Here is a 44134-nt window from a genome sequence, read left to right on the forward strand (position 1 = left end):
AATAGTAGGTTTTTGTAGTTGAAAATTTTGCTCTATAATTTTGTTGGTTCAAGGCTGAAGGCCTTAAACAATTTAGCCCGGAGCATCGCTCCGGGTTCAGAATACCATGTACTTATTTCAGCCTGAAGGGCTGAGACCTGTTGCGTGCAACAAACCCTCCCGAAATAGAATCTCAAATTCAAATCCGGTTCCTAAAACTAAATCTCTCCAAATGGCACCCTTATATCTGCCACTATTTCGGTAAAAAAATCCTAAAATTTCCCGCCGATAATCTATCTCAATTTCAGGTTTTTGAAACTTTGCTTGCTCTCAAAAAAATTGTACTTTTGCAGACCAATTTTTATAAGCGCTTATAATGAATATCACGAGAGAGAATATTGACGAACTTAATGCAGTGATCAAGGTTGATATAGCCAAAGAAGATTACAGCGGTAAAGTTGAAAAAGTCCTGAAAGATTACCGTAAAAATGCAAATATCCCAGGCTTCCGTAAAGGTCATGTGCCAATGGGAATGGTGAAAAAACAGTATGGAAAAGCTGTTTTGGTAGATGAGGTGAACAAGCTGCTTCAGGATGCTTTGAATAAATATCTTACCGAAGAAAAACTGGATGTTCTCGGAAATCCGCTGCCTAAAGAGCAGGACAATTTCGACTGGGACAGCGAAACCTATACCTTCGAATTTGAACTTGGTCTTTCTCCGCAGTTTGAAGTGAGCCTTGACAATGAAAAACCAATCACTCATTACAAGATCGTCGCGGGTGACGAGATGATCGAGAACCAGGTGAAGACCATTCAGAAGCAATATGGAAAATTAATTTCCAAAGAAACTGCCGAAGAAGGGGACCAGGTAACCGGAACTTTCAAAAATGAAGCTGAAGGGATCGATGCAAAAGCCACCTTGCAGCTTGAAAAAGTGCAAAACAAAGAACCTTTTCTTGGTGCTAAGGCAGGAGATGTGATCAAGGTGAGCACAAAAGGTCTTTTTGCCGATGATCATGAGCTTATGGAGTACCTTAAGGTAGAGCATGACAAAGCCCATGGTCTTGATGTGGAAGTAGAATTTCATGTTGAAGAGGTGAGCACTCAGGAGCTGGCAGAGCTTGATCAGGAGCTTTTCGATAAACTCTTCGGAAAAGGGGAGGTGACTTCCGTTACCGAACTTAAAGAAAAGATCAAAGAAGATGCTGCAAAGCAATTCGAGCAGCAAAGCGATCAGCAACTGCTGAATGATGTTACCGAAATGTTGATCGAAAGTACGCAGTTTGATCTTCCAAAGGAATTTCTTCAGAAGTGGATCCAGACTGCAGGAGAAAAAGAACTGACAGCCGAAGAAGCTCGTGAGGAGTACGAAAAGAGTGAAAAAGGATTAAGATTCCAGTTGATAGAAGGAAAACTTGTTCAGGAGCATAATCTTGAGGTGAAGTTTGAGGATCTTAAGGCTTTTGCCAAAGACAGGATAAGAGAGCAAATGGCACAGTTTGGCCAGATGAATCCCGAAGATAAGGAGCTTGATGATATCGCAGCGCGTATACTTTCCCGTCAGGATGAGGTAAAGCGTCTGTCTGAACAATTGATGAATCAAAAGCTTCTAGAGCTCTACAAGGAAAAAGTAAATCTGGAAGAGAAAGAAGTAACATACGAAGAATTTGTTAAAGAGGTATATCAATAGATCTTTAATAAATTAATACTTATCTTTAAGGCGTTAGACCAAACCGGGTCTAACGCCTTTTTTAGCAAATAATACAGGAAGTTTAGTAGTTTAAAACTTTCATTTTATAACAGAAAAAATCACAGAGGAATTCAATGGATTACGCAAAAGAATTTGAAAAATATGCTACCCGCCATCATGGGATCAACAGCAACTACTACGACAAGATTATCAGCAGTATGTATCCGCAGGGAATGACTCCCAACATCATTGAAGAAAGACAGATGAATATTGCAATTTTCGATGTTTTCTCCCGACTAATGATGGATCGTATCATCTTCCTTGGCACCGGGATTAGTGACCAGGTAGCTAACATCATTCAGGCACAGTTGTTGTTTTTGGAGAGTACAGATTCCTCCAAGGACATTCAGATATATATCAATTCTCCGGGAGGAAGTGTTTATGCCGGATTGGGAATATATGATACCATGCAGTTCATAAAGCCAGATGTGGCTACAATTTGTACCGGAATGGCGGCTTCAATGGGAGCAGTTCTTTTATGTGCAGGTGAAAAAGGAAAACGTAGTGGGCTGCCACATTCAAGAGTGATGATCCATCAGCCTCTTGGAGGGGCTCAGGGTCAGGCAAGTGATATTGAGATTACTGCAAGAGAGATCCTTATCCTTAAGAAGGAGTTGTATGAGATCATCGCCAAGCATACCGGGCAGTCTTATGAGAAGATCCATGAAGACAGCGACAGGGATTATTGGATGAAAGCCCAGAAGGCACTGGAATACGGAATGATAGATGAAATTTTGACAAGGGAGTAAAAAGCCCTTTTTAAAGAATGTAGAGAAGCCTTTGCTAAGGCTGCAACAAAAATTTTTATGGCAAAAGAAGAATTAGAATGTTCCTTCTGCGGAAGGAAAAAACCTGAAACCAATCTGCTTATTGCAGGACTGGACGCTCATATCTGCGACCGTTGTATTGAGCAGGCACATGGTATCGTTATAGAAGAATCCAAGCAGGATGGTACGGGAGAACTCTCCTCTGAACTTAAGTTGAGAAAGCCCAAGGCTATTAAATCCTTTTTAGATCAATATGTAATAGGGCAGGAGCATACAAAAAAAGTACTTTCTGTGGCTGTCTACAATCACTATAAAAGATTGCTGCAGCCGGTAAGTGAAGATGAGATCGAGATCCAGAAGAGTAACATTATCATGGTAGGGGAAACCGGAACCGGAAAGACCCTTATGGCCAAGACCATTGCCAAAATGCTTAATGTGCCTCTGGCTATAGTTGACGCGACAGTTTTGACCGAAGCCGGTTATGTAGGGGAAGATGTGGAAAGCATCCTTACCCGCCTGCTGCAGGCTGCCGATTATAACCTGGAAAAAGCGCAGCACGGGATCGTCTTTATCGATGAGATCGATAAGATCGCCCGTAAAAGTGACAATCCTTCTATTACGCGTGATGTTTCAGGAGAAGGGGTACAGCAGGCTTTGCTTAAGCTCCTTGAAGGAACTACAGTGAACGTACCGCCCAAAGGAGGTCGAAAGCATCCCGACCAAAAGTTTATTGAAGTAGACACAGAAAATATACTCTTCGTTACCGGTGGAGCTTTCGACGGAATTGAAAGGAACATCAGTAAAAGGCTTAATATGCAGGCAGTGGGCTTCAGCGCTTCGAAAAGCGACGATGCTATTGAACGCGAAAACCTGCTGAAGTATATTATTCCCAAAGATCTTAAGGACTATGGGTTGATTCCGGAGATCATTGGGCGTTTGCCGGTGCTTACGCACATGAATCCGCTGGACAAGAAAACCCTTCGATCCATTTTAACCGAACCCAAGAACGCCATTATCAAGCAGTATCAAAAATTGTTTGAAATGGATGACATCGATTTCACCATTACAGATGAGGCTTTGGACTTCATAGTAGATAAGGCAATAGAATACAAATTGGGAGCCCGGGGATTGAGATCCTTGTGTGAAGCGATACTTACCGATGCCATGTTTGAAATGCCCGAAGGTGCAGCCAGTAAATTGGTAGTTGATAAAGATTACGCCGAAGAGAAACTGGATAAATCCGGGATTAAAAGATTAAAAGCAGTCTCATAAGAGGTGTCAAAAATGACATTTTTAGAGCCACGCTATGAGCGTGGCTTTTTTTGTTTCGGAGGATTTTCTTCTCCTGCTGGTTTTTTTGAAAATTTTAATACATCACATTATTATAAAATGTAAATTAGTTAGAATGTAATGTTTTGTAAATCAGTAAAAAATGGAAAAATTAAATCCCTACTTAACTTTTTCCGGCAATTGTGAAGAAGCTTTTAATTTTTATAAATCGGTTTTTGGAGGGGAGTTCTCTCATGTAAGCCGGTATCGGGATATCCCGTCAGATGAAGGCCTGGAGATTCCGGAGTACAGAATGAATAAGATAAAACACATTGTCCTTCCGCTGGGGGAAAAATGTTTTTTAATGGGCAGTGACTGTGACGATGGCTGGTGTCCCGAAGTAGTAAAAGGTAACAATGTGTCCCTTGCCATCGATGTGGACAGTAAAGAAAAAGCCGATAGGTTTTTTGAAGCCTTGTGCAAAGAAGGTGCTATTACTATGCAGATAGGAGATGTTTTTTGGGGCAGTTACTACGGAATGTGTACAGATAAGTACGGGGTTACCTGGATTATCAATTACGAAAAACCCGAAGGGAACAGTTAAATAAAGAAGCTAAAAAACACTGGAGTTTATAACTTCACCCACACATTTCCCTGTTTGTTGGACTCTAATACTTTTTCAATAAAGTTCATGCCTCTTAGGCCGTCCTTGATTGTTGGGAATTCTGCAGGATCGTAACCTTCTTTATTTATCGCTTTTGCCACACCATGGTATATGTTTCCCATAGAATCGAATATTCCTTCTGGATGACCGGGAGGCAGCTTTGTGCCACTTAATGAAAGTTCACCGTTATAGGCATGGCCGGGTTTTAAAGTTTTTAATGGTTCCCCGTCCTGTAGCAAATACAGGTAATTAGGGTTTTCCTGTTCCCATTTTAAACCAGCCTTTTCACCATAAATACTCACCCTAAAGTTATTTTCTTCCCCTGTTGCAATTTGGCTGGATCTAATAACGCCTTTTACATATTCCGAAAATCTTAAAAGTACAGTTCCATCCACATCCATTTCATTATCCCCGTAGAGGTAATTTAGATCTGCCAGAATTTCTTTTACTTCCAGGTTGGTGGTATATTCAATCATGTTATAGGCATGACTGCCAATATCCCCAATACAGCAACTTTTTCCTGAAATTTCAGGATCCAGACGCCAGGTTTTGGCTCTTTTTTCCGGATCATGAATTATTGGATTGATCCATCCCTGGTAATATTGCACATCTACTTTTTGAACTTTACCTATGTCTCCCCTTAAGATCATCTCTCTCATTTGTCGCACCATAGGATAACCTGTGTAGGTATATGTAACAGCAAAAACGATCCTTGATCTCCGTACGCTCTCCTCAAGGATTTGCGCCTCCTCATAGGTAGTGGTTAAGGGTTTCTCACATATTACATGAAATTTATTGTCAACCAGTTTTTTAGCCATTGAAAAATGCAGGTAATTTGGTGTGAGAACACAAATTGCCTGCATCTTTTCTTCATCTGGAAGAGATAATTCTCCGGCTATGAGGCTGTCAAGATCTTTATAAACTCTTTCCGAAGGGATCCCCGTTTCTTCAGCGTATTGAAGACTTTTTTGAATTTCAGTATTAAAAACTCCTCCTACTACTTCATACTTACTGTGCATTCCAGAGGCCACTCTATGGAGGATGCCAATCAATGAATCTTTTCCGCCTCCAATTATCCCGAGTTTAATATTATTACTCATGCTTGAGAACTGAATTTTATTACCCTTCAAAAAAGGGATTTTTTAATACTGTTTTACTGTTTAGTCCTGCAGCTTTTTTCCCTCGCGGATTAGTAAGTCCCGGGTGGCTATAATTCCTTCTTCTGAAGAAAGTCGGTTGCCTTCATATTCAACTCCAATAAAGCCTGTATAACCTGCATCTTTTACGATTCTTAATATCCTGGAAAAGTCCAGGGTAGTTTCTTCACCGGTTTCTTCATTAAAATCATATGATTTTGCACTTACAGCCTTGGCATATTCCATCATTTCTTCAATCCCCTGATAAACAGGGTAGTTATCTACGCAAGAACCCGCCTCGCGCTTAATGCAAAAATTCCCAAAGTCGGGTAAAGTGCCGCAGTTTTCCATATTTACCTGCTCAATAACTTCGACCAGTAGTTTGGCATTAGAGGACAGTCCGCCATGATTTTCCACAATTACATTTATATTTTTTTGTGCGGCATATTCAGAAAGTTCAGAAAGACCGGCACTGGCATTTTGCTTCCACTCCTCCGGATCGTCACTTCCAAATAAGTTAACCCTAATGGAGTGCGCACCTAAGAATTCGGCAGCATCCACCCATTTCTTATGATTGTCAACCGCCTGTCTTCTCGCAGCCTGATCACCGGTAGCAAGATCACCTTCTCCATCTACCATGATAAGGACATTTTCTACACCAAATTCTTCGCTTTTGGATTTTAAAGTGTCCAAAACCGCTTGAAGTGCAGCTTCAGGATCTTCAGCATCTTTAAATAAAGGGGTGTAAAATTGATTGACATATTCAATTCCGTCGAATCCCAACTCGTGGGCTTTTTGGGCAAAATCCATTGGATCCAGTTCGCCTGCAAAAATGGGCTTGTTCAGGGACCACTGGGCGAGGGAAAGTTTGAAGAACAGATCTTCCTGTATTTCTTCATTTGCAGCAATGATTTTCTCTTCTTGTTTATTGTCATTCTTACATGAAGTTAGCGTAAAGACAAAAACCAGCAACAGGAATAACTGGCGAGAGCAATGTGAAATTATTTTCATAATTTATTTGTTAAGGATTTCAGAAAATCCTAATTTAAACCAATTATTCTACAATGAATACGGAATAGTTAAAAAAAATACAAGAGCAAGTAGCTCAACTGATTTATATGCCTGTAAAATCTAAAAGTAAATGAAGATTTACGAGAACAATATCTTTGATGCTATTGTTGTGGGCACAGGCATAAGTGGCGGGTGGGCCGCCAAAGAATTATGTGAAAAAGGTTTTAAAACCCTGGTACTTGAAAGAGGACCAATGGTCAAACACATAGAGGATTATCCTACAATGAACGATGATCCCTGGACCTATAAATTTAAAGGCCAAATCACCCGGGAGCAGGCAAAAAGGCAGGAAAAACAATCGAGAACAGGTTATGCTACCAACGAAGCCAGTAAGCATTGGTTTGTTGATGATCTAAAGCACCCTTACAACGAGACTAAAAGATTTGACTGGATACGCGGTTATCACGTAGGTGGTCGCTCCATCATGTGGGGACGTCACAGTTACAGACTTAGTGATCTTGATTTTGAAGCTAATAAAAAGGAAGGAATAGGCGTGGACTGGCCTGTAAGATATAAGGATATCGCTCCCTGGTATGATTATGTAGAATCTTTTATTGGTGTAAGTGGAGAAAATTTAGGTTTATCTCAGTTGCCAGATGGCCAATATCTTCCTGCCATGGAACTCAATTGCATGGAAGATCACCTAAAAAAGAGCATGTTTGAAAACTTCGGAAGGGTCCTAACCACCGGAAGAGTTGCAAATCTTACCGGAAGTAAGACTTTTGAAGGTCGCTCTCCCTGCCAGTACAGAAACCGTTGCATTCGGGGATGTGCTTATGGCGCATATTTTAGTAGTAATTCCTCTACTTTACCTGCTGCCGAACGTACCGGAAATATGACCCTTCGGCCTAATTCTATCGTTCATGAGGTTGTATATGACCACGAATCCGGGAAAGCTACCGGTGTAAAAGTGATCGATGCTGAATCCAAAGAAGAAATAGAATATAAGGCAGAAGTGATTTTTTTATGTGCATCGGCAATTGCTTCTACAGCTATCCTGATGCAATCCAGATCAGATCGCTTTCCCGATGGTATGGGTAACGACAGTGGCGAATTGGGATGTAACATCATGGATCACCATTTTAAGGCAGGAGCTTCAGGAAAACATGAAGGTTTTAAGGATAAATATTATAAGGGAAGGAAACCTAACGGAATTTACGTTCCGCGATTCCGGAATCTTAATGATAGTGACAAAATGCCTTTTCTTCGGGGTTATGGCTACCAGGGAGCAGCTGTTAGAGGAGACTGGACAAAGAGCGTTGCCGAAATAGGTTTTGGGGAAGAATTAAAAGAAGCGCTTTTACAACCTGGAGATTGGACAATGGGCTTAACCGGATTTGGTGAAACCTTACCCTATCATGAGAATAAAATGACCCTCAACTATGAGAAACCAGATGATTGGGGACTTCCAACAATAAATTTTGATGCAGAATTCAAAGAAAATGAATTGGAAATGAGAAAAGATATGGTGGAGCAGGCAGTTCTAATGCTTGAAAAAGCCGGTTTTAATGATATTGTTCCTGTAGACAGATTGGGCGCTCCCGGGTTGGGAATACATGAAATGGGTACTGCAAGAATGGGAAGAGATCCGAAGACCTCGGTTTTAAATGGAAATAATCAGATCCATGCTGTTCCAAATGTATATGTTACAGATGGTTCATTCATGACTTCTTCAGCCTGTCAAAATCCATCGCTTACGTACATGGCCATGACCGCAAGGGCAGTTGATCATGCTTCAAAGAATTTTAATAGCTCTAATACCTGATTTGATGAAGAGGAGACAGCTTTTAAAGAATTTAGGTTTGGGAGCAGGATTTCTTGTAGTAGGGCCTTCTGCTTTCAGCCTGCTTCAAAGTTGTAAAAATTCTATTCAACCTGGTTGGGAGCCGGTTTTTCTCAGTGCATCAAACGGGGCAGTACTGGAAAAGGTCCTGAACATAATCCTGCCCTCGACAGAAACTCCCGGAGCGGCTGATTTAAATCTGGCTCAATTTGTCGATTCCTATATGGAGGAAGTGGCTACAGAAGAACAACAGGATGTGCTTAAGAAAGGAGCTGAAGATTTTAAAGCTGCTTTTACAAAGACCTTTAAGAAGGATATTAGTGAAGCAACGGCAAAAGATTACGAAGAGATCCTCACCCGGCTTTTTAGGGTCATTCCGGAAAGGTCCCGGGAAGATCTAAAAAGAACAACTGAAAGACAGGATCCTTTGGATAAGGATCCCACAGAAAGAACAGATTTTGAACAGAGTGCAACAGCTTTTCTTCACACTGTAAGGGAATTGGGAATATGGGGATGGAAGAACAGTAAAGAAATTGGAGAAGAAGAACTCTGGTATGATCCTGTTCCTGGAATATATATTCCATGTGATGACGTGGAAAAATTAGGGAATGGAAGAGCCATGTCCCTGTAAAAATGAAAATATTTTTTACGAAGGGATTCCGGCAGGAAGAACTTTTTTTAAATCAACTCTAAAATTCAATTAACCAACCTTGTCACCATGGAAAAAAATCATTCAGGAAAGAACAGTATCTCGAGGAGAAAGTTTATTACAAACACAGCTATTGCAGCTGCAGGCTTTACTATTGTTCCCAGACATGTTCTGGGAGGAGTTGGTTTTACAGCACCAAGTGATACCTTAAATATTGCAGGTATAGGAGTTGGTGGTATGGGTCGCTCTAATTTAAATAACATTACCGGAAAGAATGTTGTAGCCATGGCCGATGTTGACTGGAAGTACGCCGCAAAAGCATTTGCAGATTATCCCAAGGCAAAACGGTATTATGATTACCGCAAAATGTTAGATGAAATGGGCAAAGATATAGATGCAGTTGTGATTTCAACGCCAGATCATACCCACGCCATCACTGCTGCAGACAGTATGAAGATGGGAAAACATGTGTTTCTTCAAAAACCGCTTACCCATTCTATTTATGAATCCAGATATCTTACCCGGCTTGCAAAAGAAACCGGAGTAGCCACTCAAATGGGTAACCAGGGCCATTCAGGAGAAGGAACCCGACTGTTCGCAGAGTGGATTCAAAACGGTGAAATAGGAGATCCTATCGAGGCGCACTGCTGGACCAATAGGCCAATATGGCCACAAGGGCTTGAGAGACCGGTTGAACAGCCACCAGTGCCCGAAACCCTTGACTGGGATCTATTCATAGGACCTGCAGAATACAGGCCTTATCATCCTGCCTATACCCCGTGGAACTGGAGAGCATGGTGGGATTTTGGAACCGGAGCCTTAGGGGACATGGGTTGTCATATCATAGATCCCGTTTATTTTGCACTTAATCTAGGTCATCCAACTGCTTTTGAAGGAAGTTCTTCCCAATTGAATACAGAAAGTGCTCCTATAGCTGAAAAAGTGACCTACTACTTCCCCGAAAAGAACCTTGAAAAAATTAAAATGCCGGAGCTTAAAATGACCTGGTATGATGGCGGCTTAATGCCCGATCGCCCTGAAGGTATCGAACCCGGAAAGATAATGGGTGACGGTGGTGGAGGAGCTATGGTCGTGGGGACAAAAGGAACCATTATTTGTAGTACCTATGGCCGAGATCCTTATATTATAGGAAGAGAAAATGATCCTCCGGTGGTTAAAAAAACTATTCCGCGTGTAGAAACCAATCATGAAATGGATTGGGTGAGAGCCTGTAAGGAATCTAAAGAAAACCGCGTTGAAGCCAGTTCGCATTTTGGTTATTCAGGTCCTTTTAATGAAGTTGTGGTAATGGGAAATCTGGCTGTGCGTCTTCAGGACCTTAAGAAAAAGCTCGAATGGGATGGAGAAAATATGAGAATCAAAAATATCGGAGAAAACGAAGAAATACGTGTCGTAACTTCAGATAAATTTACAGTAGTAGACGGGGATCCAAAATTTGATACTCAGTATGCTACCATTAATGCTCAAAAAGCCGCAGAAGAATACATCAGGCATAACTATAGAGAAGGCTGGAAACTGTCCTGAAAGATTACTTTATGAAATAATAATTTAACCAATAAATCAAAATGAAAACAAATATGGTCTTAACCAAAATAAACACAGGGATTTTTTCTCTTTCCTTTTTCGCCTTATTACTGCTCACGGGCTGTGGCGAATCAAAAGAAAAATCTGAAAGTGATCAAAATCTTGAAAATACAGAAGTTACTATGCAAGAAGAAACACGCGAAAATGCACTGTCCCAAAAAGAGAAAGAGGAAGGGTGGGAGCTGTTATTTGATGGCGAATCCACCGAAGGTTGGAGAGGCTATAACAAAGACTCTTTTCCTTCTCAGGGCTGGGTTATTGAAGATGGAGCCCTAAAAGTAGTGGGTTCTGGTGCCGGAGAGGCGGGGAATGGTGGTGACATTATTTATGATGAGGAATTTAAAGATTTTGAGTTATCCCTGGAATGGAAAGTTTCAGAAGGAGGGAATAGCGGGATCTTTTATCTGGCAGAAGAGGTTGAAGGGGAGCCTATTTATACCTCTGCCCCCGAAATGCAGATCCTCGACAACGAGCGTCATCCCGATGCACGCCTAGGTAAAGATGGAAACCGGCAGGCCGGCTCTTTGTATGATCTCATCCCTGCAGACCCTCAAAATGCCAAACCGGCCGGGGAGTGGAACACCGCTTCTATTTTGGTGTACCGTGGAACTGTGGTGCATAATCAAAATGGAGAAAATGTCCTGGAATACCATTTATGGACAGATCAATGGGAAGAGATGGTGAAAAACAGCAAATTTAAAGACTGGGAAAATTTCCTTAATGCCGGTGGGGAGGACAGGAAAGGGTTTATCGGGCTTCAGGATCATGGCGATGATGTATGGTTCAGAAATATTAAGATCAAGAGACTTTAATTAATCTAAGGCTGTTACTGCGGAGTAGCCAAACAGGCTGTTATTTGAATCATACTAAACCTGATAAAGATACCTTAATATGGATAAGCTTGTTATAAAAACTGCACTCCAAATAGCAAAACCAATAGTTGAGGTTTTTGAGGCCATAGTCGACCCTGAAAAAATGTCCGGATATTTTATTTCTGAAAGCTCCGGAAGGATGGAGGAGGGAAAGACCCTGCAGTGGGCATTTACCGAATTCCCCGGTAGCTTTCCGGTAAAGATCTTAAAAGTAAAAGCTCCCGAAAATGTCATTTTTGAATGGGAAGGATCCGAAGGTAAAACCCTGGAGGTGAATATCTCCCTTGAGGAGCTTAATGGATCTCAAACCCTCGTGCGGGTGACAGAAGTCGGCATGGAAGCAAATGACGCCGGTATAACCTGGTTAAAACAGAACACCGAAGGCTGGGCCAACTTCCTTGCCTGTCTCAAAGCCTATATGGAATATGGGATCAATCTCCGCAAAGGAGGATTTGACTATATGAGAAATAAATGATTTTCACTTTCACCTTTGGAGTATGAAGATATCATCTGCAGAAGTAATTAACGATCTTATAGAACGCACCGAGGCAAACCTTAGATCTGCCCGGGAGTTAAACAAAAGATCTGCCCATGAACTAAATCACCGGCCGGCACCGGATTCCTGGAGCCCATTGGAATGTATTGAACACCTCAATTATTACGGGGATTATTATGTTCCTGAAATAGAAGCCCGTATCGACTCTTCTCCCCATCCCGCCGAAGAAACCTTTAAAAGCGGCTTTTTAGGTAATTATTTCGCGAAGAGTATGCTGCCAAAGGAGAATTTAAAAAAAATGAAAACATTAAAAGCTTCCAATCCTCTGGGAAAGAAACTGAGTAAGGAAGTAATTGATCATTTTATAAAACATCAGCAGAAATTGCTCGAGCTTCTTAAAAAGGCAAAAGGAGTAAGTCTTACCCGCACTAAAACGGGAATAAGCATCTCTAAATACCTGAAGCTGCGGTTAGGGGACACCTTCAGAGTGGTAGTTTATCACAACCAAAGACATCTGCTCCAGGCAAGACGGGCTATGGAGAATGTTGCCACTCCTGCAACCGACGCCTGAGTCTAAAAAAAAAGCCTCAAAAATGCCATTTTTGACACTCAGGATTTACAGCTTAATATTTGATTATCCCTCATTACATTTTTATTCCAGAAGTTCAAAAACAAAAAACCCGCTTCAGCAATGAAGCGGGTTTTATTTCAAAAAGAGTCTAGACTCTAGATTCTAATTTCCAGTCTCTTAAAATGTTACATCATTCCCGGCATACCGCCTCCCATTCCCTGAGGCATTCCGCCGCCACCGCTTTCTTCTTTGATGTCAACCAAAGAACACTCGGTAGTAAGTATCATTCCGGCAACAGAAGCAGCATTTTCAAGAGCTACTCTGGTTACTTTTTTAGGGTCGATAATACCGGCTTTCATCATGTCTACGTATGTGTCAGTTTTTGCATCATAACCGTAGTTATCTTTTCCTTCAAGAACCTTGTTGATCACTACAGAGCCTTCGCCACCTGCGTTCTCAACGATAGTTCTAAGTGGAGATTCGATAGCACGACTCACGATTTGAATACCTGTGGCCTCATCGGCATTAACAGATTCCAGATTAGCAAGTACCGCTTTTGCACGAACCAGTGCCACACCACCACCGGCAACAATTCCTTCTTCCACGGCCGCACGGGTCGCATGAAGGGCATCGTCTACTCGGTCTTTCTTTTCTTTCATTTCAACTTCTGAAGCAGCACCTACATAGAGTACGGCAACACCTCCGGCCAGTTTAGCCAAACGCTCCTGAAGTTTTTCCTTATCATAGTCTGAAGTAGTGCTTTCCATTTGAGCCTTGATCTGGTTCACACGGTCTTTAATGGCCTGGTTATCACCGGCACCGTTCACTACAGTTGTGTTGTCCTTGTCAATAGCTACTTTTTCAGCAGTACCTAACATATCCATAGTCGCGTTCTCAAGAGTAAATCCTCTTTCTTCAGAGATCACGGTACCACCGGTAAGGATGGCGATATCTTCAAGCATTGCTTTTCTTCTGTCTCCAAATCCTGGTGCTTTCACAGCAGCGATCTTTAATGATCCTCTCAATTTGTTAACCACTAGAGTAGCAAGAGCTTCCCCGTCAACATCTTCAGCAATGATCAAAAGAGGCTTTCCGCTTTGAGCAACAGGCTCAAGTACAGGAAGCAGATCTTTCATTGAAGAGATCTTCTTATCATAGATAAGGATGTAAGGGTCTTCAAGATCTGCAGTCATTTTTTCGCTGTTGGTAACGAAGTAAGGAGAAAGATATCCGCGGTCAAACTGCATTCCTTCCACAACATCGACATGAGTTTCTGTTCCTTTTGCTTCTTCAACAGTGATCACTCCTTCTTTACCAACTTTTCCAAAAGCCTGGGCGATAAGCTCCCCGATCTTGTCGTCGTTGTTGGCAGAAATAGAAGCTACCTGCTTGATCTTTTCTGAAGAATCTCCAACCTGCTGAGTCTGCTCTTTCAGGTTTGCAGTCAATGCTTCAACTGCTTTGTCGATTCCGCGTTTTAGATCCATTGGGTTTGCACCGGCAGCAACGTTCTTAAGACCTTCTTTCACGATGGCCTGTGCCAGCACGGTAGCAGTAGTTGTACCGTCACCGGCAATATCGTTGGTCTTGGAAGCTACTTCCTTAACCATTTGTGCTCCCATGTTCTCAAGAGCATCTTCAAGTTCAATTTCTTTTGCAACTGTAACCCCATCTTTGGTCACTACAGGAGCTCCAAAAGATTTACTGATGATCACGTTGCGACCTTTAGGTCCTAATGTAACTTTTACTGCATTTGCCAAAGCATCTACTCCGCGTTTAATACCGTCGCGGGCTTCGATGTCAAATTTTATTTCTTTTGCCATTTTACTTAGATTTTTTTCTCCCGTTAAGGGAATTAGTTAGATGTTTTCTGAAAATAATAAGGTGAAAAACCGCCGGGGAGTATATTAGCGGCTATAACCATAGCTTGTTATACTATGGCAAGAATATCATCCTCTCTCATGATAAGGTAATCCTTACCTTCCAGTTTGAGTTCGGTACCTGCATATTTTCCGTACAGCACACTGTCACCAACCTTAACTGTCATGTCGTGATCTTTTTTACCGCCACCTACGGCTACTACGGTACCCTTTTGAGGCTTTTCTTTTGCGGTTTCCGGAATGTAAATACCTGATGCAGTCTGAGTTTCGGCTGCGGCAGGCTCAACAAGTACTCTGTCTGAAAGAGGTTTAATGTTTAGTGCCATTTTTCTAATGTATTTTAGTTAATGAATTCTTTGTTTGAATTGCCTTAAAGACGAAAATTGTGCCACTTGAAAAAGGCTGACAAAAGCCAAAAAAAAAATGCCAGCTTGTCATAAGCCGGCATTTTATATAATGTTGTGTATCGTTTACTCCTCAGGATTCTGTACAGGAGGTTGAACTGGAGCAGGGACGTTTGTTTCCACTTCCGGTTCGCTACCCATGATCTTCGATTCTCCAACGCTGTTTCCATCCATGATGGTCACATTGGAAAGCAGGATAAGCACTAATAGTAAAGTAGCCAGGGTCCAGGTACTCTTATCAAGAAAGTCTGAAGTCTTTTGTACTCCACCTATCTGGGTTGCGCCTCCGCCAAAAGAGGAGGAAAGTCCACCGCCTTTAGGGTTTTGAACCATAATAACTACTACGAGCAAAAATGCTACTATAATGATTAATGCTAAAAAAATTGTAAACGTGCTCATTCTCTAACTGTTATTGTCTTGTAATTTTTCGATCGCCCGAATTTGGTCCGCAAAGAAACCACTTTTTTCCGGATTTTTCAAAATTAAAATTTTATATGCCTGTATTGCTTTTTTATAGTTTTTCTGCTCCAGGTAAACTCTCGCTAAAGTCTCTGTCATCAAGGCTTCGGGTGCTGCCAAATGTTCTTCGGCAAGATTGGCCTTTTTGGCAGATTTTGACGGAGTGATACGCGGATTCTTGTTTATGAATTCTTCTATCAATTCGAATTTCCTGTTCTTGGCTTCCTCTTCGGCAGGACTTAAGTTTTTTCTCTTTACAGGCTTGGCCGAGGCCAGTTTAAGCCATTCTGAAAAAGAATGATTTTCATTCCTGTCAAACAACAAAGGTTTTCCAATCTCCAGTTCGTTTTCTTCTGCCGAAGTTTTTCTTTCCTCCCGCTTTCCGAAGAGCTCGGGATCAAAAACCTGCTCAGATTCCCTGACCTTCATTTTTAAAGCCTGGTCCAGGGTAAGGTTCTCATCTTCCTTCCCGGCTTCTTTAGGATCGGACACCTCGATATTTTTCTGGTACTGCTCCTGTCTTTTGATCGTATCGGCGATCTGGTTCTGGTTGAATTCTTCTGAAGTAATAAAATCAAACAGCACCCCGCGGTCCGCAGTATGCGCGGCCGTCATTTTTAACTCCTTGTTGTAGTGGAGGCTGTTGGCATTTTTAAGGCCTTTAAGTCTTACGGCGCGTGCCGCCTGGAAATAAGGATGTTCACGCAAAACCTCATGCAGCGCCCTGGTCTGCTCAAAATTAATGGCAGCCGGGTTTTGAAGTAATGTTATGAGTTCCTCCTGTTTCATTACCAGTTGGCTAATGTAGCATTGAAAATGTCCTGTGTAATACGGGTGAAAATTTCCTCGAGTGCGGTAGAAAGGACCGCTCCCTGTAACTGCGCATTTGCAGGATAATCATAATAAAATGAGAATCTGCGATCGAGGTCTTTTTCGGGATCTAATGTATTGAAAAATCTTAGTTGTACCACAATGGTCAGACGGTTTTGGGCTGCAGTAGATTCGGCTGTGGCACTCATGGGAGAAACGTAATAATCCACAATTTCACCTTCGTAAACCAGATCCCCATTGGAATCTGTAAGATTTAGGTTTGTCTGGCTCTGAATAAGATCCTGTAATTGCAGGGTGAATGTTCTGTCAATTCCGGGTTCTACTATGGCAGCAGCATTCTGAAAATAGTTTACCTGAAAGGTCTCGGCGGCCCCGGTATCGGCCCCCGAAAAAGAATATATTCCGCAGGAAACAAAACTTAGGCACAGAATTCCGGCGAGCAGCAACGATAGTTTTTTCATAAAATAATAGGTGTCAAAAAGCCATTTTTTAAAGGTCATATTGTTTGATCTTCCGGTAAAGTGTGCGTTCGCTTATGCCCAGTTCATCGGCTGCGGGTTTGCGCTTTCCGTTATGGCGTTCCAAAGATTTTTTAATAAGTTCGAGTTCCTTATCCTGCAGGGAAAGGGTTTCCTCTTCTTCGATTTCTTCAGCAAAATAGTATTTATCCTGTTTATCTGTCGGGTTTTGCTGCTGAATTTGAAGTACTTCCAGTTGCTCGTCTGTAATTTCCTCCGGGATCACTTCTTCCTCATCATTGTTACCATAGATCTTCTGGATGAGACTTTCATTTTCTTCTCTCACATTCTTATGGCTGTCATTTTCCATGAGTTCCATAGTGAGCTTCTTAAGGTCGTTAAGGTCGTTTTTCATATCGAAAAGCACCTTATAAAGGATCTCCCGCTCGTTGCTGAAGTCGCTATCTTTTTTCTTTTCCTCAATAACCGCCGGAAGATTGCTGGCATAGCCGGGAAGATATTCTTTTAATTTCTCTGCGTCTATATTTCTTTCCTGCTCCAGGACAGAAATTTGCTCGGCAATATTGCGCAACTGTCTTACGTTTCCATTCCAGCGATACTTCTGAAGCAGTGCTACAGCATCATCTTCCAGTCGCACGGTGGGCATTTTGTATTTCATCGCAAAATCTGAAGCAAACTTGCGGAACAGTAAATGAATATCATCTTTCCTGTCCCGTAGCGGCGGCAGGTAAATTTCGACAGTGCTCAAACGGTAATAAAGGTCTTCCCTGAATTTCTCTTTTTTGATGGCCTCCACCATGTTCAGGTTGGTAGCAGCTACAATGCGCACATTCGTTTTTTGCACTTTGGAAGATCCTACTTTGATAAATTCTCCGTTTTCGAGTACCCGCAACAAACGCACCTGTGTGGTCAAAGGCAGCTCTCCAACTTCATCAAGGAAAATGGTCCCGCCATCGGCTACTTCAAAATAACCGCTCCGGGTTTGGGTGGCGCCGGTAAAAGCACCTTTTTCATGCCCAAAAAGCTCTGAGTCTATTGTGCCTTCGGGAATGGCACCGCAGTTTACTGCTATATATTTTCCGTGCTTCCGGTGAGAAAGCGCATGTATGATCTTTGGTATGCTTTCCTTTCCTACCCCGCTTTCTCCGGTCACTAAAACCGAAATATCTGTAGGTGCCACCTGCATGGCTTTTTCAACGGCCCGGTTAAGTTTCTGGTCATTACCAAGAATCCCAAAACGCTGCTTTATTGCCTGAATACTTTCCATAGCCCCCTAGCCCCCGAAGGGGGAATTAAATTTGTTTCTGAACTGATATCTTTTATTGCTCTTCATTCTGAGAACCTGTTTTTTATTATTTCAAATTCCGATAAACAAGCACCAAATTCCAATATGGAACGGCCTACTGAGCACCTCCAAACCATACTCCCCCTTCGGGGGCCGGGGGGCTACTCACTTAACCCAACCGCTTCTCCTATCAAAGTAGCGCTGGTGCAGTCGTTTATCTTTACGTTTACAAAGTCCCCAACTTTATACTGCTCCTTCGGAAATACAGCAACAGTATTTTGCGTGGTTCTTCCGCTCCAGTGGAGGTCAGATTTTTTGGATTCCTTTTCGATCAGTACCTCCACTGTTTTTCCAACAAACTGTTGAGTGCGGTAGTGACTGTGCTTTTGCTGCAGGTTCACTATTTCTGTCAACCTTCTTTTTTTCACTTCCTCGGGCACGTCATCTTCAAGCTTTCTTGCAGCCATTGTCCCCGGCCTTTCTGAATAGGCGAACATGAATCCGAAATCATATTTTACATACTCCATCAATGACAGGGTATCCTGGTGATCTTCTTCTGTTTCAGTAGGGAAACCGGTGATCATGTCCTGAGAAATAGCACAATCGGGCATCAACCTTCTAATATTGTCTATCAATTCAAAATATTCTTCCCGTGTGTGAAGACGGTTCATGGCCTTCAGTATCCTGTCGCTTCCGCTTTGTACCGGCAGGTGAATGTATTTACAGATGTTCGGGTACTTTGCCATGGCTTCGATCACATCTAAAGTCATATCCTGCGGATTTGAAGTAGAGAAGCGAATTCTCATTTTAGGATGGGCTTCAGCAACCATTCTTAAAAGCGCTGCGAAGTTTGTCGCGGTGGCTTTCTGCATTTCCGAAGCATTTTTGAAATCCTTTTTAAGTCCGCCGCCATACCATAAGTAGCTGTCCACATTCTGTCCCAAAAGTGTGATTTCCTTAAAGCCTTTTTCCGCCAGGTCATTCACTTCTTCCATTATGCTCTGTGGGTCACGACTACGTTCTCTACCGCGGGTAAAAGGGACCACGCAAAAAGTACACATATTGTCGCAACCACGGGTGATAGAAACAAAAGCCGATACCCCGTTGCTCTGAAGACGTACGGGAGAAATATCACCGTAAGTTTCATCTTTGGAAAGAATTACATTCACGGCATTTCTTCCTTCTTCTACTTCGTTGATGAGGTTAGGAAGATCCTTGTAGGCATCGGGTCCCACCACGAGGTCCACGATCTTTTCCTCTTCCAGGAACTGGGCTTTTAAACGCTCGGCCATACAGCCGAGCACGCCAACCTTCATCCCCGGATTGATCTTCTTAACTGCATTATATTTTTCCAGCCTTTTTCTTATCGTTTGTTCCGCTTTGTCGCGAATGGAACAGGTGTTAATAAGAACCAGGTCTGCTTCCTCCAGACTTTGAGTGGTATCAAAACCTTCTTTGGCAAGAATGGAAGCCACGATCTCACTGTCGCTAAAGTTCATCTGGCAGCCATAGCTCTCGATCATCAGCTTTTTTCCGTTTCCGGCCTTAGGCTGCATCACCAGTGCATTTCCCTGTTGTTTTTCGTCTATAATCTTCTCCATAATTCAAAAAAGTACCAATTGGTAATTGAACGCGCAAAGATACGTTTTTAGTTGGGATGTGACAAAGTGACAGGAGGAAATATTCGAAATTACCAGGAGCTCCAAAAACTCATTTCTCAAAATAAAAAAGCCATATTTAAAAATTCCTATACTTTTGCAGAACTAAAAAAGATACTATGGCAAAGAATTTAGTGATCGTAGAGTCCCCCGCAAAGGCAAAGACCATCGAAAAATTCCTGGGCAAGGATTACACCGTGGCCTCGAGTTTTGGTCATATTGCCGACTTACCCACCAAAGAACTTGGTGTGGACACTGAGGGTGATTTTACTCCTAAATATATAGTGTCAAAAGATAAGCGGGAAGTGGTGAAAAAGCTGAAGGATCTCGCTAAAAAAGCAGATATGGTTTGGCTGGCAAGTGATGAGGACCGGGAGGGAGAAGCAATTGCCTGGCACCTGGCCGAAGAGCTGGACCTGGACAAGAACAAAACCAAAAGGATTGTGTTTCATGAGATCACGAAATCTGCAATTCTTAAGGCTATTGAAAATCCCCGCGGAATAAATTATAACCTTGTAAACGCCCAGCAGGCCCGAAGAGTTCTCGATCGTTTGGTGGGATATGAACTTTCGCCTGTGCTCTGGAGAAAAGTGAAAGGCGGACTATCGGCCGGGAGAGTACAATCTGTTTCGGTACGGCTGATCGTTGAGCGGGAGCGGGAAATTCAGAATTTTAAAGCAGAAGCTTCTTTTAGGATAGATGCCGAATTTACCAATGAAGAAGGTAAATCCTTTAAGGCAAAACTTCCGAAGAACTTTGACACCAAAGCTGAAGCTGAACAATTCCTTTCAGATAATCTGCGAGCGAATTTCAAAGTAGCAGACCTTACTACTAAACCGGCTAAGAAATCTCCGGCGCCACCGTTTACTACTTCGACACTACAACAGGAAGCCGCAAGAAAACTTTATTTCTCGGTAAGTAAGACCATGACCATGGCCCAACGTCTTTATGAGGCGGGACATATTACTTATATGAGAACAGATAGCGTAAATCTTTCTGAAGATGCGCGCAAGGGAGCCAAAAAGGAGATTTTAGATGCCTACGGCGAAAAGTACAGCAAAACCCGTCAGTTTAAAGGAAAAACTAAAGGCGCGCAGGAGGCTCACGAAGCCATAAGGCCCACAAATTTTGCTGCTCACAGCGTAAGGGCAGATCGCGACGAACAGCGATTGTATGAGTTGATCTGGAAGCGAGCTATCGCATCTCAAATGAGTGAAGCCGAACTGGAGCGCACGAATGTGAAAATTGAAGCCGATAAGCACGATAAGCAGTTCACTGCAAACGGAGAGGTGCTTAAGTTTGACGGTTTTCTAAAAGTTTACCTGGAAGGTAGGGACGAAGAAGACGAAGAATTGCAGGAACAGGAAGGAATGCTCCCGGCACTTCGTAATAATGAGAAACTCAAAAATAATTACATAACAGCGGCCGAAAGATTTACGCGTCCGCCTTACCGCTATACTGAAGCTTCTCTTGTGAAGAAACTGGAAGAACTGGGAATTGGTCGTCCATCAACATACGCGCCTACTATTTCTACCATTCAAAACAGAAACTACATTGAAAAAGGTTCTGTGGAAGGTACAGAGCGTGATTATGTGCAGCTGACACTTAAGGGAGAGAAGATAAACGAGAAGAAGCTTACCGAAACTGTGGGCAGCGACAAAGGGAAATTAGTGCCTACAGACGTTGGGATGGTGGTAAATGACTTTCTTGTCAACCATTTTTCGGGCATTTTGGATTACAATTTCACTGCGAAAGTAGAGCAGGATTTCGATGAGATAGCCGAAGGCAATGAGGAGTGGACAAAAATGATGAGGAATTTTTACAATGATTTCCATCCGCATGTTAAAGATGTTGCCGAAAATGCCGACAGGGAAGTAGGGGAACGTATCCTTGGGAAAGACCCTGCTACCGGAAAACCTGTAAGTGTACGGTTAGGAAAGTTTGGTCCTATGGTGCAAATGGGATCTGTGGAGGATGAGGAAAAACCTAAATTCGCAAGTCTTTCGCCTGATCAAACACTGGATTCGGTCACTTTTGAAGAGGCAATGGAGTTGTTCAAGCTTCCTAAGGAACTTGGAGAATATGAGGGAGAGACCGTGGAAGTTAACAATGGCCGCTTTGGACCTTACGTTCGCTACGGAAAGAAATTTGTTTCTCTTGAAAAGGGGGAAGACCCTATAGAAGTTACCATGGAGAGAGCTCTGGAACTTATTAAAGAGAAGGAAAAAGCCGATGCACCTATCTATGAATACGAAGGACTTCCGGTGCAAAAGGGAGTTGGTCGTTTTGGGCCTTTCCTTAAGTGGAATGACATGTTCATCAATGTGAACAAGAAGTATGATTTTGATAATCTTTCCGCAGAAGATATTGAGGAGCTGATTGAAGATAAAGTAAAAAAGGAACGCGAGAAAGTGATCCACAACTGGGAAGAGGAAGGAATACGGGTTGAAAAGGCCAGGTGGGGACGCTCCAATATTATAAAAGGTAAAACCAAGATTGAATTACCAAAAACGGTAGATGCTGCCAAACTGAGTCTTGAAGAGGTGAAGGATATTATCGAGAAAAAAGCACCAAAGAAGAAAACAGCTAAAAAATCTACAGGTAAGAAGAAAACCACTACCAAGAAAACAACCCGGAAAAAAACCACAGCCAAAAAGAATTAACCAATGGAACTGGATTTTTTTACACCGGTTAATGAGGATCTCCTTGCCGAAACCGGGAATAAACTTGCTTCCTCCCTGCGCCTGCACCTGGCAGATAAGGCCTTTCCCGACCTGGAAGGGGTGAAAATCGCCATTTTTGGAGTGCTGGAGGACAGGCTGGATGAAGACAGGAGTGGAGAACCTTTTAATTTCGACGGCATTAGAAAAGAATTCTATAATCTTTTTGCCGGAAACTGGCACCTTAGAATGGCCGACCTGGGAGATATCCAAAAAGGAGAAAGTGTAGAAGACACTTTTTTCGCAGTGCAATCTGCGGTGTCTGAATGTCTTAAAAAGGGAATTATACCGGTTATTCTTGGTGGCAGTCAGGACCTGCTTTATGCACAATATCGGGCTTACGACGGAGTGGAAAGTATGGTGAATCTTGTCAATATAGATTCTCAATTTGACCTGGGTGATGCCGACAAGCCTATAAGCAATAAGTCATATGTGGGAAGGATTGTAGTGACCAAGCCTTACAATCTCTTTAATTACTCCAGTCTCGGGTATCAGACTTATTTTAATTCCCAGGATGAGATCGAATTGATGGAAAGACTGTTTTTTGATGCTTACAGACTTGGGGAGGTAACTGGAGAAATTGCTGTTGTAGAGCCTGTCATGAGAGATGCGAACCTGGTGGGGATAGACTTGGGAGCAGTAAGCGGAGGGGCTTTGGGTAATTACAGATTAAGATCGCCCAATGGGTTTGACGGAAAAGAGATCTGCGCCCTGGCGAGATATGCGGGAATTAGCGATAAAGTGTCCTCCTTCGGAATTTTTGAATATGCTTCTGACTATAATTTTCCTTCGGCTCATATGCTGATCGCCCAAATGATGTGGTATTTTATAGAAGGAGTGAATTTTAGAAAGAATGAAAATACTATTTCCGCAAAAAAAGAGTTTATAAGATATCAGGTTCCTATTGATGATGAGGTACTTGTTTTTTATAAGAGTCCGGTGAGCGGTCGCTGGTGGATAGAAATACCCTTTATTTCACCCGCAAATAATAAATTGAAAAGACATTCGTTATTACCTTGCACGCAAGGAGATTATCTGGATGCCTGTAATCAAATTATTCCCGAAAGGTGGTATAAAACAAAGAGGAAGAACGAAATTTAACTTTTTATAAACATCTGTAGCTCCCTGCATTTTACCTAAATAAATTGTTTATTAGAAAATAAATAAATAGGTTTACTGCCTTGAAGCTATTATGTCCTAACTTTGAGAGATATTATGAGGAAACTTTTTTTGCTTATTGCTGTAATTTCTGTTTTGGCCTCTTGTGGCCGCGGTGATCAGGGGCAATTGGTAGGCGCGCAGGGGAAAAAATGGCATCCCGAAAAGCCTTTGGGAATGACTTTAATTCCTGGCGGGGCTTTTATCATGGGTAAAAGTGATGATGATATCGCTGCATTGAACAATGCACCTCCAAAAACTGTGACCGTCCGTTCTTTTTACATGGACGAGACCGAAATCACCAATGCTGAATACCGACAATTTGTAAATTGGGTGAAGGATTCCGTTACACGGATGAAGTTGGCCATTTTTGCTGAAGAGATCGGCGAAACTCCCGGTACAGGAGGAATCGGGGAATTTGCTTTTGCCGATACGGATGAGGCAGATATGACGCCTTACGAAAAGTACATGTACGATAATTACTATAGCCTGGGTGGTTATGAAGGCAGAAAGATCAACAAAAGAGTAGATATCATCTGGGATACCAGAGATTATCCCGATGAGTATTATGCCGAAGTAATGGATACTCTTTATATTCCAATTGAGGAGGCATACAACGGGCAACGTTCCTTTGATGTTAATCACCTTAAATTCAGATATACCTGGATGGACGTGGGGCAAGCCGCAAGAGCTGAACCCGGCCGTCGTGCTGATTTTATAAAAACTGAAGAAATAAAGATCTATCCTGATACCACCGTGTGGATCAAGGATTTTAATTATTCCTATAACGAGCCTATGCACAATGACTACTTCTGGCATGATGCATATGGCGATTATCCTGTGGTGGGCGTAAACTGGAAGCAGGCACGTGCCTTTGCTCAGTGGAGAACACTTTATCACAATGCTTACCGCAAGGAAAGAGGAAAACACAATGTCAACTCATACAGGCTTCCAACCGAAGCTGAATGGGAATATGCTGCCCGTGGTGGTCTTGAGTCTGCAAGTTACCCGTGGGGTGGACCTTATACCAAAAATGACCGCGGATGTTTTATGGCGAACTTTAAGCCTCTGAGAGGGGACTATGCGGCAGACCAGGCTCTTTACACTGTAGAAGCCAAATCTTACGAACCCAATGATTATGGCCTGTACAATATGGCAGGTAATGTGTCTGAATGGGTATTCTCGTCTTATGATCCCGCTTCCTATGAATATTCTTCCTCTATGAACCCTTCTGTAAATGATGAGGATAACATGAGAAAAGTGGTACGTGGAGGATCATGGAAAGATGTTGCTTATTTCCTTCAGGTGAGTTCACGAGATTATGAATATGCCGATTCGGCCAGAAGCTATATTGGCTTTAGAACTGTACAGGATTATCTAGGTACAGATCTTACCCTTAATCAGAGAAGATAAAAAATCCCTATTTTTCACAACAACCTATAACAAAAAAGAACCTAATTTTTATTTATTATGGCACAATCAAAGTCAAGTAAGAAGCTAATGAACATGACGTACGGTCTAGGTGCGTCTGTGGTTATCCTTGGAGCACTTTTTAAAATCATGCACTGGCCTTTTGGAAACCTGATGCTTATCATTGGTCTTATCGTTGAAGCAATTGTATTTGCTGTTTCAGCATTTGAACCTGTAGATGATGAAGTTGACTGGTCACTCGTATATCCCGAGCTAGCCGGGGGTCAACCTGCTGCAAGAAATGATCAGGCTTTGATCAGTGAGCAGGAAACAGAAGGAATGCTTTCTAAAAAACTTGACGATATTCTTCGTGAGGCAAAAATTGACGCTAACCTTATGGGTAGCCTGGGAGAAAGTATCAGGAACTTTGAAGGTGCTGCAAAAAACCTTTCTCCAACAGTAGAAGCTATGAATTCTCAGAAGAAATACAGTGAGGAAATGAGTCTTGCTGCAAACCAGCTGGAATCTTTGAATAGCATCTATAAAGTTCAGGTGGAATCTGCTGCCCGACAAACAGAAATAAATGAAGCTGTTGCAGAGAATGCCGGCAGACTTAATGATCAAATGGAATCTCTGGCTTCCAACCTTTCTTCGCTGAACCATGTTTACGGAGGAATGTTGTCTGCTATGCATGTTAAGGCTTAAGGCTGTTGCAATAGCAAAATAAGTATTATAGAAAATAATTTAAAAATATAGAATGGCGTCTGGAAAACAAACACCAAGACAGAAGATGATTAACCTGATGTATCTGGTTTTCATCGCGATGATGGCTCTTAACATGTCGAAAGAAGTACTTACTGCTTTTGGTATGATCAATGAGAGTCTCGCCGAATCAAACGCTTCTGTTACTGAAAGGAATCTTGCGGCAATAGGGGGGCTTGCCACTAAGGCAGAAGAGCAACCGGCTAAATATGCCCCTTTAAAGGAAAAGGCAGATAGAATACATGAGCTAACGACCGAATTCACTACTTATCTCGAGAATCTTAAGGAAAAAGCTTTAGAGGATAAAGAAGCAGATGAACGAAAAAATTACGAGGCAATGGACCAGTCTGCAAAGCTGGATGAATATCTTTTCTCAAGTGGGCAACCAAGTGAAGCCGGAAAGGAATTTCTTGCCGAGATCGAGAAATACAGAGAAGGAGTTGCAAATGTATTGGGAGATGAGTTCTCTCAAATCGCAGCTGAGGTTAGAAGGGAATTTAGCACAGAACCTGTTGTTGACGGTGAAGGTGTAAAACGCCCCTGGCTGGCTTACAATTTCGAAGGTTTTCCTTTGATCGCTTCGGTTACCAAGCTTACCCAGATGCAGGGAGATGCAAAGTCTGCCGAGAACGATGCACTTTCTGCAATGCTTTCGGGGCAGTTACAGAGTGAAGTATCCCTAACAAATTATGAAGCTATCGTTATTCCATCGAAAACAGCTTTCTTTAGTGGAGAGAATTTTACAGGTAGTGTGGTATTAGGACGTGTGGATAAAACGCTACAATTTGATAAGGTTGTAATTAACGGGAGAGAAGTTAGCAGCACTGAAGCAGGACAGGTTAAGCTTAATTTTCCTGCCGGTAACGTGGGAGAAAATGAGATAACAGGGCAACTTCAATTTAAAGAAGGAGACTCTTTGGTAACCATTCCGGTTAAAAGTTCCTACAGTGTAATTCCAAAGCCAAATTCAGCAGTGATATCTGCCGATAAGATGAACGTGGTATATCGTGGGGTTGCAAATCCAATGACCATTTCTATTCCTGGAGTAGGAAACGTTTCAGCAAACGCCCCGGGTCTGAGACCTGCAGGTGGTGCCGGTAACTACATCATGGATGTTACTACGCTACAGGCAAGAGAGGTGACCATTAATGTGAGCGGACAACTTCCGGGAGGAGACAAGGTAAGCGATAGCAAGACCTTTAGAGTAAGAGATATTCCCAGACCGGTTGGAACCGTGAGAGGGGAAGACGGTACAGTTAGAATGCAACGTGGAACTCTGGAAATTGCCACCATTGGCGCTTCTCTTCCGGATTTCGAATTTGAAGTTGATCTAAGAGTTACCGGATTTAAATTCCGTGTGGCGGGTCAACCCACTGTACAAGTAAGAGGTCAACAGCTTGATGCTAATGCAAAAAGAGCTCTAAACCGTGCAGGTAGGGGTGAAAGCGTTCAAATTTTTGACGTGGAAGCACAACTTGTTGGTAATACCGGTTATAAACTGAAACAGGTTTCCCCGGTGTTTGTAGAGTTAACGAATTAAAAAAAATATAATATGAACTGGAACCGATTTATAGTTGGAATATGCGGAATGCTCATTTCGGTAACATCTTTTGGCCAAAGTAATTTACTGAATGCAAAGACTCCAGACGATATAGGTGGTCCTACCGTTGCCGAAAAGAAGTACGGAAAGAATAAGCCTCTGGAATATGGTTATGTGGACGACAGAGATGTATTGTGGGCAAAAACTACCTGGGAAGTAATTGATCTTGATGAAAGGGTTAATTTTCCCCTCTACTATCCTATAGATACCAATCAGATAGGTGGTTCCAGGAGATCTTTGTATGATGTGCTGGTCGCGGGGATTAGAAGCGGGAAGATCAAAAATATCTATGCCGACTCCTACTTCAACGATAAGATCACACTAAAGGATATTTCAGCAGCACTTTCAAAAGTGGATACAACAGATCTTGGTATTGAGCAATACAATGCAGGGGAAGAAATAGATCAGCAGTACATCAGCCGTAGAGATCTTTCTTCTGCAGATATTCAGGAATATCATATTCGTGGATACTGGTATTTCGATAAGCGCCAGGCCGAATTGAAGTACAGGTTGCTGGGGATTGCCCCTGTGGCCCCCGATGTTAACTTTATCGATGAAGGAGGAGCTGATGCCCTGGTAGAACTTTTCTGGGTATGGTTTCCGGGAGCAAGAGAAATTCTCAATGAGTCCTATGCCTTTAATCCTGAGAACACTTCAAATCCTGTATCCTTTGATCACCTGCTCAATGCTAGACGATTTAACGCTACAATTTATGCCGAAGATAACGTACAGGGAGACCGACAGGTTAACGATTATATAAGTAATAATGCTTTTATGCAATTACTCGAGTCTGAACGTATTAAAGAACAAATCCGAAACTTTGAACAGGATATGTGGAATTATTAATCCGCATCTTCTCAATAATATAAAGCGCCTTTCTTCTGAAAGGCGTTTTTTTTATTTTTAATTTTGCAGCATGAAAGATTATATCATCGTGGGGGCAGGTCTTGCGGGAAGCTGCCTTGCCTACAGACTTGAAAAAAGCGGAAAATCCTTTGTTCTTTATGATGACGGGAGCCAGGAGGCATCCAAAGTGGCCGGCGGGTTTATGAATCCGGTCATCCTGAAGCGTTTTACTCTTGCCTGGAAAGCCGATGAGCAGTTGGAGAAGGCATACAGCTTCTATGGAGATATGGAGGATCATTTAGGAAAGAAATTCCTTGGACCTCTTGAAGTCTACCGAAGATTTTCTTCGGCTGAAGAACAAAATAACTGGTTTGCAGCTGCCGATAAGCCCCGGCTGGCGCCTTACCTCGATACAAAATTAGTCTCTGGAGTAAACAAGCATATTCCGGGAAAATATTCCTTTGGAAAAGTCCTTGGCACCTCACGTATTGATCCGCGCTATCTTCTGGACAGTTATTCTGCACATCTTCAGGAAAAAAAGTGCTTAAAAAATGACACTTTTGAATATTACGAAATGCATATCCTGGATGCGGGCGTAGAATATAAAGGAATACGTGCCAAAAAAGTCATTTTTTGTGAAGGTTTCGGACTGCTGAATAATCCATTTTTCAATTATCTGCCGCTGAGGGGGAACAAAGGAGAATACATTATCATTAAAGCCCCGGGACTCGATCTTGAAGTAGGTGTGAAATCTTCCATTTTTATCTTTCCGGCAGGTGGAGATCATTATGCGGTTGGAGCTACGTACAGCAATACCGATAAAACCCCAGGACCTACAAAAGCAGCACGTGAAGAGCTGGTAGAGAAGCTCAGAGATCTCATTACAGTAGACTTTGAGGTAATTGACCAGGTAGCAGGCTTAAGGCCCTCCACGATCGACAGAAGACCGCTGGTGGGCAGGCATCCTGAGCATCTAAATTTATATACCTGTAATGGCTTCGGAAGCCGCGGTATCTTACTGGCACCCACTATATCTGAACAGCTCCTGGATTTCATAGAAAAGGATACACCTCTGGATCCCGAAACAGATATTTCCCGGTTTACTAAAAAATGGTATAATAAAAATTAACCTTTTGCCTTTTTCCCATCATAGCTGAAGAAAAAATTCACCCAGATATTCCTGCTCCACCTCACTATTACAGGAAGAAATACAATCAGGGTAAGAACGATGGCGATAAAGGTGCTTAACAGCGAAAGTTTAAAGATCCACCAGGATATGACAAATGCAGCAGTGGCGAAGGCAATACCCACGGCATAGCTCACATACATGGCACCGAAAAAGAAGGAAGGTTCCATCTTATATTTGGTGCCGCAATTGGAACATCTCTCATGCATATCAAACAAACGGGAAATATGGTAAGGATTTGGGTCTTTATACATGCTTTCCTCCTGGCATACAGGACAGGTTCCTGTAAATATGCTGTAGAGTTTATTGCCCTTTAAAGATTTCATTGGGTTTTTTTAGCCACGTAAATTTAAGCATCTTTGCAAAAATTTTGAAAGAAAAATGTTGAACATTCACAACTTGTCGGTTTCCTTTGGAGGAGAATATTTATTTGAAGAGATCACCTTTAGGCTCGGTGCCGGTGACAGGGTAGGATTGATTGGGAAGAATGGAGCCGGTAAGTCTACCATGCTCAAGATCCTGGCCGGGGAAATGGAACCCGATTCTGGCCAGATAGCTGCAGACAAAGACCTTAAAATAGGTTTTCTAAAGCAGGATATAGATTTTATAGAAGGAAGAACGGTACTGGAAGAATCTTATCAGGCTTTTGAAGAAATTAAACGTCTCGAAGGTAAATTAGAGGAAATAAACCATCAGCTGGCTGAACGTACAGATTATGAAAGTGATGAATACCACCAGTTAATGGTTGATCTTAATGATGTTCAGCATCAATACGAGATCCACGGAGGATATAATTATCAGGGGGAGACAGAACGTATCCTACAGGGACTCGGGTTTCAGCGCGAAGATTTCAATAAACTTACAGATACCTTCTCCGGGGGATGGAGAATGAGGATCGAACTGGCAAAACTGCTCCTTCAGCAAAATGATATCCTGCTGCTCGATGAGCCTACAAACCACCTCGATATCGAATCGATTATCTGGCTGGAAGGTTTTTTAAACAATTATCCCGGGGCTGTGGTCATCGTTTCTCACGATAAAATGTTTCTCGATAATGTGACTAACCGTACCATAGAGATTTCTCTGGGTAGAATATATGATTTCAATAAGCCTTACTCAAAGTATCTGGTCCTGCGGCAGGAGTTAAGAGAGCAGCAGCTGGCTTCACAAAAGAACCAGGAAAAACAGATACAGCAGACAGAGAAACTTATTGAGAAATTCCGCGCCAAAGCTTCCAAAGCCAGCATGGCCCAGTCACTTATTAAGAAGCTGGACAAAATAGACAGGATCGAAGTGGATGAGGACGATAATTCGGTAATGAATCTCAAATTTCCTGTGTCTGTTGTACCTGGGAAAGTGGTAATTGAGGCACATCATATCTCAAAAAGTTATGGAAATAAAACGGTACTAAAAGATATTGATCTTCTTATTGAACGTGATTCCAAGACCGCCTTTGTAGGTCAGAACGGTCAGGGGAAATCGACCCTAGCCAAGATCATTGTGGGCGAACTTGATTATAAAGGTGAACTTAAGCTGGGGCATAATGTGCAAATTGGATATTTCGCCCAGAATCAGGCAGAATATCTGGATGGCTCCAAAACAGTTCTGGATACCATGATAGATGCTGCTAACGAAAAGAACCGGGCCAAGGTAAGGGACATATTAGGTTCCTTTCTTTTTAGAGGAGATGAAGTTGAGAAGTATGTCCGGGTACTGTCGGGAGGGGAGAGAAACAGGCTGGCGCTGGCAAAAATGCTGTTGGAGCCTTTTAATGTGCTGGTAATGGATGAGCCTACGAACCACCTGGACATTAAATCGAAGAATGTGCTTAAAGATGCTTTGAAAAGCTTTGAGGGTACTTTGATCCTCGTGTCGCACGACAGAGATTTTCTGCAGGGACTTACCAATAAAGTTTATGAATTCAAAGATCACAGGATCAAGCAATATCTGGGAGATATAGATTACTACCTGGACCAGCGCAAATTGGCCGATATGCGGGAAGTGGAGAAAAGAGATGTCGAAAAACAAGCGCCTAAGGAGAGCAATAAGGAATCGTATGAGAATCAGAAAAGACTGAAATCTCTAAATAATAAACTGAGCAACATAGAAAGTAAGATCTCTAAACTGGAAAAAGAGATCAGGGAGAAGGATTTAGAACTTGCTTCTAATTATGAACAAAGCGTGGCACAAAAGGATTTCCTAAACAAGTACCAGGAAAAGAAGAAGGAGTTGGAAAAACTTTTGAAAGACTGGGAAGAGGTGCAGTTGACAATCGAAGAAAAACAATAACATGTTTGAGCATTTCTTCATATGCCCGTATTGTACAGAAGAGATCTCGATGTTAATCGATCCCTCCCTTAAAAAGCAGGAGTATATAGAGGATTGTGAAGTCTGTTGTAATCCTATAGAAATTACAGCTCATTTTGAGAATAATGATCTGATTTTCTTTGAAGCATCAGATATTGATCAATAATATTCTCATTTATTCAGAATCATCTTAAGGTTCCAATACTTTTTATAACTTGTGGGATAACAATTTCACTATAAATTAATGGAAAAGTCTTTTGAATTCGCCGAAAACGTAATTGGTTTTATGGTCCATGAGGAAATAGACCGGGAGAAAATGAAGGATATACTTTCAGAAATTGAGGAGCGAATCAAAGTGGTAACTCCTGTTTGTATATATATTGAAGATGAAACAGATGAAGGCATTTCCATGGGCGGATTCTTAAAGGCAGTGGAATTCCATTTTTCCCATTCAAATGATCTTGACAAACTTGCAGTGGTAAGTAATAGTAAAATGTTGAAAAACGCTATGGAACTTAAGGATCTTGTGGTGCCTGCAAATGTGAAATCTTTTGAGAAGGGCGAGCGAATGCAGGCAATGAATTGGCTAATGGAATAATTATTAAAAAGCTTTGGAGAATTAAAATTTGAATGTATATTTGCAGTCCAATATCGCGGGATAGAGCAGTAGGTAGCTCGTCGGGCTCATAACCCGAAGGTCACAGGTTCGAGTCCTGTTCCCGCTACTAAGAAAAAACCACCTTCAAAAGAGGTGGTTTTTTTATTTGTATTGATTGTGAGCAACCCTGAAACTGCTGTTTGGGTTCGAGTCTTCTTCCGTCAACCAATGGTAAGCTCCCTCCTGTTACCAAATGATCATGGATATCATCTACAACAAAATTTTATTTAAATTAGTGACCTTCAGTCTTTTGATAATTTATTTAGATATTTAAATGGCGGCTTATTTTAAGAGATGTATTATAGACAGAAGTAAGCTTTACTGTTCAGTGCTCTTACTTGTATATCCGTTTTGGTGGTCCTGCAGTAACAGACATGTCCAAACAATCAATAAATTCCAGAATGAACTCAATATTATAAGCGATTCCCTTCAAGCCTGGACTGACAGTCATTCGCCTGTTGGGGTAGAGGTGCTAATATTGAAGGACCAAAAGGAATTATTGCACAAAGCATATGGATGGAAAGATTTTGAAAACAAAGTTCCACTTCAAACTAACTCTGTTTTTCGTGTTGCATCAATGACTAAACCCTTAACGGCAACGGGAATTCTTATTCTTAAACAAAGAGGACAGCTTAAGATTGATGATAAGATTTCGAAGTATTTACCCAATTTCATGTCTATATCAGGGGATTCTCTTTCTATTGAACATCTACTGCGCCATTCCTCGGGCTATGGTGAATTGCAAGTTTGGAAAGATTATGGAGAAGAGCTGCGCCTTTTTAATGGTCTTGAGAGTGTTGTTAATGTTTTGTCCCAATATGAACCTGCAATGCCTGTCGGTACTGAGGAATATAGTTCTTTGAATACCATTCTTTTGAGTGCCATTCTTGAAAAAGTCTCAGGTATGCCGGCTGAACGTTTTATAAAGGAAAATATATTGTCACCCTTGAAGATGACCAATACTTATCTTCTGGAAGAACCAGGAACCGATTGGTTTAACAAGATTCCCAGAACATATGGGGTGCATGATGGAGAACCTGAAGTCTACTGGATTCCTGGGCAGCATCCATCAATGTATCCATTCTTTAGAGGAGCTACTGGAGCTGCCACCACTGTAACAGATTACGCCAGATTCTTACAGATGTGGCTGAACAAGGGAAAATTAGATGGTAAAAGGGTTCTTGAGGAATCAACGGTTGAAGAAGCTCTGAACAACAATGGTAAATCTATTGGTCTGCATTGGTTTGTTCCAGTATCTCCTGATGAGAGCGATGTTTTTGGACATGCTGGATGGTACGGGACTTGCGGGGCTGCTTATCAAAAAGATAATGCCATCGCATTATACTTCACCCAGACATATAACAATCCAAAAATATCCGAATTTTATGAGTTGTTAAGCTACTCTGGAATTCTTGAGCATAAGGGACCTTATGACATCCAAAAGGAGTTGCCAAATCTTCCAGAACAGCCCAATTCCGAATTTCTTGAAGCCTATGAGGGAACCTACAGAGCTGTTACGAGTGATGGTCTCGAATGGGTTGCCGATATTGTAATGACAGAGGGGCATCTTGAAGCCAATATTAGAAGCGAAGTTGATTCATGGATTGACAAGTTGGTGTTTGTTAAACCTGATACTTTTGCGCCAGGTTTTATTAAGGGCTCCACTGCACTTGCAGTCGCACCAAAAGTCTTTTATCAGTTTAAAGGTGTAGGTAGTTTTGAGGTCACTGTCTTAGGTAATCCTGAATTTTCATTCAAAACAATTAATTCCTCACCTGCGGCTCACTCCGAAGATTAACTTTTTTTGAAGTCTATAAAAAAAGAGAAAAAAATGAAAACTCGGTTACTTTATCATCCTGTTGAGCATAATTAGGTAGAGAAAATATTATAGTTGCGCCATTGCTACTAAATCTTGGAAAAACTGGTCCGATATTTCAATTTTTCCCACTACTAGCAAGCCCTTCAGAAATGAAGGGCGTTTTTTTGCTTGGTATTTCTTATGCTACACAGAGGCGGTGAACACCACTCTTCCATAGTCTTAAAAACAGGCAGCGCTACAAATAAGCTCCCTTCGGATTAGGTTTTTTAAATTTTAAAATTCCTGAGATTGTGATCTTAAATTTCCCTGGGCGCACCGAATTATCTGTAGGTTTTCGGATTTCTTTGCTATAAATGCCGGATCCTATTCGTAGGAATTCTCTGGGTTTTTGTACCTTCTAGGGGAACAAAAAACAACAGGAATGAGCAATTTTGAAATTAAAAAAGACAAAGCAGACGAATTTCGTTTTAACTTAAAAGCCGGTAATGGTCAAATCATTTTAAGCAGTGAAGGCTATAAAGCCAAACCTTCCTGCATGAACGGAATAGAATCTGTACGCACCAATTCCCAATCAGATGAAAGATTTGAAAGGAAACAGACTTCCAGCGGGCATAAATTTAACTTGAAATCCACAAATGGGCAGGTAGTTGGTACCAGTGAAATTTATACCACTACAGCTGCAATGGAAAATGGTATTTCTTCTGTAAAAAAGAATGCTCCGGCTGCCACTGTTGATGATCAGTCATAAAGGAAATTTATTGAATTTTCATTAATATCGAGCCCTTCTAGAAATGACGGGCTTGTTTTTTGGTATTTCTGAGGCAGCTCATAATTCGCAGCGGCGAACGCAGTTTCTCTCTGTCACAATATATAAGCCTCAGCTTCAGACGCTTAACCTGGAGTGATTTAAGACGGCTCCTGTTTTTAATTTGTGGAAGGGAAGATGGAATTCAATTCTAAATCGGGATATGTTATACTCTTTCCTTTATATAAATTGATCCTACCCTCTTCATCTGTGGGGAAGTCGGGATCGATATGCTTATCTATGATTACAGAATTTTCATTTGTTATGATCCAGAAAGAGCTGTATTTGTCACCTGTTTGTTTCTTTAACCAGATATATTGAAACCATTTTTTCCTATTCGTTTCGAATAGGAGTTGTATTGCCAGCTCGTTTTCACTAAGAGAAATGGGAAAGGCTGATGGATTATGAGGTTTTAAAGTACCCAGATCTGTTGAGATTTCATCCACGGAGAAATTCAAATGCTCCAGCTCTGAAAAATTCGGCACCAACTTCCTCCTAAGGCTCAGGTTCTTGATAGGATCTTTACCATTCAGGGTTATAAGCACCATGGCTGTTGCCTCCTGAGGCTTAGAAAAAACATTTGCCTGCGGATAACTGTATACTCCCCGTGACTTCAGCTCTTCTGAAAGTTGTTCATTTTTTATTTGAAGGATCCTTATCTCTTCAAGATTATCCTGCAATTGATCTTCTGCTGTCATACTGCCTTTTTTCATGCCCAAAAGAAAGGTGATGCTGGTTAAACCCAGCAGAATTATCGCCCATATAATATCAGAATTGATCTTCATTTTTAAAGTAAGAAATTATTTACAATATATAATTTTAATTTTCAGCGAAAAACTTTTGTTTAGCCTTTGCGGAGGCCAATTCCTTTGAAAACCGGCTGTTCCCAATAGCGGGTTTGCTATTAGGCTTTTGATCCATGCCGGCTAACAAGGGCAGAGAAACCTTATTTTCTACTGTAAATTGCTAAATGAGTTAAGAAGATCTTAAAAAATGTTAATCAACTCTAAAGCAATGTTTTACATTTGCAGAGCTATGTTTAAAGGAAATGAGATGAACTTTGAAAGACAGATCCAGAAGGAGTGCCGTGTTTATAATAAATTCCTGGTTATTTTTATCATTTTTATATCACTCGTACTGGGACTTTTTGTTGTCTGGTTACAAACAAATTATGATTTTTTTAGCACCTTATGATCCTGATTGGGCGGAAAATGTAAGTATCGGGACCTGATGCTATCATTGGCATCAGATTTGCATATTTAGCTTCAAAAAAGCTTATGTCAAAGCAGGAAATTTTTAAAGCATTGAACAATTCTACTCTCAGGTTAATTGTTATTTTCTTTTTTGCGGCGATAGCAGGAGTAGTGCTTATCCTGTCTCTTGCGAAATTCTTATTGTAATTACCTGTTAAACCAGCTGCTGTACATGACGTAATTTCCGGCAGTTTTCTTCATATTCGCAATCTGCTCTTCCGAAACCTTTTTTACTTTCCTGGCCGGAATTCCGGCATATAAATATCCCGCTTCACAAATAGTCTTTTCCAGAACTACTGCACCTGCAGCAATTATACATCCCTCTTTTACTATAGCATGATCCATTACTATGGCTCCCATTCCAATTAGTACATTATCTTCTACAGTACAACCGTGAACAATAGCCCTGTGACCTATAGAAACATAGTTTCCAATGTTAGTAGCTGCTTTTTCATACGTACAGTGAATTACCGCCCCGTCCTGAATATTGGTTCTGTTCCCTATTTTAATGGAATTTACGTCTCCTCTTATCACGGCTGTAAACCAAACAGAGCATTCATCTCCCATTTCAACGTCTCCCGTGACTGTTGCGTTGGCTGCTAAAAAACAATCTTTTCCAAAAATTGGTTTTTTATCCTTTACCGGTAAAATCAGTGCCATAATTTTATTTTTGATGCATGTAAAATTACGGAAATCCTACCTCTCAAAAAGGGCTTTTAAGACGCTATTCTTTTGTTTAATGATCCTTTTTTCTGCTCTCTGTTTTATCCTGAAAAATTGTTTCAACTATCTTTGTTTGACTGGGATAAATTATCAATATACAAGTCCTTGATTGACATTGGAAAAATATGTATCTTCTGTAGCCTGAAATTGGAACTATGGAAAAAATAACAGAAAGAAAATATAATGTAATACTGCATCTCCCTGTCAAGATCGAATACAAGGTTATAGAGACCTATCTTCAAAAGAAGTTTCTGGGAAAGATCCTGAGTAAAGGAAAAGCCAATGGGGAAACTTCAGACCATGCCCGTATCCAAAAGATCAATCTGACGAGGAGTCCGTTGGATGAATTTGATCTGGCCGTGCAACTGCAGTTAAAATTGCTTACAAGTCTTTTTAAAAACCGCGAAATAAAGATGGTGGTGCATCTCTCCCTTGATTTTAAAGAAGCCCAACAGGAAGTGCTCATTCCCCGCTACAGGCTGGACGGGGAAAACAGCGGCTGGTTCACTAATACTCTGGTAGAGACACTGGTGAATAATTTCATGTATTCGAAACTGAAGGAAAAGATGAAATTTGATATCAGCCCGATTATTGCTAATAAACTGGAAAAATTAAATACTGAACTTGGTGGGGGTAAGGAAATGGCCGAAGGGATCAATATTACAGGAAAGATTGATCAATTTCGCGTTCAGGAAGTAATACCCGGTCAGCTTAACCTGTTGGTTACAGTCAGGATCCTTGGGAATAACGTACTCAACATTAGGAAGATCGATCTCTAAAATAAGAAACCCATGGTCCGGTTGGGCCATGGGTTTCTGTTAACTTTAAATCTCCTGATGTATTTTAGGAACCGGTAGGTTGATTCTCCCGGTTACTATCAATAAGATTCTTTCGGATCTCATCGTGCTCATCTCTCATTTTTTCGTGATCACTTCTCATTGTTTCATGATCAGACATCATCTCATCGTGGTGTTCTCTCATCTTTGTGATCTGGGCTTTCATTTCATCACTGGAAAGCTGTCCGAAATTCTGTTTCAGTTCTTTATGGCCTTCCATCATTTTCTTATGTCCGGCACGCATGGCTTCGTGATTTTTAAGAATGGCTTCATGCTCTGCCATACTTTCAAGTAGCGTGGAATCTTCCAGCTGGGCGCCCTCCAACTGCTGCTTTAACTCGTTATGAGTCTGAAGCATTTCCTGATGAATATTTTCGAATTCAGTAGCTACACTTTCAATACTATCATTTTCAGTCATGAGATCATCAAACTCTCTGGAAAGATTCTCTTTTTCATTATCTCCACAGGAAGCCATAAGTGCCATGGAGAAAATTAAGATCATAAATTTTTTCATTATTAGTTGGTTTTGAAGGTTATTACTTCCAAAATTACAAAAGAGAAGGTGTAGTTATTATAATTCTCTGTTAAAAGGACTCCGGCCAAATTCACTATAGATGGTCTTATGTATATTAATTATCCACTGATCAATAGCACCCAATCAAACAAAATGTCCTTGTATGTCTGCCAATTTCTGTTCACTGATCACTGATCACTAGATGGAAAATACAATTTGGGCTTACAATGACCCCCAGGTCTACCACCAATTCGCCCCTCTAGGGCTGGCAAAGGCAGAACTCGAAATTCGTAACTTTAAAATCTTATTTCTAATATCCTGTTCACCGACCACTGAACACTGACCACTAAAATTGGTATCTTTGCACAAAAAAGGAGAATATGGCACATAAAGCAGGTTTTGTAAATATCATCGGGAACCCTAATGTGGGCAAATCCACCTTAATGAATGCCTTTGTGGGAGAAAAGTTGAGTATAATAACTTCCAAGGCTCAGACTACCAGGCATCGCATTCTTGGAATTGTGAACGGAGAGGATTTTCAGGTGATCCTTAGTGACACTCCCGGGATCATAAAACCGGCCTATCAGCTTCAGGAGTCAATGATGGATTTTGTAAAATCTGCCTTTGAAGATGCAGATGTATTGGTCTACATGGTTGAGATAGGAGAAAAGGAACTTAAGGATGAATCCTTCTTCAATAAGATCATACATTCAGAAATTCCTGTTTTACTGCTTTTAAACAAGATCGATAAATCTAATCAGGAGCAATTGGAAGAACAGGTGCAGCTATGGCAGCAAAAGGTCCCGAATGCCGAGATCTTTCCCGTTTCGGCTTTAGAAGGATTTAATGTGCCCCAGGTGTTCAACAGAATTGTAGAACTGCTGCCAGATTCCCCACCTTTCTATCCTAAAGATACACTTACAGATAAGCCGGAACGCTTTTTCGTGAATGAGATCATCAGGGAAAAAATACTTATCCACTATAAAAAGGAAATTCCGTACAGTGTTGAAATTGATACAGAGGAATTTTTTGAAGAAGAGGAGATCATTCGAATGCGCAGTGTGATCATGGTGGAAAGAGAAACCCAAAAAGGGATCATTATTGGTCATAAAGGTGCGGCTTTAAAGAGAGTAGGAGTAGAGGCCCGTAAGGATCTTGAAAAGTTTTTCGGAAAGCAGGTGCATCTTGAGCTCTATGTGAAAGTTAACAAGAACTGGCGGAGTGATTCCAAACAGCTACGCAGGTTTGGTTATTCCGGAGACAAAAAATAAGGTCCTCCAATTCCTTAGGGCGGCTGTTTTAATTTCTCCAATAAATTTCAGAACTTTTATCTCTGTTATTCCTGAAAATTAGGTTGGTATAAGTACAGGTCAATTGTTTTAAATCACCTAATTTTGCAGCCTTATTTAAGAGATCATCATTATGAGCAGTATTGTAGCCATTGTAGGTAGACCAAACGTTGGTAAATCCACATTTTTTAACCGGTTAATTCAGCGTCGGGAAGCCATTGTGGACTCAGTAAGCGGAGTTACCCGTGACCGTCACTATGGAAAAACCGACTGGAATGGACGCAATTTTTCTGTTATTGATACCGGGGGATATGTCTTGGGTAGTGATGATGTTTTTGAAGCTGAAATCGACAAACAGGTGGAATTGGCTATAGCAGAGGCCGACGCGATTATCTTTATGGTCGATGTGGAAACAGGAGTGACTCCTATGGATGAAGATGTGGCTCAGTTGCTTCGGAAGGTGAACAAACCCGTTTTTCTTGCCATTAATAAAGTGGATAATTCCAAGAGACTGGAAAATGCAGTTGAATTCTACTCCCTTGGATTAGGAGAATATTATCCAATTGCAAGTACCAGCGGAAGCGGTACTGGAGAACTTCTTGATGCACTGGTAGAGGCACTACCTGAAGATACACGTGAAGAAGAGGCCGAGTTACCACGTTTCGCCGTTGTAGGACGCCCCAATGCCGGAAAATCATCTTTTATTAACTCACTTATTGGAGAAGATCGTTATATAGTGACCGATGTTGCCGGAACTACCCGCGATGCGATTGATACCCGCTATAATAGATTTGGATTTGAATTCAACCTTGTGGATACCGCCGGTATCCGCAGAAAATCCAAAGTGAAAGAAGATCTGGAATTCTATTCGGTGATGCGCTCAGTACGTGCCATTGAACACTGTGATGTGTGCTTAATTGTTATGGATGCAACCCGCGGCTTTGACGGACAGGTGCAGAATATTTTCTGGCTGGCACAGCGAAACCGCAAAGGGATTGTGATCCTCGTGAACAAGTGGGACCTTTTAGAGAAGGAGACTAATACCATGAAGGAATATGAGGCTAACATCCGTCGTGAAATGGAACCATTTACCGATGTACCTATTGTGTTCATGTCTGTCCTTACTAAACAAAGAATATTCAAAGCCATTGAAACTGCAGTTGAAGTTTACAAGAACCGCAGCAAAAAGATCAAGACCAGCGAATTGAATGAAGTGATGCTGCCCATCATCGAATCATATCCACCGCCTGCCTATAAAGGGAAATATGTGAAGATCAAATTCTGTATGCAGCTGCCCACACCGCAGCCGCAATTTGCTTTTTTCTGTAATCTCCCCCAATACGTGAAAGATCCTTATAAGCGATTTTTGGAAAACAAGTTAAGGGAGAAGTTTGATTTCTCGGGAGTGCCTGTTTCAGTATACTTTAGAAAAAAATAAAATTTTCTGTAACCATTCGGGTTTTTTAAAGTCTAACAAATGCTGTTACAATATAAGTAGCAGCATTTTATTTTTTAAAGACCTCCCGATTAATGAAAAATTTTTTATTTCTAAGCCTGTTTCTAATATCTACAGGAGCAGCAGCACAGCAATTTTCTATTTCAGGCAAAGTGGTAGATTCAGAGACGCAGGAACCTCTGGAATCGGCCACCTTATTTGTTGAAAAGCTGCAGGACAGCAGCCTTGTTTCCTATACTATTTCGAATAAAACCGGAGACTTCGTAATTGAAGGTTCTCAAAAAGTGGATACGCTACGGCTGGTGAGTACCTTTAACGGTTATAGCACTCTTTCCCGGATCATCATTCTGGAGCAGCCAAGAATTGCACTTGGAACCCTTGAAATGGAAGTGGCAAATAATATGCTGGGAGAGGTTACCGTAATTTCTGAAAGAGCTCCCGTTACCGTGAAGCAGGACACTTTAGAATTCAATGCTGCTTCTTTCAATACCCGTCAGGATGCTAATCTTGAAGACGTAATGAAGAAACTGCCGGGGGTGGAAGTAGATGCCCAGGGGAATATTACTGTCAATGGAAAACCTGTATCCCGTATTCTTGTCAACGGAAAGGAATTCTTCGGAAATGATCCAAAGATTGCTACCAAAAACCTTCCGAAGGAAATTATCGATAAGATCCAGGTAGTTGACACCAAAACAAAATCTGAAGAATTTACCGGAAAGGCAGGAAATCCCGATGACAAGACCATCAATGTTACCATTAAGGATGACAAGAATAAAGGCTATTTCGCACGTTTTACTGCCGGTGGCGGAACAGATGATCGGTACGAACTGAGTGGGATAGCAAATTACTTCAAGGACAAATTAAGGCTCAGCGTACTGGCCAGTTCGAATAACATCAACAGCGCCGGCTTTAGTATGGATGAGGTTTTTGATATGATGCGCGGCCGTTCCCGGAGCATGATGATAAGAAGCAATGGAACCTTTGCAGTCAACGGAATGAATTTTGGAAGCGATCAGGGAATTACAAAGAGTGAAACAGCCGGTTTTAATTTCACCAACGATTGGGATAAAAAATATGAACTCACCGGCGATTATTTCTACGGAAGAAATGACACAGAAACAGCGAGTATAGTAGAGCGGGAAACTTTTCTGCCTAACAGGTCTTTCTTTACCAACACCATTTCTGAAGGTAATATCGTAAATGAAAGTCATCGCGCAAATGCTGCTTTTGAAGTAAAGATCGACAGCATGACCCAGGTTGCAATTCGTCCATCAATAAATGTAAACGACGGATTCTCCTATAGAACAAGTTCTTCAGAAAGATTGGACAATAACCGGGAACTGATTACCACTACCGAGGACAGGGAGGATATTTACAGCTCTAACCTTAATAACAGGATAAGCCTTATCAGGAAATTCGGAAATAGGGGAGCTTATCTTGAAGCTTCATTTGAAAACAGCAATGAGCTGCAGGAAAGAGAAAACTTTTTCTTTTCTGAATTCTTCGATACCGAAGGAGATGTACTCCTGGAGACCAGGATCCAGGATCAATTCATTGAAGAGGAAAACACAAAAGATGAATATAAGGCAGGAATAACCCAGCGCTCTGTTCTGGCCGAAAAACTTTTTCTTGATCTCTCTTATGATGTAAGCACACAAAACCAGAACAACACGCGAAGTGTATTCGAGCTCGATGAGGATACCAATGAATACAATGTTTTTAATGATCTGCTCTCAAATGACTTTGAGGTAAAGAGCTGGAAACATATTCCTAATGTTGGTCTTAACTATGAAGGCAAAAAATGGAGAGTAGGTTTTGATGTCGGGCTTCTCAATACTTCTCTAAAAACACAGAACTTTCTTGCCGATGCAGGTTTTGAAAACAATTACAACAACCTTTTTATCAATTCCAATGTTCGATACGAAATAAAACGTGGGCAGTCGGTTTATGCATATTACCGTAACGACACAGATATTCCTTCCATAAGGGAACTTCAGCCGGTGCCGAACCTTACGAATCCGCTGAACATCATTATTGGAAATCCTGAACTGGATCCCACTTTCACACACCGGTTTAATTTAGGGTACCAGAATTTCGATTTCGCCACCCGTAGTGGGATGAGCATATATGCTTCGGCCACAATATATGAAGATCAGGTGGTGCCTTATAGTATTACAAATGAAGATCTTGTGACCACAACAACCTTCCGTAACCTCGACGGCGGACTAACAAGTTACGCGGGCGTGTCTTACAGTAAACGTTTTAAGAAAGAGGAGCGGGAATTGAGCTATAGATTGGGAGTTTTCGGAAATTATAACCGGCAAATAGGATTCACCAACGCTGTTCGATACAATGCAGACAGATTTGGCTTTAATCCTTCCCTAAGGCTTGGTTACAATTATGCCGATAAGGTAGAGATAAATCCAAGATACGAGCTTAGTCACAATATCGCGAAGTATGATATTAGCAACAGGCGGGAAGAAGAATACACCAATCATACCTTTGCTCTTGAAGCAACCACCTACTGGCCCAAAAATGTAGTTTTTGGGAATGATATTTCTTTTGTCTCCTATGGAAAAGTAGCTCCGGGTTTTGATCCCACTTCTCTCCTGTGGAACATGAGTCTTGGCTATAAATTTCTGAATGACAACGCTACTGTAAAGGCAAAGGTTTACGATTTGCTGAATGAGAATGTGAGTACCAGGAGAACAACAGGAGAGGATTTTGTTCAGGACACCCAGGAATTGATCCTGGAGCAGTATTTCATGCTAAGTTTTACGTATAAAATAAGCAGATTTGGAGGAAAAGACCCCAACAGGGGAAGAGGACGCGGCGGATTTATGGTGTTTTAGACCCCGATTATATTAGCCAAAAACAATGCCTGTCAAAAATAGCATTTTTGACAGGCATTGTTTTTTAGTATTGAGATGTTAGAATTGAGTATTGAGATTTTTAATCAGAATTAGTATGTATAATGCTGGCGCGGATTTGCAATCCGTGCCGGGGCAAAATTGGAATTGGTGATTGTGATTTGGAATTTTGAATTCCGCGTTAAAACGCGCGGCTACCGATTGAAATTTGGTACTTGTGATTTGGAATTTGATTTTCCCGCGTTAAAACGCGGGGCTACTGTCGCCCCTCCGGGGCTGGTCTATAATTGGAATTTGCGGTTTAATTTTTCCCC

Annotated in this window: 38 protein-coding genes, 1 tRNA gene and 1 pseudogene; 27 read left to right on the forward strand and 13 right to left on the reverse strand. The window is 41.5% G+C overall.

The window, feature by feature from the left end; translation table 11 throughout:
• Positions 1 to 355: 355 nt before the first annotated feature.
• The 4 genes from tig to G564_RS0117850 all read left to right on the forward strand — a co-directional run bounded on the left by tig (position 356) and on the right by G564_RS0117850 (position 4369).
• Positions 356 to 1669, forward strand: coding sequence for a trigger factor (tig, locus tag G564_RS0117835; protein ID WP_029038851.1), 1314 nt, complete (start codon positions 356 to 358; stop codon positions 1667 to 1669).
• 134 nt (positions 1670 to 1803) lie between these two features.
• The gene (gene clpP, locus G564_RS0117840; RefSeq protein ID WP_029038852.1) at positions 1804 to 2478 is read left to right on the forward strand and encodes an ATP-dependent Clp endopeptidase proteolytic subunit ClpP; all 675 of its coding nucleotides are present in this window, start codon (positions 1804 to 1806) and stop codon (positions 2476 to 2478) included.
• A 57-nt stretch (positions 2479 to 2535) separates the two neighbouring features.
• Positions 2536 to 3768 (forward strand): ATP-dependent Clp protease ATP-binding subunit ClpX, encoded by a 1233-nt coding sequence (clpX, locus tag G564_RS0117845; RefSeq protein WP_029038853.1) that lies wholly within the window; start codon positions 2536 to 2538, stop codon positions 3766 to 3768.
• Positions 3769 to 3928: 160 nt separating this feature from the next.
• Positions 3929 to 4369 (forward strand): VOC family protein, encoded by a 441-nt coding sequence (locus tag G564_RS0117850; protein ID WP_029038854.1) that lies wholly within the window; start codon positions 3929 to 3931, stop codon positions 4367 to 4369.
• Positions 4370 to 4395: 26 nt separating this feature from the next.
• Here the strand turns inward: G564_RS0117850 and G564_RS0117855 are convergent, their stop codons facing one another.
• Together G564_RS0117855 and G564_RS0117860 are read right to left on the reverse strand one after the other, a co-directional pair.
• The gene (locus G564_RS0117855; protein ID WP_029038855.1) at positions 4396 to 5529 is read right to left on the reverse strand and encodes a Gfo/Idh/MocA family protein; all 1134 of its coding nucleotides are present in this window, start codon (positions 5527 to 5529) and stop codon (positions 4396 to 4398) included.
• A gap of 60 nt (positions 5530 to 5589) precedes the next feature.
• A complete protein-coding gene (locus tag G564_RS0117860) occupies positions 5590 to 6576 on the reverse strand; it encodes a sugar phosphate isomerase/epimerase family protein (protein WP_029038856.1) in 987 nt (328 codons plus the stop codon).
• Positions 6577 to 6706: 130 nt separating this feature from the next.
• Here G564_RS0117860 and G564_RS0117865 point away from each other — a divergent pair, with 130 nt between their 5' ends.
• The 6 genes and pseudogenes from G564_RS0117865 to G564_RS0117890 all read left to right on the forward strand — a co-directional run bounded on the left by G564_RS0117865 (position 6707) and on the right by G564_RS0117890 (position 12612).
• Positions 6707 to 8401 (forward strand): GMC oxidoreductase, encoded by a 1695-nt coding sequence (locus G564_RS0117865; RefSeq protein ID WP_029038857.1) that lies wholly within the window; start codon positions 6707 to 6709, stop codon positions 8399 to 8401.
• A gap of 4 nt (positions 8402 to 8405) precedes the next feature.
• On the forward strand, positions 8406 to 9050 hold the full coding sequence (locus tag G564_RS0117870; RefSeq protein ID WP_029038858.1) for a gluconate 2-dehydrogenase subunit 3 family protein: 645 nt from the start codon (positions 8406 to 8408) through the stop codon (positions 9048 to 9050).
• Between the two features lie 87 nt (positions 9051 to 9137).
• Positions 9138 to 10010 (forward strand): annotated as a pseudogene (locus G564_RS20930) (Gfo/Idh/MocA family protein); the annotation flags it as partial.
• 644 nt (positions 10011 to 10654) lie between these two features.
• Entirely contained in the window at positions 10655 to 11485 is an 831-nt protein-coding gene (locus G564_RS0117880; RefSeq protein ID WP_029038860.1) for a 3-keto-disaccharide hydrolase, read from the forward strand.
• Between the two features lie 79 nt (positions 11486 to 11564).
• Positions 11565 to 12020 carry an SRPBCC domain-containing protein gene (locus G564_RS0117885; RefSeq protein ID WP_029038861.1) on the forward strand — a complete coding sequence of 152 codons (456 nt, stop codon included), beginning with the start codon at positions 11565 to 11567 and terminating at the stop codon, positions 12018 to 12020.
• Between the two features lie 22 nt (positions 12021 to 12042).
• On the forward strand, positions 12043 to 12612 hold the full coding sequence (locus tag G564_RS0117890) for a DinB family protein (protein WP_029038862.1): 570 nt from the start codon (positions 12043 to 12045) through the stop codon (positions 12610 to 12612).
• 185 nt (positions 12613 to 12797) lie between these two features.
• Here the strand turns inward: G564_RS0117890 and groL are convergent, their stop codons facing one another.
• The 7 genes from groL to miaB form a co-directional block, all read right to left on the reverse strand.
• Positions 12798 to 14435, reverse strand: a complete 1638-nt coding sequence (gene groL, locus G564_RS0117895; protein ID WP_029038863.1) for a chaperonin GroEL — start codon at positions 14433 to 14435, stop codon at positions 12798 to 12800.
• A gap of 107 nt (positions 14436 to 14542) precedes the next feature.
• Positions 14543 to 14818: a co-chaperone GroES gene (locus G564_RS0117900; protein WP_029038864.1), complete on the reverse strand. Its 276-nt coding sequence runs from the start codon at positions 14816 to 14818 to the stop codon at positions 14543 to 14545.
• A 144-nt stretch (positions 14819 to 14962) separates the two neighbouring features.
• Positions 14963 to 15295, reverse strand: a complete 333-nt coding sequence (gene secG, locus G564_RS0117905) for a preprotein translocase subunit SecG (RefSeq protein WP_029038865.1) — start codon at positions 15293 to 15295, stop codon at positions 14963 to 14965.
• A gap of 3 nt (positions 15296 to 15298) precedes the next feature.
• Entirely contained in the window at positions 15299 to 16144 is an 846-nt protein-coding gene (locus G564_RS0117910) for a hypothetical protein (protein ID WP_029038866.1), read from the reverse strand.
• Entirely contained in the window at positions 16144 to 16647 is a 504-nt protein-coding gene (gene lptE / locus G564_RS0117915) for an LPS assembly lipoprotein LptE (protein WP_029038867.1), read from the reverse strand. Before lptE ends, G564_RS0117910 begins: the two co-directional genes overlap by 1 nt.
• Before the next feature lie 28 nt (positions 16648 to 16675).
• Positions 16676 to 17932 carry a sigma-54 interaction domain-containing protein gene (locus G564_RS0117920; protein ID WP_029038868.1) on the reverse strand — a complete coding sequence of 419 codons (1257 nt, stop codon included), beginning with the start codon at positions 17930 to 17932 and terminating at the stop codon, positions 16676 to 16678.
• Between the two features lie 179 nt (positions 17933 to 18111).
• Positions 18112 to 19551, reverse strand: a complete 1440-nt coding sequence (gene miaB / locus G564_RS0117925) for a tRNA (N6-isopentenyl adenosine(37)-C2)-methylthiotransferase MiaB (protein WP_029038869.1) — start codon at positions 19549 to 19551, stop codon at positions 18112 to 18114.
• 176 nt (positions 19552 to 19727) lie between these two features.
• Here miaB and topA point away from each other — a divergent pair, with 176 nt between their 5' ends.
• From topA to G564_RS0117960, 7 genes are all read left to right on the forward strand, one after another.
• Complete coding sequence (gene topA, locus G564_RS0117930; RefSeq protein WP_029038870.1) at positions 19728 to 22271, forward strand: type I DNA topoisomerase; 2544 nt, start codon at positions 19728 to 19730, stop codon at positions 22269 to 22271.
• Positions 22272 to 22274: 3 nt separating this feature from the next.
• Entirely contained in the window at positions 22275 to 23429 is a 1155-nt protein-coding gene (locus tag G564_RS0117935) for a formimidoylglutamase (RefSeq protein ID WP_029038871.1), read from the forward strand.
• A gap of 114 nt (positions 23430 to 23543) precedes the next feature.
• Complete coding sequence (porK, locus tag G564_RS0117940) at positions 23544 to 24899, forward strand: T9SS ring complex lipoprotein PorK/GldK (RefSeq protein ID WP_029038872.1); 1356 nt, start codon at positions 23544 to 23546, stop codon at positions 24897 to 24899.
• Positions 24900 to 24956: 57 nt separating this feature from the next.
• Entirely contained in the window at positions 24957 to 25601 is a 645-nt protein-coding gene (gene porL, locus G564_RS0117945) for a type IX secretion system motor protein PorL/GldL (RefSeq protein ID WP_029038873.1), read from the forward strand.
• A 52-nt stretch (positions 25602 to 25653) separates the two neighbouring features.
• The gene (gene porM, locus G564_RS0117950; RefSeq protein ID WP_029038874.1) at positions 25654 to 27198 is read left to right on the forward strand and encodes a type IX secretion system motor protein PorM/GldM; all 1545 of its coding nucleotides are present in this window, start codon (positions 25654 to 25656) and stop codon (positions 27196 to 27198) included.
• Positions 27199 to 27210: 12 nt separating this feature from the next.
• Positions 27211 to 28104, forward strand: coding sequence for a type IX secretion system ring subunit PorN/GldN (porN, locus tag G564_RS0117955; protein WP_029038875.1), 894 nt, complete (start codon positions 27211 to 27213; stop codon positions 28102 to 28104).
• Positions 28105 to 28174: 70 nt separating this feature from the next.
• On the forward strand, positions 28175 to 29233 hold the full coding sequence (locus G564_RS0117960) for an NAD(P)/FAD-dependent oxidoreductase (RefSeq protein ID WP_029038876.1): 1059 nt from the start codon (positions 28175 to 28177) through the stop codon (positions 29231 to 29233).
• Here G564_RS0117960 and G564_RS0117965 read toward each other — a convergent pair.
• Positions 29230 to 29616 carry a DUF983 domain-containing protein gene (locus tag G564_RS0117965; protein ID WP_029038877.1) on the reverse strand — a complete coding sequence of 129 codons (387 nt, stop codon included), beginning with the start codon at positions 29614 to 29616 and terminating at the stop codon, positions 29230 to 29232. The two genes, G564_RS0117960 and G564_RS0117965, sit on opposite strands and share 4 nt — an antisense overlap.
• A gap of 55 nt (positions 29617 to 29671) precedes the next feature.
• Between G564_RS0117965 and G564_RS0117970 the strand changes: the two genes are divergently transcribed.
• The 6 genes from G564_RS0117970 (at position 29672) to G564_RS0117995 (ending at position 34822) form a co-directional block, all read left to right on the forward strand.
• Entirely contained in the window at positions 29672 to 31579 is a 1908-nt protein-coding gene (locus G564_RS0117970) for an ABC-F family ATP-binding cassette domain-containing protein (RefSeq protein WP_029038878.1), read from the forward strand.
• Position 31580: 1 nt separating this feature from the next.
• Positions 31581 to 31763 (forward strand): CPXCG motif-containing cysteine-rich protein, encoded by a 183-nt coding sequence (locus tag G564_RS0117975; RefSeq protein WP_029038879.1) that lies wholly within the window; start codon positions 31581 to 31583, stop codon positions 31761 to 31763.
• A gap of 78 nt (positions 31764 to 31841) precedes the next feature.
• Positions 31842 to 32195: a SpoIIAA family protein gene (locus G564_RS0117980; RefSeq protein WP_029038880.1), complete on the forward strand. Its 354-nt coding sequence runs from the start codon at positions 31842 to 31844 to the stop codon at positions 32193 to 32195.
• Between the two features lie 54 nt (positions 32196 to 32249).
• Positions 32250 to 32322: transfer RNA gene (locus G564_RS0117985), tRNA-Met, on the forward strand.
• Positions 32323 to 32529: 207 nt separating this feature from the next.
• Positions 32530 to 34053, forward strand: coding sequence for a serine hydrolase domain-containing protein (locus G564_RS0117990; RefSeq protein WP_029038881.1), 1524 nt, complete (start codon positions 32530 to 32532; stop codon positions 34051 to 34053).
• 442 nt (positions 34054 to 34495) lie between these two features.
• On the forward strand, positions 34496 to 34822 hold the full coding sequence (locus G564_RS0117995) for a YegP family protein (RefSeq protein ID WP_029038882.1): 327 nt from the start codon (positions 34496 to 34498) through the stop codon (positions 34820 to 34822).
• A gap of 176 nt (positions 34823 to 34998) precedes the next feature.
• Here G564_RS0117995 and G564_RS0118000 read toward each other — a convergent pair whose 3' ends face one another.
• Together G564_RS0118000 and G564_RS0118020 are read right to left on the reverse strand one after the other, a co-directional pair.
• On the reverse strand, positions 34999 to 35664 hold the full coding sequence (locus G564_RS0118000; protein WP_029038883.1) for a hypothetical protein: 666 nt from the start codon (positions 35662 to 35664) through the stop codon (positions 34999 to 35001).
• A gap of 615 nt (positions 35665 to 36279) precedes the next feature.
• Positions 36280 to 36792 carry a gamma carbonic anhydrase family protein gene (locus tag G564_RS0118020; protein WP_029038884.1) on the reverse strand — a complete coding sequence of 171 codons (513 nt, stop codon included), beginning with the start codon at positions 36790 to 36792 and terminating at the stop codon, positions 36280 to 36282.
• Between the two features lie 218 nt (positions 36793 to 37010).
• Here G564_RS0118020 and G564_RS0118025 point away from each other — a divergent pair, with 218 nt between their 5' ends.
• Complete coding sequence (locus G564_RS0118025; RefSeq protein ID WP_029038885.1) at positions 37011 to 37634, forward strand: DUF4403 family protein; 624 nt, start codon at positions 37011 to 37013, stop codon at positions 37632 to 37634.
• Between the two features lie 64 nt (positions 37635 to 37698).
• Here the strand turns inward: G564_RS0118025 and G564_RS0118030 are convergent, their stop codons facing one another.
• On the reverse strand, positions 37699 to 38205 hold the full coding sequence (locus tag G564_RS0118030) for a hypothetical protein (protein ID WP_029038886.1): 507 nt from the start codon (positions 38203 to 38205) through the stop codon (positions 37699 to 37701).
• Between the two features lie 380 nt (positions 38206 to 38585).
• On the opposite strand from G564_RS0118030, the gene era reads away from it, so the two are divergent.
• The 3 genes from era (at position 38586) to G564_RS19640 (ending at position 43802) form a co-directional block, all read left to right on the forward strand.
• Positions 38586 to 39476, forward strand: a complete 891-nt coding sequence (gene era / locus G564_RS0118035; protein ID WP_029038887.1) for a GTPase Era — start codon at positions 38586 to 38588, stop codon at positions 39474 to 39476.
• Between the two features lie 151 nt (positions 39477 to 39627).
• Positions 39628 to 40932, forward strand: coding sequence for a ribosome biogenesis GTPase Der (gene der / locus G564_RS0118040; protein ID WP_029038888.1), 1305 nt, complete (start codon positions 39628 to 39630; stop codon positions 40930 to 40932).
• Between the two features lie 92 nt (positions 40933 to 41024).
• Complete coding sequence (locus tag G564_RS19640) at positions 41025 to 43802, forward strand: outer membrane beta-barrel protein (RefSeq protein ID WP_037374288.1); 2778 nt, start codon at positions 41025 to 41027, stop codon at positions 43800 to 43802.
• The last annotated feature ends 332 nt before the right edge of the window (positions 43803 to 44134 follow it).

Origin of the sequence: Salinimicrobium xinjiangense DSM 19287 (genome assembly GCF_000423585.1) — a bacterium.
Classification (GTDB): Bacteria; Bacteroidota; Bacteroidia; order Flavobacteriales; family Flavobacteriaceae; genus Salinimicrobium; species Salinimicrobium xinjiangense.

Bases quoted from the DNA above. Each gene is read 5' to 3' on its own strand.
- tig (WP_029038851.1), top strand. From the start codon at position 356: ATGAATATCACGAGAGAGAATATTGACGAACTTAATGCAGTGATCAAG.
- clpP (WP_029038852.1), top strand. From the start codon at position 1,804: ATGGATTACGCAAAAGAATTTGAAAAATATGCTACCCGCCATCATGGG.
- clpX (WP_029038853.1), top strand. From the start codon at position 2,536: ATGGCAAAAGAAGAATTAGAATGTTCCTTCTGCGGAAGGAAAAAACCT.
- G564_RS0117850 (WP_029038854.1), top strand. From the start codon at position 3,929: ATGGAAAAATTAAATCCCTACTTAACTTTTTCCGGCAATTGTGAAGAA.
- G564_RS0117855 (WP_029038855.1), bottom strand. From the start codon at position 5,529: ATGAGTAATAATATTAAACTCGGGATAATTGGAGGCGGAAAAGATTCA.
- G564_RS0117860 (WP_029038856.1), bottom strand. From the start codon at position 6,576: ATGAAAATAATTTCACATTGCTCTCGCCAGTTATTCCTGTTGCTGGTT.
- G564_RS0117865 (WP_029038857.1), top strand. From the start codon at position 6,707: ATGAAGATTTACGAGAACAATATCTTTGATGCTATTGTTGTGGGCACA.
- G564_RS0117870 (WP_029038858.1), top strand. From the start codon at position 8,406: ATGAAGAGGAGACAGCTTTTAAAGAATTTAGGTTTGGGAGCAGGATTT.
- G564_RS0117880 (WP_029038860.1), top strand. From the start codon at position 10,655: ATGAAAACAAATATGGTCTTAACCAAAATAAACACAGGGATTTTTTCT.
- G564_RS0117885 (WP_029038861.1), top strand. From the start codon at position 11,565: ATGGATAAGCTTGTTATAAAAACTGCACTCCAAATAGCAAAACCAATA.
- G564_RS0117890 (WP_029038862.1), top strand. From the start codon at position 12,043: ATGAAGATATCATCTGCAGAAGTAATTAACGATCTTATAGAACGCACC.
- groL (WP_029038863.1), bottom strand. From the start codon at position 14,435: ATGGCAAAAGAAATAAAATTTGACATCGAAGCCCGCGACGGTATTAAA.
- G564_RS0117900 (WP_029038864.1), bottom strand. From the start codon at position 14,818: ATGGCACTAAACATTAAACCTCTTTCAGACAGAGTACTTGTTGAGCCT.
- secG (WP_029038865.1), bottom strand. From the start codon at position 15,295: ATGAGCACGTTTACAATTTTTTTAGCATTAATCATTATAGTAGCATTT.
- G564_RS0117910 (WP_029038866.1), bottom strand. From the start codon at position 16,144: ATGAAACAGGAGGAACTCATAACATTACTTCAAAACCCGGCTGCCATT.
- lptE (WP_029038867.1), bottom strand. From the start codon at position 16,647: ATGAAAAAACTATCGTTGCTGCTCGCCGGAATTCTGTGCCTAAGTTTT.
- G564_RS0117920 (WP_029038868.1), bottom strand. From the start codon at position 17,932: ATGGAAAGTATTCAGGCAATAAAGCAGCGTTTTGGGATTCTTGGTAAT.
- miaB (WP_029038869.1), bottom strand. From the start codon at position 19,551: ATGGAGAAGATTATAGACGAAAAACAACAGGGAAATGCACTGGTGATG.
- topA (WP_029038870.1), top strand. From the start codon at position 19,728: ATGGCAAAGAATTTAGTGATCGTAGAGTCCCCCGCAAAGGCAAAGACC.
- G564_RS0117935 (WP_029038871.1), top strand. From the start codon at position 22,275: ATGGAACTGGATTTTTTTACACCGGTTAATGAGGATCTCCTTGCCGAA.
- porK (WP_029038872.1), top strand. From the start codon at position 23,544: ATGAGGAAACTTTTTTTGCTTATTGCTGTAATTTCTGTTTTGGCCTCT.
- porL (WP_029038873.1), top strand. From the start codon at position 24,957: ATGGCACAATCAAAGTCAAGTAAGAAGCTAATGAACATGACGTACGGT.
- porM (WP_029038874.1), top strand. From the start codon at position 25,654: ATGGCGTCTGGAAAACAAACACCAAGACAGAAGATGATTAACCTGATG.
- porN (WP_029038875.1), top strand. From the start codon at position 27,211: ATGAACTGGAACCGATTTATAGTTGGAATATGCGGAATGCTCATTTCG.
- G564_RS0117960 (WP_029038876.1), top strand. From the start codon at position 28,175: ATGAAAGATTATATCATCGTGGGGGCAGGTCTTGCGGGAAGCTGCCTT.
- G564_RS0117965 (WP_029038877.1), bottom strand. From the start codon at position 29,616: ATGAAATCTTTAAAGGGCAATAAACTCTACAGCATATTTACAGGAACC.
- G564_RS0117970 (WP_029038878.1), top strand. From the start codon at position 29,672: ATGTTGAACATTCACAACTTGTCGGTTTCCTTTGGAGGAGAATATTTA.
- G564_RS0117975 (WP_029038879.1), top strand. From the start codon at position 31,581: ATGTTTGAGCATTTCTTCATATGCCCGTATTGTACAGAAGAGATCTCG.
- G564_RS0117980 (WP_029038880.1), top strand. From the start codon at position 31,842: ATGGAAAAGTCTTTTGAATTCGCCGAAAACGTAATTGGTTTTATGGTC.
- G564_RS0117990 (WP_029038881.1), top strand. From the start codon at position 32,530: ATGGCGGCTTATTTTAAGAGATGTATTATAGACAGAAGTAAGCTTTAC.
- G564_RS0117995 (WP_029038882.1), top strand. From the start codon at position 34,496: ATGAGCAATTTTGAAATTAAAAAAGACAAAGCAGACGAATTTCGTTTT.
- G564_RS0118000 (WP_029038883.1), bottom strand. From the start codon at position 35,664: ATGAAGATCAATTCTGATATTATATGGGCGATAATTCTGCTGGGTTTA.
- G564_RS0118020 (WP_029038884.1), bottom strand. From the start codon at position 36,792: ATGGCACTGATTTTACCGGTAAAGGATAAAAAACCAATTTTTGGAAAA.
- G564_RS0118025 (WP_029038885.1), top strand. From the start codon at position 37,011: ATGGAAAAAATAACAGAAAGAAAATATAATGTAATACTGCATCTCCCT.
- G564_RS0118030 (WP_029038886.1), bottom strand. From the start codon at position 38,205: ATGAAAAAATTTATGATCTTAATTTTCTCCATGGCACTTATGGCTTCC.
- era (WP_029038887.1), top strand. From the start codon at position 38,586: ATGGCACATAAAGCAGGTTTTGTAAATATCATCGGGAACCCTAATGTG.
- der (WP_029038888.1), top strand. From the start codon at position 39,628: ATGAGCAGTATTGTAGCCATTGTAGGTAGACCAAACGTTGGTAAATCC.
- G564_RS19640 (WP_037374288.1), top strand. From the start codon at position 41,025: ATGAAAAATTTTTTATTTCTAAGCCTGTTTCTAATATCTACAGGAGCA.